Genomic DNA, 46491 nt, shown 5'->3' on the forward strand with positions numbered 1-46491 from the left:
GGCGGCCCGCCTCCGGCGCGCCTTCTTGATGGCGAGGGGACACATCCGGCGCGCGTGGGGGAACTCCCCCGCGCGCGGGGACGGCTCGCACGTGTTCGACCGGGAGCGCGCCGCCGGCCCCCCGGTCGCATGACGACAGTCTTGTTACGTCAATGGATCCCGACTCGGGCGGCGAGGGCGGAATTTCCCGGCCATCACACCGTCCGGCCGGATCGACTTCACCGATATCGCAGCCCTCCGACACGTCCCCGTCTGCGCGGACACAAAAATGAGCAGAGCGGTGTCAGGGAAATGCCAAAATGTCGACGGCGGACCGACACAACGGTTAACGCCGCATTTCCATCCGTCCACCCCGAGGCTGTGACCAGCAATTACGTCACATCGGACAGAGCACCCCGCAGCAGAACGGATAGTGAATTTCCCCATTTCTTTGCTGTCTACCTAAATAGAGGTATCAGCCTCGGACGATCGATGTCAACATCATTCATTTATGTCTGGCGCCATTAAGTCAAAAACGGTCAACTGGCATGTCGAGGCCGGAGTGCCGGAGGAGCCGCCGTCCGTGCCCGGCGGGCGGGCGCGGGGCCCGCGCCGTCAGGTCACGTCTTGCCCGGTCCTTGATGCGCGGGCGGTGGAGACCTCCCTGCACGGCGTGCCATCGTCGAGGAGGAGGGGGGCGATCCATGACTCCGCTGTACTTGCAGGGCTTCCTCGCGCCGGTGCCCGACGAGATCGACGCCTTCGACCTGCCGGTGAGCGGCGCCCTTCCCCCCGCGCTCACCGGCCGCTACTTCCGCAACGGTCCCAACCCGCTGCCCGGCCGCGATCCCGGCCACTGGTTCACCGGGCCCGGGATGGTGCACGGGGTACGGCTGCGTGACGGCCGCGCCGAGTGGTACCGCAACCGCTGGGTGCGGACCCGTGAGCTCACCGAGGGCGCGCCCTTCGTCCGGGACGACCTCTCCGTCGACCTCACCGCGGTGCCCGCCAACACCCACGTCGTCCCGCACGGGGACAGGATCTTCGCGCTGGTCGAGACCGGCCTGCCGTACGAGCTCACCGCCGAGCTGGAGACGGTCGGCCCGTGTGACTTCGGCGGCCTGCTGACCACCGCCATGACCGCCCACCCCAAGCGCGACCCGCTCACCGGCGAGCTGCTCTTCTTCGGCTACGGCTTCACCCCGCCCTACCTCACCTACCACCGCCTGTCGGCGGAGGGGAAGCTCGTGGAGAGCCGGGAGGTCGCGGTGCCGGGCCCGACGATGATGCACGACTTCGCCATCACCGCCGGTCACGTCGTCTGGATGGACCTGCCCGTCGTCTTCGACCTGGGGCTCGCCGGGGGCGGGGGCGTGCCGTACCGGTGGGACGACCGCTACGGAGCCCGCCTCGGGGTCATGCCGCGCGCCGGCGGCGCCGAGGCGACCTGGTACGACATCGAGCCGTGCTACGTCTTCCACACCGCCAACGCCCATGAGGACGGCTCCGGCCGCGTCGTGCTCGACGCCGTCCGCTACACCCCCGCCGAGTTCGCCGCCGTGTGGGACGACCTCGGCCGCAGTGCCCACCCTGCGGCCAGGGCGGCCGTGCGCGGGACGGCCCACCTGCACCGGTATGTGCTGGCCCCCGGCGAGGACGCCCGTGAGGAGCGGCTCGACGACCTCGGGGTGGAGTTCCCCACGCTGAACGACGGCCGGACCGGTGAGCGCAACCGCTACCTCTACGCGGTCTCCTCCGAGGCGATCGTCAAATACGACCTGCGGAGCGGGGCGAGCACCGTCCACAAGACAGGCCCGGACCGGATGGCCGGCGAGGCGGTCTACGTCCCGGCCGGGGACGCCCGGGGAGAGGACGAGGGCTGGCTGATCTCCATGGTCACCGGTGGGCCGGGCGTCGGGTCGGAGCTGGTGGTCCTCGACGCCGCCGACCTCACCCGCGTGGCCTCGGTACGGCTGCCGCGCCGGGTCCCGGCCGGTTTCCACGGCTCCTGGATCCCGGACGGCTGAGCCGGTGGGGCGCCGCGGCGCCCCACCCCGGGGCGGCTCAGCGCCTGGGCGCGTCGGGGAGCCTTTCCAGCAGCGCCTTGAGATCGTCGGCGTGCTCCTCCTCCTGGGCGAGGAGGTCTTCGAAGATCCGCCTGGTGGTCACGTCCCCGTCACCGAGCCACTGGACGATCTCGGTGTAGGAGGCGATGGCGATCCGCTCGGCGACCAGGTCCTCTCTGATCATCTCTATCAGGTCGAGGCTGGCGTCGTACTCCGCGTGCGCGCGGGTGGACAGCGTGTCGGGGTTGAAGTCGGGCTCGCCGCCGAGCTGCACGATGCGCCGGGCGAGCCGGTCGGCGTGCTCCTGCTCCTCGGCCGCGTGCTCCAGGAACTCCGCGGCCACCGGCTCGGCGTAGAGGCCGCTGGCGGTGTAGTAGTGACGCTTGTAACGCAGGACGCAGACCAGCTCGGTGGCCAGCGCCTCGTTGCACACCTGGATCACCCGGGGCAGATCGGCGCCGTAGGCCGAGGTGATCGGCCCCTTGTCGATCTCCTGGCGGGCCCGGGCACGGATTTCCTTGATGTCGGTCAGAAATTCAGCCATGTCCCCTCCCCTACCCCGAATCCCCGATCCATCAAATCTCCGGTCCGTCGGCCCCGAGATCGAGGCAGGGGACGTACGGGGGCGGCGCGGAGTCCATCAGCGGCAGCCGGAGCAGGTCGGCGGCGGCGTTGTGTCCGGCCACCTTCCCCATGGGGATGGCGTGCCGGCGGCACTGCAGGGCGTAGTGGTCCGGGTCGGCCCGGGCGGCGACGTCGCCTGCGGCGAATACGTCCCCGAAGGCTCGCAGCCGCCGATCGACCGTCAGGCGGCCCAGCCGGTCCCGGTCGCCGGGGACGTGCGAGGCGAGCGGACCGGTCTGTACGCCCGCCGTCCACACGACCGCGTCGGCCGCTGAAGAATTTTCCGCCGTCCTGTCACACTCACGCGCCCCACGGGGTCGAGGCAGTGAGGACCTGAAACACACCCGGCCGGTGGATCCCCACCGGCATCCCCTGATGAGGAGCGTTCCTGATGTCCACCGCCTACGTCGTCGTCACTGTTCTGGCCGCCGCATGGGTGGGCTTCTCGGCTCTGTCCATCTTCATGCGGGCCAAGTGGGTCGTGGAGCCCCTGAGCGACTACGGCGTCCCCCGCTCGTGGTGGCCCTGGCTCGGCGCGGCCAAGGCCGCGGGGGCGGCGGGGCTGCTGGCCGGCCTCTCCGTCCCGGTCATCGGCGTCCTGGCCGGGATCGGTCTGGTGCTGTACTTCACCGGAGCCGTCATCACCGTGATCCGGGCACGCTCGTACTCGCACATCCCCTTCCCCCTGCTGTACCTGGTGCCGGTGGTCGCCGCCATGGCACTGGGACACGCCGCCTGAGCACCCCCACCGTCTCGACGGCCGGGCACCCCACCGACGGGAGCCCGGCCATCGGGCTGACCGGCTGAGGTCGCCGGCCTGTTCTCACCGGGACCGAGGCGACCTCGGAGAAGACGGCGATGGAGAGGGTGAGCAGCGGGATGTCAGGCGCTCTGGGGGGCGGATCCGCCAAGGGAAGGGCCGGGGCCGGCAGCGGGACACCGCGGCCGGCCCCGTGGGGTCACTACTGAGCCGGAGCCGGTGCCGTGGCGCGGTATCGGGCCGTGTTCTCCTCGGCCTCAGTGCTCCAGCGCTGGAAGCCGGCCTTCTCCAGCACCCGGACAGAGGACGGGTTCGACAGCTCCACGGTGGCGTGGACCGTGTGGACGCCCGGCGCCGTGAAGGCGAACTCGGTCAGCGCGCGGGTGGCCTCGGGGGCGTAGCCGCGCCCCCGCCGGGAGGCGACGATGCCGTACCCGATCTCGAGGGCGCCCTCGCCAGGCGGCCAGAACAGGCCGATCGAGCCGACGACCAGGCCGCCGGCCCGCTCGATGATCTGACGGTGCCCGTACTCCCCCAGCCATGCGGGGTTGTCGGCGAACAGTCCGACGATGACCTGATCGCCCTCGGCGGGGAAGTCCTCGGCCCAGTGGGCCTGCCGGGCGCCGTCCAGGACGGCGGTGACCTCGCCGGGCGTCCACCGCCGCAGGACGAGGCGGTCGGTGACCAGATCGATGTCGGTCATCGGGAAGAAGGAAGACATGTGGAGCTCCTGATCGTTGGAACGACCCGGACCGCGCTCAAGCTCGGTCGGACCGGAGGAAGGAACGCTGAAAACGGCTGCTGGCAGCCATATTCATCGACCTCCCTCACCACACGATGACCAGGCGTCTCTCACGCCGCCGCGATGCTAACAACCCTTCCGCGCCCCGGGCAAACCACTTTCAGCCGGTCCCGCGGCCGCGGCGCGACCGGCGTGGCGGGGTGGATGCCGGCCCGAAGAGGCCCGGCCGGGGCTGACCGCGCCACTGCCGGTCCTACCGGAAGGCGGCGATGTGGCGCCGGGCCCAGTCGGCGAAGGCGCGGGGCGCGCGGCCGAGGACCTGCTCGACGTCCGGGCTGACGCGCTGCTCGGCGGGGACGGGCTCGCCGATGATGGCCAGGGTCGTCTCGGCCACGGGTCCGGGCATGAACCGCAGCATCTCCGCGCGGGCCTCGTCGCGGGTCTGCTCGACGAACCGGACCGGCTCACCGAGCGCGTCGCCGATCGCCTCGGCTCGTTGCCGCGGCGTGGTGAGGGCGGGCCCGGTCAGCTCGTAGACCCGGCCCGCGTGACCGTCCTCGCGCAGGGCCGCAGCGGCGACCTCGGCGATGTCGGCCGGGTCGATGAACGGCAGGCCGACGTCACCGAACGGCGCGGCGACGGTCCGCCGGGTGCGGACCGACTCGGCCCAGGCGTAGACGTTGGAGTTGAAGCCACCGGGCCGCAGGATCGTCCAGTCCAGTCCTGACTGCCGGACGGCCTCCTCGATCGACCGTCCCGTGCTCCCGTGGGAGGCGGAGTCCGGGCGGGTCACGACTCCCTGGGAGGACAGCAGCACGATCCGTCCGACTCCGCCGGCTTTCGCCTCACCGAGGATGTCACCGACGACGCCGCTCGGGTTCTCGGCGGCCGACGTGAAGTCGCCGGAGATCAGCAGGAAGAGCGCGTCGGCTCCGTCGAGGGCAGGCCGCAGGCTCGCCGGGTCGGCCAGGTCGGCGGCGACGGCCGGCACTCCCTGCGGGACGTCGGCCCCGGTGATCTTCCGCGACACGGCCGTCACCGGCTCGTCCGCCTCGGCCAGCAGCCGCACCAGCGTCCGCCCGACGTTCCCGGTCGCTCCCGTTACCACGATCATGCCGCCTCCTAGTTAGTTAGCTGACTTACTTAGGTGGACGGTAGCACATCCCGACGGGCACGCGTCTACAGTTAGTGGGGTGACTGACTCAACGAAGTCCCGGGAGCGGGGGGCCGACAAGCGACGGCGGCTGACGGCCGCCGCCGCCCGGGTCCTGCACCAGCAGGGCGTGGAGCGCACCACCATCGCCGACATCGCCCACGCCGCCGACGTCCCGGTCGGAAACGTGTACTACTACTTCAAGACCAAGGACGAGCTGGTCCAGGCCGCCCTGGCCGAGCACTCCGGATACCTCGCGGAACTCACCGGCGAGCTCGACAGGCTCCCCGACCCGCTCGAACGCCTCAAAACCCTGGTCGGCACGTGGGTCGGCCAGCGCGACGTCGCGGCCCGCTACGGCTGTCCCACCGGCACCCTGGCCGTCGAGCTCGACAAACGCGCGGAGGGGGACATGGACCTGGAAGCGGGCAGGGTCATCCGGTCGCTGCTGGACTGGGTGGAACGCCAATTCCGCGAGCTGGGACTGCCCGACCCCGACGGCCTCGCGATCGCGCTCGTCGGCGCCTACCAGGGCATGTCACTGCTGGCCAATGCCCTGCGCGACCCGGAGATCATGACCCGCGAGGGGAACCGCCTCACCCGCTGGCTCGACGCCCTGCCCGACGGCGCCGCCGGGCACCCGAACCCCTGAGTCCCCGGCCTCCATCGACCCCCTTGGCGAACGCCAGCGTCCCTGCCCCTGTGAGCCGCCGCCCTGCCGCATGGAGTTGACGGCCGGGACAGGTCCTGGTCTGCGGCACGACGCCTTGGCCCCGAAGCACCCGTCCGCCGCGCCGTCAGCCGCTCAGGACCAGCTCATCCCCGCCCACCCGCGGCGTGCCGTACCGGCTGACGCAGCACCGTCCTCGGCTCCGGGACGTCGAACGCGGTGAGGTAGATCTCGTGGTGCGGGCCGTTGGCGACCAGGCCGTGCTCGGCCATGTGCTCGTCGAGGAGCTTGAGCGAGCGCGCCTCCTCGCTGTAGGGCCCCTCGTGCAGCACCTCCACGCACTCACCCTCGGTGAAGGTGACCACCTGCACCCGGTCAACCGCCGCGCCGGAAGGACGGACCGCCTCACGCGCCCGCTCCAGCGCCCCCGCCTCCGGCACGGCGGGCAGCGGCAACAGTAGGTGCCAGCGCCACTGCTCACGCGGCACCGTCAGCGGCGGCTGGTCGCTCTCCACCCACCAGCGGCCCTCCATCGGAGGCATCGGCACGCCCATCGCGCCTGCGACGGCATACAGAGCCCCGATGGCGCCGGCATGCTCGGCCCCGCCGGGCTCGCCCATCCCGGTGACGTTCAGGCAGGTGGTAGGCCCGTAATGAACGGTGGTGACAGTCATGACTCCTCCAACAGAAGCATCACGTGAGTGACCAGCTGGTCTGGCGAGGTGACGGCCGGGTCGGACACATACACCTCGCGGATCGGACCCACCGGCTGGTGACCGCGCTCGGCGCACCAGGTCAGCAGGGCATGGGCGGTCAGGTTGATCTGGTCATAGGGACCGACATGGGTGGCGGCCGCCAGCACGCCCCCGGGCAGCAGCGCATCGCCGGGCGTGGCCGTGACCAGGGCCGCGCTGACCTCCACCGGATCGGTCACATCCAGCGGGAACAGACCGATCAACTGCGGCGGCCCGCTCGCCCCGCCCGCTGACCGGCCCACCGGCATCCCGGGCCCGCTCACCGGCCCGTCCGGCTCATCGGCCATCTCGCCCGGCCGGTGAGCGGCCAGCAGCTCGGCGATGGCCTCGCTGGTGGCGCGGGCGATGTCGTCGGGGCCGGCGGCCAGGCGGCGCGTCAGCCGTACCCGTAACGGCTCCTGCCGCACCAGCCGGATCTGCGCCTGGGGCAGGCCGTCGGCCATGACCCTCCGCAAGATCGACAAGGTACGGCGGCGCCGCTCGAGCTCGGCCTGCAGATCCCGCTCCACCTGCCCCAGAGCACTCGCCGTCCCCGACAGCACCTCGGCGATGGCCGCCAACGGCACGTCCAGCGACCGGAGCAGCCCGATCGTCAACGCCTGGCGGGCCTGGCTGGCCTGGTAGTAGCGGTAGCCGGTGTCCTGGTCGACGTAGGCGGGCTCCAGCAGGCCGAGCTCGGCGTAGTTGCGCAGCTGTTTGACGCTCAACCGCGACAGCCGGGCGAAGGCCCCGATCGGCAGCAGGTCCTGTGGGTGTTGCTCGTGCATGGGATCCAGCATGGGCTCTACCCCGAGGGGAGAGTCCAATCGTTACCCGACCGCCCGGCCGGGGCTTTGACGGCGTCCGGCAACCTATGTCCGAAAAGTCCCCGCGTCGGCCCCGGACGGCCCGTGTCAGCCGTATTCCGGCGACGTCCCCTTCGGCGCGTCCTGAGGTTGGGCGCGGCGGGCGTAGGCGCGGGCGGCGCGGGCGCGGTCACCGCAGCGGGTGGAGCACCAGTGGCGGCGGCCGTGGCGCAGCAGGTAGCGGTTGCAGGGGGCGGAGCCGCAGGGGGTGAGCCGCTCAGCGTCGGGGCCGGTGAGGAGGTCGGCCGCGTTGGCGGCGAGACTCGCGAGAGCGTGGTCGAGGATCTCGTTGGTGGGGCACGGGACCGCGCGGTAGGGGCCGTTCTTCTCGTCCCAGTACAGCAGGGCGGCCGTGGGGACCCTGCTCAGCGCGTCGTTGACGGCGGACAGGGCGGCAGGCAGGGCGGGAAGCCCCGCGACCCGGGAGGCGCACAACGACCTGAGGTGTTCGCGCAGCGAGCGCAGCTGCGCCGCGCACATCTCCTGCACCCCGGCGTCGGGCGGAGCGAGGTCGCGTTCCACGAGCCACCGCTGCGCCGCCGCGGGGACGCCGAGGAGGTCGACGAAGTGCCCTCCGGGCAGCGCGATGACGCTGTTGACGAAGTCGAGTGCGAGGTACTGCTCCGCCCCCGGCGCGGGCGGCGGCGCAGACTCGGCGCTCGCGGTGTCCCTCATGCCTCTCATGGTACGGCTTGCATTCATCCGTGATGAACAACTACGGTCACTTCACGGATAGATAAGACTTCATCCGTGAGGGAGTTCCTTCGTGTCTGCTACCGGCACCACCCATGAGCAGTTCCCCGTCCGCGTCTTCGGCGGCCCGACCGCTCTCTTCGACTACGGCGGGTTGAGGTTTCTCACCGACCCGACCTTCGACGCTCCCGGCGACTACTACGCTCCCGGCGACCACCAGAGGTCGGGTCCCCCGATCCTGACCAAGACCGCGCCCTCCTCGGCCGCGCCGGCCGACCTCGGCCGCGTCGACGTGGTCCTGCTCTCCCACGACGAGCACCCCGACAACCTCGACGACTCCGGCCGAGCCCTGCTCGCCGACGTCCCGCTCACCCTCACCACGCCAGGTGGCGGGCACCGCCTGGGAGACGGGGCCAAGGGGCTGGCCGACTGGGAGTCGATCGAACTGGACCGCCCCGGCGGCGGCAGGATCACCGTGACGGGCGTGCCCGCCGTCCACGGGCCCGGCGCACGCGAGGGGGTCGAACCGGTCACCGGTCAGGTCGTCGGATTCGTCCTGACCGGCGAGGGCCTGCCCACGGTCTACGTCAGCGGCGACAACGCCTCGCTCGACCTGGTCAAGGAGATCGCCGCGCGCTTCGGCCCGGTGGACACCGCCATCCTCTTCGCCGGGGCTCCCCGCTTCCCCGTCCTCTTCGACGGCGCGCTGATCGTCCTCGACAGCGCCCAGGCCGCCGAGGCCGCCAGGATCCTCGGCGCCCGCCGGGTGGTCCCCGTCCACTACGACAGCTGGGCCCACTTCACCGAGGGCCGCGACGAACTGGTGGCCGCCTTCACCGCCGCTGGACTGGCTGACCGCCTGGACCTGGGCGACCTGGGCTGACCCGGACAGGCCGGGCGCAGCGCCGCGTCCTGATCGTCCTGGTCACCGCCCAGGTCCTCAGCGGCGCCGGGCTCAAGATCGACAGCTTCCTCGCATGTCGTTCCGCCTGGGATCAGGCACGGTCCGTACGTTGAGGAGTTCGGAGTGATGGTGTTCCGATCGCTGTCGCGTCGAGGCAGGGCGCTCAGGCTGGTCATGGCGGGGCCTTGGGGGCGGGCGCGCTGCTCGCCTCGGCGGGGACCGCGCACGCCGCCGCCAATCCGTACACCCCTGAGGGGGTCTGCGGTCCGGGCTACCATGTGATCGATTCCAGGACCTTGACGCACCTGAACGGCGGCTCCGGCGGCAAGGTGTACCTGCTCTACAACAACTCCAACGGCTACAACTGCGCGGTCACGATCAAAAGTGTGTCCGTTGGGGTGGCCACCAAGACCGGCGTGAAGATGATCATCGGCAACACGCCCTACGAGCAGAACGGCACCTTCAAGTACTACGCGGGTCCCATCAGAGGTGCCGGCGCGGGCAAGTGCGTCTGGACGAACGGCTACACCTTCAAGAGCGGGGGCTGCACCAGTTACGCCGCCAGCATCCCCGAGGGCCACCGCGGCGGCTGACACTGTGGGCCCGCCGGGCGCGGACGGCCAGCAGGGTGAGCCAGCCCAGGCCGACGGTGACCGCGACGCGCTGGAAGAGCCCGCCGAGCTCGACCAGCCCGGCGGCCTGCTCGAACGCGACGGTGGCCAGGATGAACGCGCCCACGAAGGCGACGGCGCTGGCGGCCGAGTAGATCGCCCATGCGCGCTCGCGGCGCGCGGCGGAGCGGAGGGCGAACACCACGCAGGCCGCGGCCAGCGCCGCGAAGCCGGGCAGCGCGATCAGGTCGTGGACGGCGGCGTGAGCGCTGCCGTACTCCACGAGCCTGTCCGGGGTCCCCGGCGGATAGCCGCTCACCGGGTCGGTGGTGAAGATCCCGGCGCCGATCAGCTGGACCGCCCACACGCCGATCAGCGCCGGCCCCCAGACCGAGCCCCGGGCCGGCCCCTCGGCGCCCCGGAGCACCCGCCGCAGGCCGGCGGCGAAGGCGAGCGTCAGCAGGCCCGTGACGACGAAGGCGGCGCTCTGGGTCCATCCGGAGTCTCCGAGCGCGAGCGAGCTGACCGGATGGCGCAGCGGGTCGTAGCCGGCGCGGGTCGCGCCCTCGACGAGGAACGCGGCGACGAACAGCGGGCCGGCGACCGCACCGCAGGCGAGCAGCCGTCTCGTCGTCGCATGGGCGTGATCCGGCCGTGACGGGCCGCCGGCGGGCGGCGGGGCGGCCAGTAGGGTGCCTCTCATGGGTGTCAATCTAAGTTGACACGACGGTCCTGTCAACCAATGTTGACGGGCGGACGGCGTGGCCCATGGATCCTCGGCTCCCACCACCGGAGGAGCCGGGCGTCCGGACGCACAGGCGCGGACAAGTCCCTTCAACCGCGCGCCAAGACAGGCGGCGCTCGATGAGGGCGGAGACAGGACGCCGCCCTCGGCTCGCACTGCGCCTGGGTCGCCGCCGAGGCCATCGCCGGAGGCGGGCCGTACGGGGAGGAGTCCGCCCACTCCGTGGCCGCCGAGATGTGGAAGGTCGCCGGGCCGGGCGGTCTCCCGGAGGGCCAGTTAAAGGTCATTATCGGGCAATTGGTTCACAAAGCCGCTGGCCGGGTAGCCGGCTCCCCGATATGGGAACCGCGACGAAAGTGCCGCAGACACGGAGTATGAGCGGCGAGGAGCTCTCCGCCGACCACGCGTGGGTGACCCTGCGCAAGTACGGCCGATGGCACCTCATCCGTGACTCCTTCGCCAGGTTCAGGTACGGCGACGGGATGACCAACTCGCGTGCGCTGGCCCTGCAGGTGTGCCTGTCCATCATCCCCGGCGCCATCGCGCTGGTCGGGCTGAGCTCGGTGCTCAACCAGGAGCAGCTCGGCCAGGTGCTGGAGCTGACCCTGAGCCGGATCGCGCCCGGCGCCGGGGTGGAGGCGGTCAAGGACGTGCTCGCCGACAGCCACCGGCAGGCGGGCCACGCCGGGGGCGCCCTCGCCCTGTGGCTCGGCCTGGTCACCGCGCTGGTCTCGCTGACCAGCGCCATGGCCCAGGTGGAGCGCGGGGCCAACCGGATCTACGGTGTCGAGCGCGACCGCCCGTTCCACCGCAAGTACGGCAGGGCCCTGCTGATGGCCGTCTCCGCCGGCGCCTTCATGACGGTGGGCTTCGTGGTGATGGTCGGCGGCGGGGCGATCGGGCGAGCGCTCGCCCAGGTCTACGGCTGGGGTGAGGACATGCTGGCGGCGTTCACGCTGGTCCGCTGGCCGGTCGGATTCCTGCTGGCCCTGCTGTCCGCCTCGGTGCTGTTCCGTGCCGCCCCCCGGCGCAGGCAGCCGGGCCACACCTGGCTGGCCTTCGGCGCCCTGGTCGCCCTCGTCCTGTGGACGGCGTTCACCCTCCTGCTGGCCCTCTACATCGAGCGCAGCGGCACCTTCGGCGCCACCTACGGCCCGCTCACCGCCGTCATGGCGCTGCTGCTGTGGTCCTTCCTCAGCTCGACGGCGCTCTTTCTCGGGCTGGCCTTCGCCGCGCAGTTGGAGGCGTGCCGCGGCGGAAACCGGGAGCCGGTCGGGCCGGACCCCGGCCCCACCGCCGAGGAGGAGCGGGAACCGCTGGTGGGCGCCGTCGGCACGGCCGCCGCCGAGGCCGCCCGGGGGCTGGCGCGGTGGTGGCGCCGGCCCCGGATCCGGTAGAGCCGGCCGGTCACGGGCGGCGTCGCGCGGGTCCGCCGTGCTCACGCGGTGCCCGGCGGCGGCATCCTGTGGGGATGAGTTATCGCATATGTGTCGTGTGCCTGGGAAACATCTGCCGGTCCCCGATGGCCGAGGTGGTGCTGAGGAAGACCCTGGCCGACCATGGGCTGGGCGATGTCGTCTCGGTCGACAGCGCGGGCACGGGCGGCTGGCATCAGGGCTCCCCGATGGACGAGCGGGCCGCGGCGATGCTGGCCGACAACGGCTACGACGGCTCCTCGCACAGTGCCAGGCAGTTCCTGGCCGGCTGGTTCGGTCAGGTGAACCTGGTGCTGGCGATGGACGCCGAGAACCTCCGGGCGCTGCGCCGCCTGGCGCCGGCCGGCTCGGACGTGCGGCTGTTCCGCTCCTTCGACCCGGCCGCGCCGCCGGGGGCCGAGGTGCCCGACCCCTACTACGGCGGCCGCAAGGGCTTCGCCGACGTGCTGGAGATGGTCCGGGCCGCGTCCGAGGGGCTGGCCGAGCACCTGTCGCGGACGCTGCCGCGGTGAGGACGCGGGCGGCCTCCCCGTCCGGGCGCCGTGGCCGCCGTCCCGTCCCGGCCCCCGCGCGAGGGCGCGGGATCTCCGCGCGGGCTGATGTCGGTGGCCGCCGCTACTGTCGGCGATCACTACCACCACCTTGAGGAGGGACCGCATGACCGGACCCGACGCGATCATGACCGAGATCGGCCGGGGCATCGAGCTCAACCAGAGCGGCAGGCGGGAAGAGGCCCGCCGGCTGTTCTCCGGCCTCTGGGAGGAGATCGGCGCCACCGGCGATCCGCTGCACCGCTGCGCGCTCGCCCACTCGATGGCCGACGCCCAGGACGACCCGCACGAGGAGCTGGTCTGGGACCTGCGGGCGCTGGAGGCGGCGGACCTGGTCACCGACGAACGGGCCCGGCAGGCGGGCGCCACCGGCCCCGTGGCCGGCTTCTACCCGTCCCTGCACCTCAACCTCGGGGAGGTCTACCGGAAGCTGGGCGACCTCGATCGCGCGCGGGACCACCTCGATCGCGGACGGGCCTCGGTGAGCGCCCTCGGCGACGACGGGTACGGACAGATGATCAAGGGAGGGCTGGACCGGCTGGCGGACCGGTTGCGGGCCGTCTGAGAGCCGGGCCTGGCCGGTCGGCCGCGCCCCTGCGGCGCCGGGCCGGCCGGGCCGGCGCCGCGGGGCGTCCCGCCCGGCCCGCTCACCGGCCGGGGGTCGGCGGGCGAGCAGGGACCAGAGGACCCGGGGGGTCGTCAGGTGAGCGAGGTCGTCGGGTGAGCGGGGTCGTCGGGTGAGCGGGGTCGTCGGGTGAGGAGGGAAGAGCGCCTGCGGGGTCAGCGGGCGAGCAGGGACCAGAGGACCTGCGGGGTCAGCGGGGTGGCGGTGATCCGGTCGGCGATCTCGGGCAGGGCCGCGGCCACCGCGTTGCCGACGGCCGCGGGCGGGCCGATCGTGCCCGCCTCGCCCGCGCCCTTCATGCCGCCGGGAGTGATGGGGGAAGGGGTCTCCAGCAGGACGATCCCGATCTCCGGGATCTCCCGAACCGTCGGCAGGAGATAGTCCGCCGCCGGCTGCCCGTCCGGGGAGTAGACGACCTCCTCCGTCAGCGCCATCCCGATCCCCTGCGCGATCCCGCCCCTCAGCTGGCCTTCGACGATCGCCGGGTTGACGAGCACGCCGGAGTCGCCGACCACCCAGTAGCCCTCGACCTCGACGGCCCCGGTCTCCTCGTCGACCGCCACGGCCGCCGCGTGGGCGCCGTAGGCGTAGGTGTAGGCGCTGGGGTCGTGGGTGACCCGCTCCTCCAGGCCCGGCGACATCCCCGCGGGCAGGTCCCAGCCGCGCCAGGCGGAGGTGGCGATCTCCCGAAGGGTGCGGCGCGCGCCGGGGTCGCCCTTCACCTGTACGGCGCCGTCCGCGATCTCCAGGTCCTCCGGGGCCGCCTCCAGCTGGTGGGCGGCGATGGCCACGATCCTGTCGCGCAGCAGGCCGGCCGCCCGGTTCAGGGCCCCGCCGCCGACCACGAGGGAGCGGCTGGCGATCGAGCCGACGGAGGAGTACGGCGTGGCGGAGGTGTCGCCGAGCACCACGTGGACCCGCTCCAGCGGCACGCCCACCCCGTCGGCGGCGAGCTGGGCGAGGGTGGTCTCGATGCCCTGTCCCATGCCCGCCACCCCGGCGTGCACGACGACCGAGGCGTCGAGGTCCATCCGCACGATCGCGGTCTCGAACCCGCCTGCGGCCTGGCCCGCCGCCTTCATCCCCATGGACGGTCCCAGGCCGGTCGCCTCCACGTGGCAGGAGAACCCCACACCGCGCCTGCGCCCGTCGTGTGACGGCCTGGCGCGCGCGATCTCGCGCAGCGTGCGCAGGGCGCGGGGGTAGTCGCCCGAGTCGTAGGACTGCCAGGTGCGGGTGGAGTAGGGCAGCTCCTCGGGGCCGATCATGTTGCGCAGCCGTATCTCGACGGGGTCGAGCCCCAGGCGCCGGGCCGCCTCGTCGATCAGCCGTTCCCTGGTCCAGGTCACCTCGGGCTGGCCGAACCCCCGGTAGGAGCCGGTCGGCGTGGTGGTGGTGACGGCGGCGCGCAGGCGCGCCCCGGCCCTGTCGAACCGGTAGGGCCCGGGCAGCATGATGGCCGACACGGCGAGCGGGGAGATGCCGACGTTCGACGGGTGGGCGCCCAGATCCCCGAGGATGTCGCAGTGCAGCGCGACGAAGCGGCCGTCCGCCTCCAGCGCCAGCCGGCCCCGGTGCACGGCGTCGCGGGCGGGCAGGGTGGCGACGAGGTGGTCGCTGCGCGACTCGGTCCACGTCACGGGCCGGCCGAGGCGGATCGCGGCCAGGCAGACCAGCGCCTCGTCGGGATAGAGGTGCTCCTTGGCGCCGAACCCTCCGCCGACGTCGCAGCCGATGACGCGCACCCGGTGGTGGGAGAGCCCGAGCGCCTCGGCCGCGTGGTCGCGCACGTGGTGGGGGGCCTGGGTGGCGGCCCAGACCGTCAGCGTCCCCTCGGCGTAGGCCGCCACGATCCCGCGCGGCTCGACCGGGCTGGGCGCCGCCCTGCCGAGCCGGAACGTCATGTCCACCACGTGGGCCGCGCCTGCGATCGCCTCCTCGCAGTCGGTGTCGCCGACCGCGAAGTCGGTGACCAGGTTGGTGCCCCAGTCGGGGTACAGCAGTGTGGCGCCGCCGTCGAGCGCCGCCTCCACCCCGATCACGGCGGGCAGCTCGCCGAACTCGAAGTCGACCAGCCCGGCCGCGTCATGGGCGGCCTCCGCGGTCCGCGCCACGACGACGGCGAGCGGCTGTCCGGCGTAGCGGATCGCCGCCTCCAGCGCCGGGTAGGAGATCTCACGCTGTCCCGGTGCCAGGGACACGCACGGCAGCCGGACCGCGGCCGCGTCCTCGGCGGTGATGACGTCCAGCACCCCGTCGGCCGCCAGGGCGGCCTTGACGGCACGTCGCGTGACCCGGCCGTGCGCTATGGGACTCCGGACGACCACCGCGTACGCCATGCCGGGAAGGCGGACGTCGCCGACGAACTTGCCCTGTCCGGTCAGCAGCCGGGAGTCCTCGCGGCGGGGGGCCCGGGTGCCGACATACGGATGACCATCGCTCATGGCCCTGATTGTGCGTGCCGTCGCGGCCCGCGCCAAGACCGCCGTGCCGTACGGCCTCAAGCCGGCGCCGTGCCGTACGGCCTCAAGTCGGCCGGGCGCCGCTCACACCGGCAGGGGCTCGCTGACGACGACGGGCTCGTGCCGGACCGGGAAGTTGACGGAGTTGGCGATGAAGCACATCTCGTGGGCGCGCTCGTGCAGCGCCGCGGCGCGCTCGGCGTGCTCCGGGGCGGCGACGGTCACCCGGGGCCGCAGCACGACCTCCTCGAAACGGCCGCTGCCGTCGGGAGCCTCCGCCATGGTGCCGCTCGGGTGGTCGGTGTAGGCGGTGACCACGACGCCGGCGTTGGCGCACAGGCCGAGGTACCAGAGCATGTGACACTGCGACAGCGAGACGACCAGGAGCTCCTCGGGATTCCACCGGTCCCGCTCGCCACGGAACGACGGGTCGGACGAGCCCGCGATCGGCGCCTTGCCGGTGGCGCCGATCTCGTGCGCCCGCCCGTAGGCGCGGTAGTCGCTGGTGCCCGTGCCGCCGTTGCCGGTCCACGTCACGTCCACCTCGTAGTGGTGAATCTTCGGCATCGCCTTCTCCTTCCCCGGCGGCCTTCCGCCGGCCATCTTGTCGTCGACCGTCGCACCGGCGCTATGACGCCGGGGACGTGCGGGTGCGGGCGGCGCCGGTGGCGCGCGCGTGGTCGCCGGCGATCCGGCCGGCGAGCTCGCGCCGGCCGTCCCTGATCGCCGCCAGGAGCCGCCGGTGCTCGTCGGCCACCGCCTCCGGACGCTCCGGGGCGGTCAGGGTCGCCCGGGTGGAGACGATGATCTGGTCCCAGAGACGGTCGAGGGTCTCCAGCGCGATCGGGTTGCCGGCGAGCTCGGCCACCGTCCGGTGGAAGTCGCGGTTCAGCCCGATGGCGCGGTCGAGGTCTCCGGCGGCGGTGACCTGTTCGAGCCGGCGCGCGCTGTCCTCCAGCTCCACCAGGGCCGCGGGCGGGATCCGCCCGTCCCGCTGCCGGTCGGCGGCCAGCTCGGCGGTGAGCGTCTCCAGGGCCGCCCGCACCGCGTAGGCGTGGTCCAGGGAGTCCGGCGACAGCCCGGTCACCACCACGCCCCGGCCCGTGCTCCGCACCAGGCCGTCGCTCTCCAGCCGGCGCAGCGCCTCGCGGACGGGTGTGCGGCTCACCTCCAGCGCCGCGCTCGCCGACAGCTCGGTGAGCCGCTCACCCGGCGGGTAGTGCCCCGCCACGATCTGCTCGCGCAGCCGCCGGTAGACGGTGTCGCCGTGCATCGCTCCCCTTCCGCCGTTATGTATGCAATGTATACATTGCGGTCCGGCCCACCTTCAAGCCGGGCCGGGCCGGGGGCGGCGCCGGCCGCCGGAGCGCGGCCCGTCAGCCGCTCTCGGGCAGCCCGTACTTGGCCCGCGCCGCGGCGACCCTGTCGGGGAGGAACTCCGTCGGCCAGGGCCCCTCGGCCGGGGAGTAGCCGCGCAGCACGCGCCGGGAGATGGAGGCCAGGTGCACCTCGGTGGGGCCGTCCATGATGCCCATCAGCGGCGCGCTCTGCCAGAGCCTGGCCAGGGGTGTCTCGTTGGAGACGCCGAGCGCGCCGTGGATGTGCATCGCGCGGTAGACGACGTCGTGGAAGACACGGGCGGCGGCGACCTTGCAGGCCGCGATCTGGGTGCGCGCCTCCCTGGTCGAGGACTGGTCGATCAGCCACGCGGTGTGCAGGACCATCAGCCTGAACTGCTGGATCTGGATGTAGGAGTCGGCGATCGCGGCCTGCACCAGCTGCTTGTCGGCCAGCAGCCCGTCGTGCGTCCGCCTGGACAGCACCCGCTCGCACATCATGTCGAAGGCCTTCTTCACCGCCGCGACCGTGCGCATCGAGTGGTGGATGCGCCCGCCGCCCAGCCGGGCCTGGGAGACGGCGAAGGCGCCGCCCTCCTCACCCAGCAGCGCCTCCGCCGGGACCCGGACGTCGTCGTAGCGGATGTGGGCGTGCGCGCCGTGGCCGGGCCGCTCGCCGATCGTGCCGATGTCGCGCAGGATCTCGACGCCCGGGGTGTCGGCCGGGACGAGGAACATCGACATCCGCCTGTAGGGATGGGCCTCGGGGTCGGTCACCGCCATCACGATCAGGAAGGTCGCCGAGGAGGCGTTGGAGGTGAAGTACTTCTCACCGCTGATGACCCAGCCCCCGGAGGCGTCCCGTACGGCACGGCAGCGGAACAGGCGCGGGTCGGCGCCCGCGTGCGGCTCGGTCATCGAATAGGCCGAGAAGCACTCGCCGTCCAGCAGCGGCTGGAGGTAGCGCTCCTTCTGCTCGGCGGTGCCGTACATCGCGATGATCTCCGCGTTGCCGGTGTCGGGCGCCTGGCAGCCGAAGACGACCGGCGCCCAGCCGGACCGGCCGATGAGCTCGTTCATCAGAGCCAGCTTGAGCTGGCCGTATCCCTGGCCGCCCAGTTCGGGGCCCAGGTGGCAGGCCCACAGACCCCGGTCCTTGACCTGCTGCTTGAGCGGCCCGACGATCTCGCGCAGCCTGTCGTCCATGTCCCGGTAGGCGTGTCCGCCGAAGGCCAGGTCGAGCGGCTCGACCTCGTCACGGATGAAGGCGTCCATCCAGTCGAGCTTCTCCTGGAACTCCGGCTCGGTGGAGAAGTCCCACATGGCGCCTCCTCTGACAGGCCATCCGAATAATGTTCTGTTCGGCGCGAACCTATAATGTGATCGCATTAACGGTCAACGGCGGGAAGCGCGATGACACGGCCGGCTGGGACCCGGGAGCGGTTGATCACCGCGGCGGAGGAGCTGTTCTCCACCCGGGGCATCGGGGCCGTCAGCCTGAACGAGATCGTCCGGGCCTCGGGGGCGCGCAACGCGACCGCGCTGCAGTACCACTTCGGAGACCGGGCCGGGCTGCTCCGCGCCGTACTCGGCAAGCACGGCGGCGACGTGGACGCGCGACGGCACGCCATGCTCGACGACTACGAGAGAGGCTGCGGCCCCGGACAGCCGCGGACGCCCTCGCCCACCGGCACCAGGACACCAGCCGCCGAGCCCACCGGCACCGGGACACCCACCGGCACCGGACCCACGGACCCGCTGACGCGCCCGCCCTCCGGCCCGCCGGCGTATCCCCAGGTGCTCGCGCTGGCCGCCGCCCTCGTCCACCCGCCGGCCGCCAAACTGGCCGACCCCGACGGCGGCCCGGCCTACCTGCGCATCATGGCCGAGCTCATCGGCCACCCGGGAGCCTCACTGGCCACGGCGGAGCAGGACGACCCCGCCGCCAGCATCCACCGCTGGCGGCGGCTGGCCGCGCCGCTGCTCCAGGAGGACGCGGTCCGGCTGCACCGGCGGCTGGTGGCCATCCGGTTCACCATGGTGGAGCTCGGCCGGCGGGCCCGCTCGGGGCCGCACCCCGACGACCGGCTGTTCGTCAGCCACCTCGTCGACCTGGTCGCCGCGCTGCTGCTCGCGCCGCTGTCGGAGGAGACCCTCCGGCTCGCCACCGAGCGCGGCGCCGAGACCGCCGGCTGACCGGCGGCCGGGAGCGGGCCGTCGGGAGTGGGCGCCGGGAACTGGTTGCCGGGAGCGGAGCACCGGGAGCAGCCGGAAGCGGCCAGGAGCGGGTCACCGGGAGCGGCCGCGGCGACCTACCGGGACATTGCGATCCGGTCCCGACGGCACCCCTTCCAGCCCCGGGCCTCCGGTCAGTGGCGGTAACCGCGCGTGACCGGACCCCCTCCTGTCGTGCCTGTCCGTCACCGGAGGGTAATCGGAGCCTCCCAAGGCTTTGGTCGCACCTGGATGCCCCCCGGAGTGCCCGCCGTCTACCGTGGAATTCCGGCTCTCCGCCGCATCGGTGCCGTATGCGGCACTGGTCCGGCATTCCGCCAGCCCGGGCATCGCCCAGGGCGCAACTGATTAGACATGGAGTGATCTGTCATGATCAAAGTCAGGAACGCTCTCGTATCCGGGGTGATGGGGGCCTCCGCGCTCATCGTGCCCGCGACGGTGCCGGCTCAGCCCGCCGGCGCCGACACCGTCTCCACCGTCTCCACGGCCTCCACCCTCGTCTCAGCGGCGAAGCCCTGCTCGAAGCACAAGAATCCGGCCAGGTGCTACGCCCGGCGAGGCAGCGGCGGCGGTGGCGGTGGTGGCGGTGGCGGCATCGACCGCGGCATCAGCGACGACAGCGTAACCCGCGGCGGCAGCGGCGGCGGCATCGACAACTGACACGACGGCGCCAGCGCCGGACAGGCCGCCCGGCACCGGGCCCACCCGCCGCCCGGTGCCGGAAAGTCATGCCTGCGCCCGGCCACGGCCAGGACCGGCGGCCCACCACCCGGTGCCGGACAGCCGCCGGTGACCGGCCTCCGGCCGTGACCGCCCGCGCGGCGCGGCCCGTCACGGTCCGAGGGCCGCGATCCCCCTGACACGGTGACGATCCTCCAGGACAGCGAGCTGCCCGAGAGCCGGCCCTCCGGAACCGCCGGCCGCCTCTCCGCACCGGAGCATGACCGCACGGCCGGTCCCCGGCCGAGCCCCCCATCCCACCATTCGGGCACGGCTCTCCTCATTCGGCAGGCCGTACCCTCACATGGCTGGATAACGTGCCTCATGCCCCCGAACTCGAATCGTCTCTACCAAGCGGTCCTCCGCGACAAGACCGCCCCCATCTCCCTCCGGCTCCGCCGTACCTTCGGAGACTGGCTCGTGACGAAGGGACTCCCCGCGCCGGAGCAGGGCAGGCCCTCTCAGGAGTTCGAGGCGGACGGCGTCAGGGCCCGCATGGACCGCAAAGTCGACTGCGGCCGGTATGTCCTGGAGGAGACCGGCGGGAGAGGGCCGCTGCGCACGCAGGTCACCTACGCGGAGTCGGTGGCCGGGATGACCGGCTGGGTGGTCGTCCGGGTCGAGGGGGACGGCGAGAGCCACGACGGGCACGCCCCGGACTTCGTCCAGGCGTACCTGCGTACCGCGCGGATCACCGACGGAGCGGTGCACCTGACGGACACCGCGGACGCGGTCGACGAGGACGGCGTCCACCGGCTGGTCCACCTGCTCGCCGAGCGCGACCGCCGGGTCCCGGTGATCGTGGTGTCGGCGGACCCACAGGATCCGCAGGGCGTCCGGGCCAGGGCCGAGCACCTGGCCGGTGCGGTCGCCGGGGCCGGCGTGGTCGTGCGTCTCGCCGACCTACGCGCCCAGGACCGCTTCAACGGGACGATGGGCTCCGAGCTCGGCGTGTTCGGCGCGGGCATCCGCACCTACGTGGCGCCCTTCGACCCGGCCGCCGAGTGCTACCCCTACCGGCACCGTCCGATGGGCGGCCCGATGCTCCGCAGACAGGGTGATCAGGCCCTCGAACTGGTGGCGGGCGGCGCCATCGGCGAGACCGCCCGCCGTCCCCTCCCCGACGACCTCCAGCGCGCCTACCAGGTGGTCTCCAGGATCCTGGCGGGCAAGGCGCAGCCCGGTGACATCGCCGCGGCGGTGGCGCCGAGACCGGCGCCGGCCGGCTCGGCCCGGGAGGAGTTGCGCCGCCGGATGATGGCGATGACCGTCCGTCCCGGACCCGTCGCAGCGGCGGCCGTGCCCGTCGAGGAGCCCGCCGTGGCCGCCAGGACCGCCGGGGTCGCCGCGGAGCCGGAGGACGCCGGGACCGCCGTGGCCACCGCGGGCTCGGAGGACGCCGGGGCCGGACGGCCCGCCTCCGAGGTGGCCGAGCTCGCCCAGGCGGTCGCCGCCGTCGTGGTCAAGGAGCTGCGGGGAGAGCTCGACGCGGCGCTCGACCTCACGGTCTCGTCGGCGGGGAACGGGACGGACAACAGGGAGATCCTGCGCCAGATGCGCACCCTCGGCGCGCGTGTCGACGGACTGCGCGATCTCATCGCCGTACGGCCGGGCCGCGACCGCCCTCCGGCCGGACCGGAGGGCGGCAACGGCCGTACGGCGGGCGAGATCGACCGGCTCCGCGCCGAGCACGAGATCCTCCAGCAGGAGTACGCCGAGGCCGTCGCGGGCGCCCGCAAGCTCCAGGAGCGGGTCCACTGGCTGGAGGCCAGGCTGGCCGAGGCCGGCCAGCCCGCCTTCGGCCTGTCCGCCGACAGGCCCGCGTTCGAGCCGACGAGTCTCATGGACGCCCTGAACATGGCCCGGGAGACGCTTGCCCACGTGGAGATCGGCGACACCGACACGGAGGCGGCCAAACTCGACCTCGCCTACCCCACGCTCGCGCGGGTCTGGGCCTCCAAGACCTGGGACGCCCTACGGGCGCTGGACGCGTTCGCGCGGGCCAGGTCGTCGGGCGAGTTCGCCGGCGGGTTCTTCGACTGGTGCAGGAGCGCCGCCCGGCTCACGATCCCGGCGGGAATGGTCGCCATGAGCGAGTCCCGGACCGTGAACACCAACGGCAAATACAGCATGAGGCGGACCTTCGCCGTCCCTCTGGAGGTGCACCCCTCGGGCAAGGTGCTGATGGAGGCACACATCAAGATCCGCAAAGGCGGCTGTCCGGCGCCCCGGATCCACTTCCACGACGACTCGGGCGGCAGCACCGGCAAGATCTGGATCGGCCACGTGGGCGACCATCTCCCCAACCCCCACACCAACTGATCCACGGCCCGGAATCATCCGCGCGGCCCGGGCAGATGACGATTGGGGCATGCAGTCACATATGCGCTGGTAGAGAGGGATTTCTTGGTACACAGCCCGGATACGCGGTCCGGCAAGGGCGACCCGGGGGATCACCGTCACGTAGTCAGCATGGGCCGCCGCGGGTTCACCGGCCTTCCTGGATCACGTGCGGGCTCCGCCGTGCGCCTGCGGACATGGGGCTGGTTCACGGACGGGAGGCGTGACGGCCACGGAGTACGGGACGGAGTACGGGATCCGTCCGGAGGTCGGCAGGCTCCGGAAGGTGATCGTTCACCGTCCGGGGCTGAGCCCGAAGCGGCTGACGCCCTCCGGCGAAGACGATCTGCTCTACGACGACGTGCTGCGGGTCCGCCGGGCGCAGCCTGCCCGGCCTCTGCAGCCCGGTCGCGGCCCTCGCGTCCTGTGGCAGGTCAGGGTGTCGCAGGTGATCCGACAGACGCCCCGAAGATGGGGCAAGGTCCTCTCGGGAGCCGCGGAGTCTGCAATGCTGAGGGCGGAAAAAACGTACCCCCGCACATACGTCGGGACCAGTATCCGAATACGCCCGGCGGAGAGGACAGCCCCCGTGCCCATCGCCTTCCCATACGCCGACGATGCCGAGCGCGAGCACGCCGAGCGGCTCGCCGCGGCGCGCCAGCAGCTCGCCCACGAGGGGATGCTCCACCCGACGTGGGAGGAGCTGACCGAGCAGGAGCGCGCGGACGCCATGGTGGACGCGGTCTGGTACCTACGGGCCGGGCGTCGAGCCGGACTGTACGGCTTCGACTCCGCCCGGCCGGCCATCACGGTGCGCGACACCAACGGGCAGCCGATCCCCCGCGAAGGCTACGAGGCCTTCCTGCGCACCTGGATCGAGAAGAACGGGACCGGGGACCGGCTCGCACTGCTGGACGACACGGAGAGGTTCGTCGTGGCCGCGCTGCTGGACGAGCTGTGCGGCGTCTACCCCAAGGAGCAGCTTGGGCAGCTCGCCCGGGAGGTGGCGGTGAAACTGAACGACCGGCGCGGCGCCTGACCGACCTGCCAGGAGCGCGGAGCCCGGCGTCCTCCGGCCGCAGCCGTACCCGCCTTGACCGCGGGAACTCGCCCGGCTCCGTAGTCGAGCCGGTCCCGGTCCATGGCCGAGCCGGTCCCGGTCCATGGCCGGACATCGCCGGCACGTCTTGTCGCCTATCATTCGTAGTTGCAAACTACTCGCGATAAGAGGGTGGCATGGCGGTCGTTCTGGGGATCGAGACCTCGTGCGATGAGACCGGCGTCGGGATCGTGGCCGACGGGAGGCTCATCGGCGCCGCGCTGGCCTCCTCGATGGACGAGCACGCGCGCTACGGCGGAGTGGTGCCGGAGATCGCCGCCCGGGCGCACCTGGAGTCGCTGGTCCCGTGCGTGGAGGCCGCGTTCCGGCAGGCCGGGATCGGCCCTGCGGAGCTGGACGCGGTCGCCGTCACCTCGGGACCCGGCCTGGCGACCGCGCTGCAGACCGGCCTGGCCGCCGCGAAGGCCTACGCGCTCGCCTGGGACCGGCCGCTGTACGGCGTGCACCACCTGGCCGGGCACGTGGCCGCCGACACCCTGGAGCACGGTCCGCTGCCCCGGCGGTCCGTCGCGCTGATCGTGTCGGGCGGCCACACCTCACTGCTGCTCCTCGGCGACCTGGCACGCGATCCGATCGTCCACCTCGGCGACACCCGCGACGACGCCGCGGGAGAGGCGTTCGACAAGATCGCGCGGATTCTCGGGCTCGCCTACCCCGGCGGTCCCGCCGTCGACAGGGCCGCACGGGACGGAGATCCCCGGGCGATCGACTTCCCCCGCGCGATGCTCGGCGCCGGCTACGACTTCTCCTTCTCCGGGCTCAAGAGCGCCGTCGCCCGGCACGTGGAGCGGGGCGGTCCCGGGTTCTCGGTGCCGGACGTCGCCGCCTCCTTCCAGGAGGCCGTGGTCGACGTCCTGACCCGCAAGGCCGTCGACGCCTGCCTGGCCCACGGCGTGGACACGCTGGTGATCGTCGGCGGGGTCGCCGCGAACCACAGGCTCCGGCGGGTCGCCGCCGAGCGGTGCGGCGCCGCGGGTGTCACGCTGCGGATCCCGCCCCCGCGGCTGTGCACCGACAACGGCGCGATGATCGCCGCCGTGGGGGGCCTCCTGGTCGCCGCGGGCGCCCCGCCCTCCCCCTTCGACCTGGCCGCCGACCCCTCGGCCCCGCTGACCCGGGCCTCCCTCACCCCGGACCGTCTCTGACCCCGTCCGTGCGGCCCCTTTCCGGCGCTGATTCATCGCGGCCACAGGGGAGCTCTTCCGCGATCACGCGACTGCAGGCCCCTCACTCACCAGCCGTTCAAGAAGGCGGCAGTAGGCACCGCCGACTCGATGGCGTCCTCGAAGACCTTCTCGTGACGCACGGGGGACATGATCACTTTCCTTTCGTCGAGATCTGATTACTGTGAGCATCGACATGGTTGCGGAATTCGGTCGAAGCCCTGCGAGACGCCTGGCCGTACAGTGAAGATATGGGCATGTTGACTGTTGATCTGGACGCCAAGGCCGAGAAGGCGCTGAACGAGCTGACCTCCGACGGCCGTTCCGCAACCGAGGCCGTCCGCGAAGCGCTCGTCATCGCTCAGCGTCTCCACCGCATGGAGCTGGCCCGAGTCGCAGCCGAGAGGCTGGCCAACGATCCCGCCGACAGGGCCGAAGCAGAAGCAATCATGAAGGACACGGAGCACCTGCGTGCGTGGTGACGTGTATCGGCTGCGCGCCCCTCGTGACGCGATGGCCCATGAGCAACGAGGCGAGCGTTTCGCCGTGATCCTCCAGTCAGACTTCCTGACCCATCTCTCCACCGTGCTCATCGCCCCGACCTCGGCCAGTGCGCCTCCCGCGCCTTTCCGCCCCGAAGTAGAACTTCTCGGCAAGCAGACACGCATCATGGTCGAGCAGACCATGGCTGTCGCCCCTCACCGCCTGGGCGACTTCGCGGGACGCCTGGATCCAGTCGAGATCGAAGAGATCGATGACGCCCTGCACACCGTCCTCGGCATGCTCCAGTAGCGAAGACACGGAGCCGGTGAGCCCTTGGAGTATCAGCACGGTCCTTTCCGTAGGAGGTCAGGGTTGGCGCGGCCGTACGTTTGCCGCTTGAGCCCCTTGACACGACAGACGTTGCCTTCCACCACACCCGAGCTGCGCGGCAGGGTGAGTCCGTTGAGCACGGCGTGCCGGAACTTCCGCACCGCCTTGTCCGACGGACTCAGCGGCTTGCAGACCTCGGTGTGGGGCTTTCCCCGGTCGAGCGGCCGATGGACGGCGACGGCTCGAAGTGTCGGCGGAGTGGATGAATGTTCACCCTCATGGGCCGATGATCCGTCACCGGCAGGCGGGCGCGCTCGGCGCGAACGGGGAAGCCGGATCTCGCCGATCCCCTCCGGACGGACGCCCGGCTGGACGGATCATCGATCTTGCCCCTCCTGCGCGCCGGAATGTCCAGCCTCGGTTGCGGCCGGCCCGCGGAACGGCACGATGCGGAGACGTGAACGACAACGACCTTCTCAACCTCAACGACCGCAGGTTCGTCATGGTCAGCTCGACGGCGAGCGCGGTGGACCCGGACGGGCCCACCGAGTTCGCCTACCGGGAGTCCGGCGGGATCATCTGGGGCGACTACACCGGCGACACCGTGGTCCACGGGCGCTTCGTCGGCACCAGGGACGGCGACCGCCTGGAGATCACCTACGTCCACCTGCTCAAGAACGGCGAGCGCGCCGGCGGGCAGAGCGGCAGCCGCGTCGAGCCTCTCCCCGACGGCCGGCTGCGCCTGGTCGAGGAGTTCCAGTTCGCCGGGGACGACACGACGCACGTGAGCGTGTGCACCGAGGTCCTGCCGTCCTGACCGCCTGACGGGGAGCGCGCACCCGGGGCCGCCCCGCTCCGGGACGCGCCCCCACCGGACCGCCTTCCGGCGCTGCCGCCGGGGGTCGGGCCCGCGTGTCAGACGTCCTGCTGGAGTTGGGCGCGGCCCTCGGCCGCGCCCACGAAGCGCATCTTGCCCAGGGGCACCTCTCCCCCGGGGGCCGCGGCGGGGTCGGCGGGACGGCGGGGGGAGCGGCCGGGACCGCGGTCGCCCGGCAGGACGTAGGGGCGCTTGAGCACCTCGTCCAGGATGAAGACGGTCTCGGTGGCCTTGACCGCGGGGATGTTGGCCAGCCGCTCGGTCACCATGGCGTGCACGGCGGCGACGTCGGCCATCCGGACCTGGATCATCGCGTCGTGCTGGCCCGTCGTGATCGCGCAGTACTCCACCTCGGGCATCGCCGCGAGCTGGGCGCGGAACTGGCGCCACATCTGCTGCCGGACGGTCACGAAGATCAACGCGGTGATGCCGAGACCTGTGCGGACGTGGTCGATCTCCGCCGTGAACCGCTTGATCGCGCCGTCGGCGCGCAGCGCCTCGAAGCGCGTGTAGGCGTTGGCCCGGGAGATGCCGACCCGCTCGGCGAGAGCAGCCACGGAGATCCTGCCGTTCTCACGCAGCACCTCTAGGATCTTCAGGTGTGTCGCGTCGAGCTCCAGGCCGATGCCGATCCGTCCAGGTTGACCGCCTTCCTGGGCCGCGTTCCTTGATATTTCGGTCATCTCCATACCCCTTACGCCAGATTCGTCTCAGCTTAGCCCCATGAGCTGGACTTTTTGCCGGACAATCCTGGACGATCGGCGACCAAACGTCTTACACGGCCCATTTTCGGAGGACACAGAATGGCGACCCGTTCACGGCGCCCCGGAGCGAAGGCAGCCCTGCTGCCGGTGCTGCTCACCGGCGCCCTCGCCCTTGCCGCCTGCTCCAGCGGCGGCTCGTCCACGACGTCCCAGAGCGGTGGCGGCACCGCCGCCGCCAAGACGCTCGTGATCGACACCTCCTTCGACCTCAAGACGGCCGACCCCGGACGCACCTACGAGCCGACCGGCCTGATCATCGGCAAGGCGGCCTACGAGACCCTCCTCACCTTCGAGGGCTCCGACGTCACCAAGCCGGTGCCCGCCCTCGCCGAGTCGTTCGAACTGTCCGACGACGGCAAGGAGCTGACCCTCAAGCTCCGCCAGGGCGCCACCTTCGCCGACGGCTCGCCGGTCACCGCCGACGACGTCGTCTTCTCGCTGAACCGCGTGCGCGACATGAAGGGCACCCCGTCGTTCCTGCTCGACGGGGTGGAGGTGGCCAAGACCGGCGCGGACACGATCACGCTGACGTCGAAGAGCGCCAACCCCGCGCTGCCGTACATCCTGCCCAACCCCGCGCTGGGCATCCTCAACTCCAAGGTGGCCAAGGAGCACGGCGCCACCACGGACGCCGGCGACAAGGCCGAGCAGTACCTCAACTCCGCCTCGGCGGGCTCGGGTCCCTACACGATCGAGTCGTTCAACGTCAGCACCCAGGTCGTGCTCAAGGCGAACGCCAAGTACTGGGGCCCGGACAAGCCCGTCTACGACAAGGTCGTGCTCCGCAACGTCGAGGCCGCGACCCAGAAGCTCAACATCTCGCGTGGCGACAGCCAGGTCGCGCTGAACCTCTCCGGGGACCAGGTCGCCGGGATCACCGGTGACCTGACGGTCAAGAAGACGGCCTCGGCCAACGTGATCTTCCTGCTCGCCAACCAGAACCCCGCGGTCAGCAAGGTCACCTCCAACCCCAAGTTCGCCGAGGCCGTGCGGAAGGGCGTCGACTACGCGGGTCTGCTGGAGCTGGCCGGCGAGGGCTCGGTGCAGGCTCCCGGGGTGATCCCCTCGATGCTGCTGGGCGCGCTCCCGCCGGAGCAGGCGGCCAAGCGCGACATCGAGGGCGCCAAGGCGGCTCTCAAGGAGAGCGGCGTGGCCGACCCGACGGTCAAGCTGGAGTACCCCAGCGAGCTGACCGTCAACGGCCTGTCCTTCCAGCCGCTCGCCGAGCGGGTCCAGGCCAACCTCAAGGAGGTCGGCATCACCGTGGAGCTGGCGCCCGCGCCGATCACCACGGCCCTGGACAACTACCGCAACGGCAAGGAGGAGCTGGGCCTGTGGTACTGGGGCCCCGACTACCCCGACCCCAGCGACTACCTGTCCTTCCTGCCGGGCAAGCTCGTGGGCCTGCGGGCCGGCTGGAAGGCCGGCGCCGACAAGGAGCTGGAGGCGGCCGGCGAGAAGGCGGCCACCACGATCGGCGACGAGGCCCGGAAGCAGGCCTACGTCGACGTGCAGACCAAGCTCAACGCCTCGGGCCCGTTCGTCCCGCTCATCCAGCCGAGCCAGAACATCGTGACGGCCAAGTCCGTCACCGGCCTGGAGTTCCACCCGGTGTGGACTGTCGATGTCGCCGACCTCAAGTAACGAGGACCTGAAGGAGGGTACGGCCCGGCGCAAGCCGCCGGGCCGTGCCGGCCGCCGGAGCCCGCTGGTCCGCTTCCTGGCCCGCCGGGTGCTCACGGCGCTCCTGCTGGCGGTGGGCATCACGCTCGTCACCTTCGTCCTGACCAACATGGTCCCCGGCGACCCCGTCTCGGCCAACCTCGGCCAGCGGGCCCTGGGCGACCCGGCGATCGTCGCGCAGTGGCGGGCCGAGCACGGCCTGGACAAGCCGCTCCCCCAGCAGTACCTGCTGCACCTTCAGGGAGTCCTCCAGGGCGACCTCGGGACGAGCCAGCAGAGCCACCGCCCGGTCCTCGACGACCTGGCGGAGTCCGTGCCGGCCACGCTCGAACTGGCCGGCGCCGCGATCCTGATCTCCCTCGTGGCGGGTGTGGCCTTCGGCGTGATCGCGGCGCTGCGCCGGGACCGGCTCTCCGACCACGTGCTCCGGGTCATCAGCCTGATCGGCATCTCCGTGCCGACCTTCTGGCTGGCGCTGACGGCGTTCTACGTCTTCTTCTACCGGCTGCAGGTCACTCCGGGCAGCGGCCGGATCGATCCGGGCATGAGCCCGCCCCCGCAGGTCACCGGGCTGTACACGGTCGACTCCGCGCTGGCGGGGCAGTGGGACGTGTTCTCCTCGGCGGTCGGCCACCTCATCACCCCCGCGCTGGTGCTGGCCCTCTACACGATCGGCCTGCTGACCCGGTTCACCCGGTCGGCGGTGCTTGAGGTGCTGGGCCAGGACTACGTGCGCGCCGCGCGGGCCAAGGGCCTGCCGCCCCGGGTGATCCTGTTCCGCTACGTGCTGCGCTCGGCACTGGTGCCGATCATCACGGTCGCGGGCCTGGCCTTCGGCAGCCTGCTGTCGGGCACCGTGCTCGTCGAGGCGATCTTCGCCTGGCCGGGCGTGGGACAGTACGCCTACAAGAGCGCGACCACCCTCGACCTGCCCGCCGTGATGGGCGTCGGCCTGGTGGTGGGCGGGGTCTACCTCGTCATCAACCTGATCGTCGACGTGCTGTACGGCGTCATCGACCCCAGAGTGAGACTCCAGTGAAACTCCCCCAAGCATGGCGGCAGCCGCTGGCGATCGTCGGCGGGGTGATCGCGCTCGCCTGGATCGTGATCGCGCTGGCCGCCCCGCTGCTGGCGCCGCACGATCCGCTCGCCCAGGACCTGCCGCGGCTGGCCCCGCCCGGCCCGGGCCACTGGTTCGGCACCGACCAGCTCGGCCGCGACATCCTGAGCAGGGTGATGTACGGCGCGCGCCTGTCGATCCCGCTGACGCTGCTGCTGGTCGTGCTCTCGGTGCTGGTCGGCGGCCTGCTGGGCGCCTGCGCCGGATATTTCGGCAAGTGGGTCGACGAGACGATCATGCGGCTCGCCGACCTCGTCTTCGCCTTCCCCACCGTGATCCTGGCCATGGTCGTCGCCGCCGCGCTCGGCGCGAGCCTCACCAACGCCGTGCTCGCCGTACTCGTCGTCGCCTGGCCTGCCTACGCCCGCGTGACCCGTGGCCTGGTGCTGGGCGTGCGCGAGCGCGAGTTCGTGCTGAGCGGGCGGCTGCTCGGCTTCTCCGCCTGGCGCTCGCTCCGGGTGGACGTGCTGCCGAACGTCACCGGGCCGATCCTGGTGCTGGCCACCCTCGACATCGGCACCGCGCTGCTGCTGCTGTCCGGCCTGTCCTTCCTCGGGCTCGGCGCCAAGCCCCCGTCCCCCGAGTGGGGCGCGATGGTCGCCTCCGGCGTGGAGGTCTTCGACAGCTGGTGGGTGGCGACCTTCCCCGGTCTGGCCATCCTGACCGTCGTGCTGGCCTTCAACTTCCTGGGCGACACGCTGCGCGACGCCCTCGACCCGCGGACGGCCCGCGCCATCAAGGAGCGTGCGCTGTGACCCTTCTGGCCATCTCCGACCTGAAGGTCTCCATCGGCGGCAGGGAGATCCTGCGCGGCGTCGACCTCGACCTGCGGGCCGGCCGCGTGCACGGCCTGGCCGGCGAGAGCGGCTCGGGCAAGACGATGACGGGCCTGGCCGTGCTGGGGCTGCTCCCGCACGGCGCCCGCACCACCGGCCGGATCGCCCTGGGAGAGCGCGACCTGCTTACGATGGCGCCCAAGGAGCTGAACACGGTGCGCGGCGGTGAGGTCGCCATGGTCTTCCAGGACCCGGCGACCAGCCTGCACCCGATGCTCTCGGTCGGCCGCCAGCTCACCGAGCACATGCGCCACCACCTGGGGCTCGACCGGAAACAGGCGCGGGCCAGAGCCGTCGAGCTGCTGGGCCAGGTGCGCATCCCCGGGCCCGAGGCGGCGATCGACCGCTACCCGCACCAGTTCTCCGGCGGCATGCGCCAGCGCATCGCGATCGCGATCGCCCTGGCCTGCTCGCCGAAGGTGCTCATCGCCGACGAGCCCACGACCGCTCTCGACGTGACCGTCCAGGCCGGCGTGCTGCGACTGCTGCGCGGCCTCTGCGACGACCTGGGCCTGGCCGTACTGCTCGTCACCCACGACCTCGGCGTGATGTCGGCGGTCGCCGACGAGGTGAGCGTGATGAAGGAAGGCCTGGTCGTGGAGACCGGACCGCGCGGCCAGGTGCTGCGCGAGCCGCGCCACCCCTACACCCGCGCCCTGCTGGAGTCGTTGCCCGGGGAGACCTCATGACACTGCTGACCGTGGACGACCTCGTCGTCGAGCATCGCACCCCGGGCCGCCCCCTGGTACGGGCGGTGGCCGGGGCCAGTCTGACCGTCGCGGCGGGCGAGGTCGTCGGGCTCGTCGGCGAGTCCGGATGCGGCAAGTCGACGCTGGCCCGCGCGGTGTGCGGGCTCAACCGGGCCGCCGCCGGGTCGATCACCTTCGAGGGGCGGCCGGTGACCCCGCTCGGCCTGCGCCGCAGGGACCGGGCACTGGCCGGGATCCAGATGGTGTTCCAGGATCCCTACGCCTCGCTGAACCCCCGGCGCCGGGTGGGCGCGCAGATCGCCGACGGGCTGCGTACGGCGGGCGACACCGTGACCGCCCCCGCCGACCTGCTGGAGCGGGTCGGGCTGCCCCGGGAGTTCGCCGCCCGCCACCCGCACGAGTTCTCCGGCGGCCAGCGGCAGCGGATCGCGATCGCCAGGGCGCTCGCCGCCCGGCCGAATCTGCTGATCGGCGACGAGCCGATCTCCGCGCTCGACGCCTCGGCACAGGCCCAGGTGGCCACGCTGATGCGGGACCTCGCGGTCTCCTCGGGCGCCGGCCTGCTGTTCATCAGCCACGACCTGTCGGTGGTACGGCTGATCGCCGACCGGATCGCGGTGATGTACCTCGGGAAGATCGTGGAGATGGGGCGGACCGCCGAGGTGTGGGCCGAGCCCCGTCACCCGTACACCAAGGCGCTGCTGGGCGCGATCCCCGCGCCCGACGGCGCCGGGGTGCTCCCGGCGGAGCTGTCCGGGGACGTGCCGGATCCGGCCGACCCGCCCCGCGGCTGCCGGTTCCACCCGCGCTGCCCGGTGGCGATGGACGTCTGCCGGGAGCGCGAGCCCGACTTCGGTCCCGTCGCGTGCTGGCTGCACGGGCCTGCATGATCGACGAGGTGCGCCGCAGGATGATCGAGGAGGGGGTCGACGCCCTGGTGCTGCGCCCCTCTCCCGACTTCCGCTACCTGGGGGGCCAGGGCGAGGGGTATCTCGTCCTGGACCTCCACGGCCCGCCGGCGGCGGCGGCCGGACCGCTGGAGGCCGCGGCACTCATCCCCGCCTCCGCCCGCCGCGTCGGGGTGGACTCCGAGATGCGGGCCTGGGAGCTGTTCTCGCTACGGGTGGAGGCCGAGCTCGTGCTGGCCTCGGCCGTGCTCGCCCCACTCCGGCTGCACCGGGGGGCCGCGGAGGTCGCGGCGACGGAACGCGCCGCCTCCGCGGCGGACGCCGTCCTGCTCATGGCCCGCGAGCTGGCCTGGTTCGGCACCACCGAGCGCGCGATGGCGCGGCGGCTGTGGGCCATGATGGTCGAGACCGGGTGCGAGGAGGTGCTGTCGGTGCTCGTGGCGGCCGGCGAGCACAGCTCCGTCCCCCGGCACGTGCCGTGCGACCGCGTGATCAACCCGGGCGACGCGCTCCTGGTCTCGGTGTGCGGCAGATGGGGCGGCCACTGCTCGGAGGTGGCCCGCGTCTTCGCGGTGGCCGAGCCACCGGAGGACTTCGAGGCGATGTACTCGGTCGTCCTGGCCGCGCAGCGCGCCGCCCTCGACTCGCTGCGGCCCGGCGTGCCGGCGGCGGAGGCCGGGCGGGCCGCCCGGGAGGTGATCGAGGGCAGCGGCTACGGCCACTACGCCGCGGAGCGGCCCGGCCGGGGCGTCGGCCTCGGCCACGACGAGGGTCCCTGGCTCGTCCCGGGCGACACGACGGTGCTCGCCGCCGGGATGACGGTCTGCGTCGAACCGGCGATCTACCTGCCCGAGCTGTTCGGCGCGCGGGTGGCCGACGTCGCGGTGTGCGCCCCCTCGGGGGCACGCCGGCTCAGCGGCAGCTCGCAGGCCCTGCACGTCATCGACCACTGAGCCGGGCGGCCGGCGGGGGGCGGGCGGCGTGCGGGCGCTCCGGATGATCAGTGAAGGGGGTCACCACTCCACGGCGTTCCCGTCAAGTACGAGCCCGAGCGGCGACCGCACCATGTCCGGGCTCCGCCACCCATCGCCGGGGAGGGCCGCGGGACCGGCACTCCCGGCGAGGTCGGCGCCGCCCCGCAGCTCGCGCCGGAGCTCCAGGGCGTGATGCAGGTAGTTCTGTGCCAGCCGGGTACGGCCCGCCGACCGGTGCAGCTCGCCGAGTGTCTGGACCGTGGCCGCCTCCCCGCTCCGGTCGCCGAGCCGCTGGAAGATCAGCAGCGACCGCTCCAGCTTGTCGGAGGCGTGCGACCGGTCGCCGCGGACGACCTGGAGCCCGCCCAGGTTCTGCATCGCGTAGGCCCCGCAGTGGAGGTCACCGAGACCTTCGAAGATGTCCAGCGCGCGTCCCTGGAAGCGCATCGCCCGGTCGGGCTCGGCCACCAGGGCGTGGAAGTGTCCGAGCTGCATGGACACGCAGCCCTCCCGGTGGGGGTCGCCGAGCCGCCGGGCCAGCCCCAGCGCCTCGCCCAGCCATCTGGACGCCTGGTGCAGGTTGCCGGAGGCCAGGCAGACCCGCCCGATCGCCTGCCGCGCGTAGGCCTCGCCGCTCTGATCGCCCATGGCCAGGAACATGGCCAGAGCCTGCCGGAAGTAGGTCAGCGCCCTGAGATGCTCGCCGCAGAACTGGTTGACCGCCCCGAGCCCGCAGATCGAGGTCGCCTCGCCCCGGGCGTCCCCCAGCTCGTGGAAGATCGTGAGGGCTCTGCGGAACATCTCCGTCGCCTCGGCGTAGCGGTCCTGGTAGAGGCACACCTGGGCGAGGCCGCGGAGCATGGCCGCCTCGCCGTGGCGGTCCTGTGCCAGGCGCGCGGCCTCCAGGGCGACCCGGTGGGTGGACTGCCACTCCTCGAAGTGGCAGCGCAGGTCGTAGTAGGGGACGAGGGCCGCGGCGAGCCCCCACGCCGACTCGGCCAGCCCCGCGTCGGCGGCCAGGCGCACCGCCCCCACGAGCGTGTCGTGCTCGGCGTCCAGCCACGACAGCGGGTCGGCGGTCAGGCGCCCGAGGGTGTCGGCGGGCAGGTTCCAGCGGGTGGCCCCGGCCGCGGACAGGCTGAAGAGCGTGGTCGGCAGCCGCGCCGTGGCGCTCTCGGCGGTGGCCATCCAGGCCCCGAGCACCCTGACGAGGGCGTTCCGCTCCAGGAGGCCGCCGGCCTTCTCCCTGGCGTTGCAGCGGACCAGGTCGTGCAGCCGGTAGCGCGGCTGGCCGATCGGGTCGGTGCCGACCAGCCGGAGCAGGTTCACATCGACCAGGACGTCCGTCACGTCGTCGGCCCGGTGCCGGTCCAGCGCGGCGTCGACCACCCAGCCGGGCAGGGACTGCGGGCCCAGCAGGCCCAGCGCCCGCAGGGCCAGGGCCGCGTCGTCGGGCAGCAGCCGGTAGCTCCGGTCGAGGCTGACCCGCACCTCCAGGTCGCCGGCCCGCAGCTCGCCGAGCCGGTTCGACTCGTCGTCCAATCGCCGCCCCAGCACCTCCAGCGACCAGCCGGGCCGCCCCGCCAGCCGCGCTCCGGCGATCCTGACGGCGAGCGGCAGGTATCCGCAGGAGCGGAGGATCGCCACGGCGGCCTCCCGCTCCCTCTCCAGCCGCTCCGGGCCCACGATCCTGCCCAGGAACTCCTCCGCCTCGCCGGGCGGCAGGACGTCCAGTTCGAGCCGGAGGGCGCCGGGCAGCTCCGTGATCCGCCGCCGGCTCGTCACGAGCACCGCGCAGCCGCTGCCGGGCAGCAGCGGCCGCACCTGGGCGGCGCCGGCGGCGTCGTCGAGGACGACGAGCATCGGGCGTCCGGCCAGCAGGGACCGGTACAGGGCGGAGCGTTCGCGCACGGTGGCCGGCAGGCCGGCCTCGCCGACCCCCAGCGCCCGCAACGCCTCGGCCAGCAGCTCGCCCGGGTCGGGCGGGACCGGCTCGGTCCCGCCGAGGTCCAGGTAGAGCTGCCCGCCCGGATATCCGGCCCGTACGGCGTGCGCGCAGTGCACCGCCAGCGCCGACTTGCCCACGCCCGGCGCCCCCATCACCACGACGATCAGGGGCGGCCCGTCCGGCGGGCGCTCCACGGGGGACAGCGCCCGGGTGAGGACGGCGACGGCCTCGGCCCGGCCGGTGAAGTCCGGCACGTCCGGGGGGAGCTGGTGGGGGGTGGAGACGGCCGCCGCGACGGGCGGCAGAGGGTGCGGCACAGCCGCGACGGCGGGCGGGAGGGCGGGCCCGGCCACGGCGGGCGGGGGCTCGCCCGCCAGGACGGCCGCGTGCGCCCGGCGCAGGTCCGCGCCGGGTTCGATCCCGAGCTCGGCGACCAGCTGCCGCCGGACCGTGGTGTAGGCGTGCAGGGCCTCGGCCTGCCGTCCGCTCCAGTGCAGGGCGAACATCAGCCGCTGCCAGAGGTCCTCCCGGAAGGGATGCTCCTTCAGCAGCCCGCGCAGCTCGCCGATCGCGTCGGTGTACTCGCCCCGGGCCATCCTCAGGGCTATCAGCTCTTCGGCGGCGGCGAGCCGTACCTCCGCCAGCGCCTGCAGCCGCCCGTCCCAGAGCGGGCTGGCCGGCAGGTCGGCCAGCGGGGTGCCGTGCCACAGCGCGAGCGCCCGGCGGAGCCGGTCGAAGGACTCCTCCGTACGGCCGGCCGCGCGCGCCCCGGCGATCAGGTCCTCGAACAGCAGCGCGTCGAGCTGGCCGGTCGACAGCTCGATCACGTAGCCGGGCGGCCGGGCCTGGATCCGGGCACCGGCCGCCTCCAGCACGCCGCGCAGCGAGCTCACGTAGGTGCGGATGTTGGCGTGGGCGGAGCGCGGCCGGTGCCGGGGCCACAGCACCTCGGCGAGCAGGTCCGCGCCGACCACACGGTTGGCGTCGAGCAACAGCGATGCCAGCAGGATTCGGGGTTTCGTGCCGGCGATGCGGAGGGAGCGTCCCGAGGTCCGGACGTCCAAACCACCGAGCACGCTGAATGTGGGCTGATCAACCACCATGACCGCACTTACTCCTCGTATGGAGGCGCTGCAACCATTCATCGGGTTGTGTGCTATGAGCCGGATAGGCCTTTATACAGATTTTGGATGATTTTTGTACCGGCAATCCAGACCCTGGACCCCAGCAAGAGCCTTTCGAGAGATCCAACAGACAGTGCACGGTGCCGGTCAAGGCTTCGCCCCCGGGACCTGTGGAAAGGATCCGCATGAGACTCAGAGGGGTGCTCACGGTGGGGTTCGCCCTGCTGCTCAGCCTCGCGGGCGGCGCCGTCATGGCTCCGGGCGCCGGTGCGGGGGTGCTGGGGGACCCTGTGCCGAACAGCAGCGAGACCGATCCCGCCCCGGACGACGGGGCGGCCCTCCTGGCGACGAACTTCCAGCTGCCCTTCCCCTGCGGGCAGAGCTGGACGGGTAACTCCAGCGCGAGCAGCGCGCACCAGTCGTGGGAGATCGACTTCAACCGGGGTGGCACCGCCGACGCCGACCTGGGAGACCCCGTCGTCGCGGCCGCGGCCGGCACGGTGGTCATCTCGGCCCACCAGGGGTCGACCAACGGATACGGGAACCTCGTCAAGATCGACCACGGTGGCGGCTGGTCCACCTACTACGCGCACCTGAACGTGCGCTCGGTGAGCGCGGGCGTCCAGGTCTCCCAGGGCCAGCAGATCGGCACCGTCGGCAACACCAGCAAGCCCGGCAACTACATCTCACCCCACCTGCACTACGAGGTCCGGATGGGCAGCAGCTACCCGTCCAACATCCAGAAGGCCGTCTTCAACGGGACCACGTTCGGCTACCCGGTCCAGACCGTGACCTCCAACAACTGCGGCGGCAGCACCAACCCGCACACCCCGCAGTCGGTCTGCGGCAGCGGCTACGACGTGGTCGACTCCGCCGCCCTGGGCACGGCCGGCACCGTCTACCTGCTCTACAACAACACCAACGGCTACAACTGCGTGACCACCATCAAGCGCTCGTCGATCGGCACGGCGACGGCCACCAGCGCCTATCTGGAGGTCCAGGGCAGCAGCCGGATCACCGACTCCGGCGACTTCGCCTACTACGCCGGTCCGGTGCGCGCCTCCGGTGCCGGCAAGTGCGTCAAGTGGGGCGGCAAGGCCGGCGCCTCCAGCTACGACAGCCCCTTCGAACACTGCGGCAGCTGATGCCCGGGGCCGCCTCCGCCCGCACCGGCCGGGGGCGGCCCTTCAGCGGATCCCCACTCCCTGAGGAGAATCTGTGCAGGCCCGACTCCGTCGTTCAGCCGTGCTGCTGGCCGGTTCGCTCATCCCCCTCTCGCTCCTGGTGGGGCGGCCCGCGAGCGCCGCTCCGGCCGACCCCATGACCGACGCCTTCGCCCGCGCGGCCGCGACCTACGAGATCCCCCGCGACCTGCTCGTCACCCTCGGATACGCCGAGACCCACCTCGACGGACACCACGGCGAGCCCAGCGCCAGCGGCGGCTACGGAGTGATGCACCTGGTCAGCAACCCCACCGCCCACACCCTGGAGCGCGCGGCCGCACTGACCGCTCAACCGCTCTCGGCGCTGAAGAGCGACGACGCGGCCAACATCACCGGCGGCGCCGCGGTGCTGCGTGCCTACGCCGACGAGCTCGGGCTGGACGCCGCCGCCCGCAAGGACGCCGGCAAGTGGTACACGGCGGTGGCCCGGTACGGCAACGCCTCCTCCCCCGAGGTGGCCCGGCTGTACGCCGACACCGTCTACGAGCTGCTCGCCGCCGGCGTGCGCGCCACCACCCCCGGCGGCCAGGCGCTGACCGTGACCGCGCAGGCGGTACAGCCCGACCGCGGCGACTACGCCAAGGCCCCGGACCTGGACAGGACCTTCGCGGCCGCGGCCGTCGACTACCCCTCGGCGCACTGGGTCCCGGCCAGCTCCAGCAACTACGCCGTCTCCAACCGGCCGGCGAGCGACCCGATCGACCGCATCGTCATCCACGTGACCCAGGGCTCCTACGCCGGCACGATCTCCTGGTTCCAGAATCCCGCCGCCCAGGTCTCGGCGCACTACGTCGTCCGCTCCTCCGACGGCGACATCACCCAGATGGTCCGTGAGAAGGACCGCGCCTGGCACGCCCGTGACTACAACAGCCGGTCGGTCGGCATCGAGCACGAGGGCTACGTCGACAACGCCTCCTGGTTCACCGACACGATGTACCGCGCCTCGGCGGCGCTGACCCGCAGCATCGCCGACCGGTACGGCATCCCCAAGGACCGCACCCACATCGTCGGGCACGTCGAGGTCCCGGGCAACGACCACACCGACCCCGGCCCGTACTGGGACTGGACCAAGTACATGCAGTACGTCGGCGGCAGCGGCGGCGGCACCAACCCGCACACCCCCGAGTCGGTCTGCGGCAGCGGCTACACGGTGATCGACTCCGCCGCCCTGGGCACGGCCGGCACCGTCTACCTGCTCTACAACAGCGCCACCGGCTACAACTGCGTCGCCACCCTGAAGAAGACCTCCCTCGGCACGGCGACGGCCACCAGCGCCTACCTGGAAGTCCAGGGCAGCAGCCGGATCACCGACTCCGGCAACTTCGCCTACTACGCCGGCCCGGTGCGCGCCGCCGCGGCCGACAAGTGCGTCAAGTGGGGCGGCAAGGCCGGCGCCTCCAGCTACGACAGCCCCTTCGAGCACTGCGGATAGCCGGCCGGGCACGCCTCGGACGGCTCACCGCCCGCAGGTGATCGATGACGGGGGCGCGGCCGCGAGGCGGGGGCCGCGGCGGCCGCCCCCGTCCGCCGGGCCGGCACCCGGGCCGGCGGACGCGCACCCCCGTCGGGGATGATCAGCAGGTCGGCACGTCCGGCGATCGGGCCGGGAGCGCGCCGGCCTCACCACGTATCGGCCTCACCGCATGCCGACTTCACCGCGTGCTGGCCTCGCCGCGTGCCGACTTCACCGCGTATCGGCCTCACCGCATGCCGACTTCACCGCGTATCGGCCTCACCGCGTGCCGGCCTCACCGCGTGCCGGCCTCCCACCGTTTACTGCTCCGGTGGGGTGACCCGGCGCACCAGGATCCCGGCCCGGGCCGCGTGCGCGGCCATCGCGGCCACCCGGTCGGCGAGGGCGGAGTCGATCGGCTCCGCGGTGACGAGCATCCGGTAGTAGAACGGGGCGGCCACCATCCGGATCACCTCCTCCGCGTCGGTGTCGGCGGGCACCTCCCCACGGTCGATGGCCCGCCGGACCAGGAGCGAGGTCTCCCGGATCCGGGACGCCACGACCGCCGACAGGGTTTCGCGGGCGGCCGGGTCGCGGGCCGCGGCCGCCACCATGACGTCGAGCCAGACGCGCTGGGCCACGTGCGCGTAGATCGTCAGGAAGGCCCCGGCCAGAGCCCGCAGGTCGGTCTCGAGATCCCCCGAATCGGGGAAGGACTCCCCCCCGCTGGGCACGCCCGCGTCGTCGGCGAACCGGTGCGCCAGATCCTGGATCACCCCCTCCAGGTTGGTCCATCGCCGGTAGACGGTGGAGGTCGCCACCCCCGCCCGCATCGCGATCTTCTCCATGCTCGTCTCGGCGTAGCCGTGCTCGACCAGTTCGGCCAGCGTGGCGTCCAGTACGGCGGCGCGGTTGCGCGCCGTACGGCCGCCCGGCCGCCGCTTGGACTCCAAATGCGAACCGTCTTGCATTAAGTCCCCCCTCCTGTCATCATCCAGATTAACGCAAACTTGTTCGCATTAGCCGGGAGATTTGAGCGCGGCGCGGCGGCGGCCCCCGGCATGGAGCATGCGACTAACGCTAATTTCCTCACTTGACCCATTAGATCCTTGCCCGCTATAACTAATGCATCATCACGGCATGGAGGCATGTGAAATGAACACCCCTCGTGTGGCACACCGGTATGTGGACGTCGACGGAGTCCGTGTCTTCTACCGGCAGACCGGCCCGGCGGACGCGCCCGCGCTCCTCCTCCTGCACGGCTTCCCCTCGGCCTCGCACCAGTTCCGGCGGCTGATGGACGCCCTCGGCGACCGGTACCGGCTGATCGCCCCCGACTACCCGGGTTTCGGGCTCACCGAGGCCCCGGAGGACTTCACCTACTCCTTCGACCGGCTGGCCGACGTCGTCGAGGGCTTCGTGACGGCGCTGGGGCTGGACAGGTTCGTGATGTACACCTTCGACTTCGGCGGCCCCGTCGGTTTCCGGCTGGCCACCAGGCACCCTGAGTGGATCGCCGGGCTGATCGTCCAGAACGCCAACCTCTACGAGGAGGGCCTGTCGGACCTCGCCCGGGGCATGATCGCCAACCGGCCCGGCGTCGAGGGGGCCGAGGCCAACGTCAGGCAGATCCTCGAACTGCCGGTCACCCGGGGCCAGTACGAGGGCGGCACCACCGACGTCGAGCTCGTCGCCCCCGACGGCTGGATCCTCGACCAGCACTTCCTGGACCTTCCGGGCCGGAAGGAGGCCCAGGTCGACCTGGCCCTCGACTACCACTCCAACGTGGCCCGCTACCCCGAGTGGCAGCAGTGGCTGCGCGACCACCGGCCGCCCACTCTCATCGTGTGGGGCCGGGGCGACGCCTTCTTCCCGGAGGCCGGCGCCCGCGCCTACCTCCGGGACCTGCCGGAGGCGGAGCTCCACCTCTTCGACACCGGTCACTTCGCCCTCGAGGAGAACCTCCCCGAGATCGCCCCCCTCATCGCCGACTTCGTCGACGGCCTCCGGAAGGACGCTCCCATGAAGATCGCAGTCATCGGTGCCGCCGGAAACCTCGCCGGCGCCGTCGCCCGGGAGGCCGCCGCCCGGGGTCACCTGATCACCGCGCTGGGCAGGGACACCATGGACGTCACCGACCCCGCCTCGGTCAAGGACGCGGTCGCCGGACATGACGCCGTGGTGGCCGGGGTCAAGGGCCCGGACCGGTTGGTGCCCCGGGGCGCACAGGCGCTGCTCGAAGGGCTCCCGCTCGCCGGGGTGAACCGCCTGATGTTCATCGGCGGCGGCGGGAGCCTGGAGTACGCCCCCGGGCAGCGCTACGTGGACTCCCCGAACTTCCCGCCGGAGTATCTGGAGACCGCCCGCGACCAGACCGAGGCGCTGGAGATCCTCCGCGGGGCGGAGACCCCGGTCGAGTGGTCCTACGTCAGCCCGCCGCCGATGCACCTGGTACCGGGCGGGAAGACCGGTGTCTACCGGGCCGAGGCCGGCGACACCCCCATCACCGACGAGAACGGGGAGAGCCGCATCTCCGTCGGCGACTACGCCTGCGCGATCGTCGACGCCCTGGAGAAGGGCTCCTTCGTCCGCGAGCGCTTCACCACCGCCTACTGACCGGCGGCGCGCTCGGAGCCCGCGGCCCCTCGCGCGGGCACCGGCACGAGATGGGATCACCGGCCGTCACGGGCCGCGGACGCGCCGGCCCTGCATCGATCCCCGGCGGACCGGCCCTGCCCGGCCCGCCGGGGATCGACATGTGTCAGCCCGCGCCCGCGCGGGGGATCGAGATGCGTCAGCCCGCGCCCGCGCGCCCGTCGCGCGAGGCGGCGGCGGGAAGCGGGGCGGCCGTCAGGCCTGGCGCCACCGCGCCATGCTGCCGGCCCCGTGCACGCGCAGGTCCGGCGCGGCCTCCAGCGCCTTCTCCGCGCCGCCGGGGGTGTAGGTGACGATGAGGCGCAGCGGGCGCCAGGTCGCGTTGAAGGTCGAGTGGTAGGCGCCGGCCGGGATGTGGACGGTGTCGCCCTCCTTGATCGGGAACGGCTCGCCGTCGTCGACCATCTGCACGGCCTCGCCGGAGATCACGTAGATGATCTCCTCGGCGTCGGGGTGGTTGTGCCGGGCGTGCCCCTGGCCGGGGTTGATTATCACCTCGCCGAACGTGCCGGTCGCCCCCTGGACGGTCGACGGGGTGACGAACCACTTGATCGCCCCCCAGTCGAAGGCCATCGTGGGAACCGCGTCGGGACTCACATGCATGCGATCTCCTGAGATCTCAGAACTTCATCGACTTGAAGGCCCTGACCTGCTCGGTGACGGCGCGCTCGGTCGGCAGCCGCTCGACCGACGACGCGCCGAAGAAGCCCACGACCCCCTCGGTGCGCGACAGCACGTAGGCCGCGTCCTCGGGCTCGGCGATCGGCCCGCCGTGGCAGAGCACGAGAATGTCGGGCCGGACGGCCACCGCGGCGTCGCGCATCGCCTGGACCCGCTCCACGGCCTCGTCCAAGCTCAGAGCGGTCCCCGCACCGATGCTGCCCTTGGTGGTCAGCCCGACATGCGGGACCAGGACGTCGGCGCCCGCCTCGGCCATGGCGCGTGCCTGGTCCTCGTCGAAGACGTAGGGCGCGCTCAGCAGGTCGCGCTCACGCGCCAGCCGGACCATCTCGACCTCCAGGTCGTAGCCCATGCCGGTCTCCTCCAGGTTCTGGCGGAAGACCCCGTCGTACAGGCCCACGGTCGGGAAGTTCTGCACGCCGGCGAAGCCCATGGCGGCGAGCTGGTCGAGGAACCTGGGCATCAGCCGGAACGGGTCGGTGCCGCACACCCCGGCCAGGACCGGGGTGTCCCGGACGACGGGGAGCACCTCCGCCGCCATCTCGACGACGATCTGGTTGGCGTCGCCGTAGGGCAGCAGCCCGGCCAGCGAGCCGCGGCCCGCCATCCGGTAACGGCCGGAGTTGTAGATGATGATCATGTCGACGCCGCCGGCCTCGGCGCACTTGGCCGACAGGCCGGTGCCCGCGCCCGCCCCGATGACCGGGCGGCCCTCGGCGACGGTCCGGCGGAGTCGGGCGAGGATGTCTCCGCGGTTCACCGCGTCCCTCCCGAAGAGATCATCTGGTGTAGCCGGTCGGCCGCCGCGCGGCCGAATCCGGGGTCGTTGACGTGCAGGTCGAGCTCCTTTATCTCGACGGCCGTGCCGCGCAGGCCGTCCGTCAGGGCCTCGAAGCAGGCCTCGTCCGCCTTGGGGTCGTGGAAGGCGCCGCCCGGGGCGTCGAGGGCGGAGACCCCGCCGCGCGGGAGGAACAGCGTCACCGGACCGGTGGCGCCGCGCAGCTTCCCGGCCACCCGGCGGCCGAGCTCGCCCATCTCCTCGGCGGTGGTCCGCATCAGCGTCACGGTCGGGTTGTGCACGTAGAGCGTGCGCCCCTCGAAGCGCTCGGGCACCGTGTCCCGGGGGCCGAAGTTGACCATGTCCAGCGCGCCGGGGGCGACCACCTGGGGCACGCCCGCCGCACCGGCCGCGGTCAGCCGCTCCGGACCGGCCGACAGCACGCCGCCGACCAGGTCGTCGGCCAGCTCGGTGGTGGTGAGGTCGAGCACGCCCGCCAGCAGCCCGCTCGCGGCGAGCCCCTCCAGCGCCCGCCCGCCGGACCCGGTCGCGTGGAAGACGAGCACCTCGTAGCCGAGCTCCTCCAGGCGCTCCCGGGCCGCGTCCACCGCGGGCGTGGTCACGCCGAACATGGACGCGGCGACGAGCGGGCGGTCGTCGCCGCCGGCCGGGACCTCGGCGCTCGCCATGCCGGCCACGGCGGCGGCCGCGTTGCCGAGGACGCGCCTGGAGAGCCGGTTGACGCCGGCGATGTCGACGACGCTGTACATCAGCGTCACGTCCTTGGCGCCCACGTAGGGGGCCACGTCACCGGAGGCCATGGTCGACACGATGACCTTCGGCAGGCCGATCGGCAGATCGCGTACGGCCCGGGCCGCGATCGAGGATCCGCCGCTGCCGCCGACCGCGAGCACGCCGTCGAGCCGGCCCTCGCCGTACAGCTCGGCCAGGATCGCCGCGGCGCCCTCGCCCATCGCGGCGACGGCGGCGCCCCGGTCCCCCGCCGCGCGCAGCGCCCCGGCCTCGGCCCCGGCGGCCCGGGCCACCCGGTCGTTGCCGATGTCGGCGGTCACCTGCGCCCGGCCGACCCCGGCGTCGACCAGGACGACCTCGCAGCCGAGCCCGCGCAGGCGCTCACGGAGCCAGGCGTACTCCTGTCCCTTCGTGTCCAGCGTCCCTACCAGGCAGATCGTCGGCATCTCACGCCACGCCCCTCCGTCCGCAGACCTTCCCCGCCGCCGGTCGCTCCCGGGGGCGGGCGCGCCGGCCCCGGTAGACGGTCCCCGCCGGCCGGAGGCCCGTACCGGGCCTGGCGTTGACATGCCCCGCCGGCGGGTGCCGCACTCTCCGGTGCCGGCCTCCCTCCCCCCGCGCCGGGATCACGGCCCGGCGACCCTGCGGCCCGACGGCCCGGAAACCCGGAAGCCATGCGACCCGGAGGCCCGGCGGCCGGGTCAGTCTTGCCGCCCCGGGAGCGGCCGGTCAGTCCTGCCGCTCCGGGATCCGGCCGTTCTGCAGGGCGTTGGGCACCGCCCTGGCGACCAGGTCCGGGATCACCGCGCCCAACTCGGCCGGCTCCCAGCGGGCGCCCTTGTCCACCTCCGGGCCCGCGTGCCAGCCCTCGGCCACGCTGATCACGCCGCCCCGCACGTTGAAGACCCGGCCGGTGATCCCCCGGGCCTCCGCGCAGGCCAGCCAGACCGCCAGCGGCGCCACGTCCTCGGGACGGAGCTCGTCGAAGCGGCCGCCGGCGCTCAGGTTCTCCGTCATGCGGGTCAGCGCGGTGGGGGCCAGCGCGTTGACGGTCACGCCGTAGCGGGCCAGTTCCTGGGCGGCGATGACCGTCAGCGACGCGATGCCCGCCTTGGCGGCTCCGTAGTTGCTCTGCCCTGGATTGCCGTAGATGCCGGACGAGGAGGTGGTGTTGATGATCCGCGCGTCGACCGGGACGCCCGCCTTGGACCGCTCGCGCCAGTAGGCCGCGGCGTGGCGCATCGGCGCGAAGGTGCCGCGCAGGTGGACCCGGACGACGGAGTCCCACTCCTCGATCGTCATGTTGACCAGCATCCGGTCCCGCAGGATGCCGGCGTTGTTGACCAGGACGTGCAGGTCGCCGTAGTGGTCGACGGCCGCCCGCACCAGCCGGCCCGCGCCCTCGAAGTCGGAGACGTCCTCGCCGTTGACGATCGCCTCACCGCCCATCGCGCGGATCTCCTCGACGACCTGTCCGGCCGGCCCGGCCGACGAGCCCGTGCCGTCCACCTCCGCGCCCAGATCGTTGACCACCACCCGGGCCCCGTGGCGCGCGAACTCCAGCGCGTGCCCGCGTCCGATCCCCCGGGCGGCCCCGGTGACGATCACCACCCGCCCCGCCACGATCCCGCTCATCCGGCCTCCCGGTCCCAGAACCCAGCTCCAGGGAGCGTCTCGGAGACCCCGGCCGATGTCAACGACGCGGGCCCGCCGGGTGACGGCGCGGCGGGTCAGCCGTCCAGCGGGTTCCGGCGGGCGGCCTCCCTCATCCCGCGCGGCCTGCCCAGAGCAGGCCGCGCAGGGTGAGGGCGCGCACGGTGGGATGTGTCAGATCGGCGAGGTTGTGGCCGATCGCGGAGAAGAAGACCCGGCCCGCGCCCCAGCGGCGGGTCCACACCACGGGCATGGGGACGGGCACGGCGTGCGGGCCGCCGCCTGAGGGGGCCAGCGTGGTGGTGGCGAGGACGTCGTTGAGGGAGTCGGTGAGCATCCAGTACTGCTCGGTGCGGACGGTGAAGCCGTCCAGCCCGGCGACGATCGGGTGGTCGGCGCGGGCCGGGTCGATGACGACGTCGTATTCGAGGAAATGCTCGGGGTGGGACAGGAAGAGGCCGCCGACCATCCGGTGGTAGTCACGGTCGTCGAAGGCGGCCACCACTCCCCCGTGCCACCCCGCGAACCCGGTGCCCGCCTCGACGGCCGCCAGCAGCCCGGCGGACTGCCGCCCGCTGAGCGTGCCGCCCGTCCAGCACTGCACGATGAGATCGGTGGCGGCCGGCAGGTCGGCGTCGGCGTAGACGTCGAGGTCGCCGGCGACGGTGACCTCGAAACCCGCCTCGGCGAGCCCGGGGATGAACAGGCCGGTCGCCTCGTCGGGGACGTGCCCCTCCCAGCCTCCCCGGACGACGAGCGCGTGTCTGGTCATGCCCTGCTCCCCGGCTGGTCCCGGACCCGGTGCGGCTCCGCCATGTGTGGGGTCCGTCTTGGTCGATCTGGCCGCTGCCATCCCAGCGCCACCGCCGGGTCCGCGTCAACCGGGCGACGCGGCCAGGCACCGGCACGGGGCGGTCGGCGGCGTCCTCGGACGTGGGCCTGACGGGCCCGCGTCCACGGACGGGACGGGCCCCGTGCCGCACGGTCAGGACCGTGCGGCAC

At 72.6% G+C, this 46491-nt stretch carries 45 protein-coding genes; 25 read left to right on the forward strand and 20 right to left on the reverse strand.

Features of this window, described 5'->3' with window-relative positions; genetic code table 11:
• Positions 1-683 precede the first annotated feature (683 nt).
• Entirely contained in the window at positions 684-2006 is a 1323-nt protein-coding gene (locus tag ACWDS7_RS11835; RefSeq protein WP_451929243.1) for a carotenoid oxygenase family protein, read from the forward strand.
• A 37-nt stretch (positions 2007-2043) separates the two neighbouring features.
• On the opposite strand, the gene ACWDS7_RS11840 is transcribed toward ACWDS7_RS11835, so the two are convergent.
• Positions 2044-2589, reverse strand: a complete 546-nt coding sequence (locus tag ACWDS7_RS11840; RefSeq protein WP_306869552.1) for a ferritin-like domain-containing protein — start codon at positions 2587-2589, stop codon at positions 2044-2046.
• A gap of 31 nt (positions 2590-2620) precedes the next feature.
• Complete coding sequence (locus ACWDS7_RS11845; protein ID WP_451929244.1) at positions 2621-2926, reverse strand: hypothetical protein; 306 nt, start codon at positions 2924-2926, stop codon at positions 2621-2623.
• A gap of 134 nt (positions 2927-3060) precedes the next feature.
• On the opposite strand from ACWDS7_RS11845, the gene ACWDS7_RS11850 reads away from it, so the two are divergent.
• On the forward strand, positions 3061-3408 hold the full coding sequence (locus ACWDS7_RS11850) for a DoxX family protein (RefSeq protein ID WP_451929245.1): 348 nt from the start codon (positions 3061-3063) through the stop codon (positions 3406-3408).
• A 223-nt stretch (positions 3409-3631) separates the two neighbouring features.
• Here the strand turns inward: ACWDS7_RS11850 and ACWDS7_RS11855 are convergent, their stop codons facing one another.
• Together ACWDS7_RS11855 and ACWDS7_RS11860 are read right to left on the reverse strand one after the other, a co-directional pair.
• Positions 3632-4150, reverse strand: coding sequence for a GNAT family N-acetyltransferase (locus tag ACWDS7_RS11855; RefSeq protein ID WP_451929246.1), 519 nt, complete (start codon positions 4148-4150; stop codon positions 3632-3634).
• Between the two features lie 274 nt (positions 4151-4424).
• Positions 4425-5285, reverse strand: a complete 861-nt coding sequence (locus ACWDS7_RS11860) for an NAD(P)H-binding protein (RefSeq protein WP_451929247.1) — start codon at positions 5283-5285, stop codon at positions 4425-4427.
• Positions 5286-5364: 79 nt separating this feature from the next.
• Between ACWDS7_RS11860 and ACWDS7_RS11865 the strand changes: the two genes are divergently transcribed.
• Positions 5365-5976 (forward strand): TetR/AcrR family transcriptional regulator, encoded by a 612-nt coding sequence (locus ACWDS7_RS11865; protein WP_451929248.1) that lies wholly within the window; start codon positions 5365-5367, stop codon positions 5974-5976.
• Positions 5977-6140: 164 nt separating this feature from the next.
• On the opposite strand, the gene ACWDS7_RS11870 is transcribed toward ACWDS7_RS11865, so the two are convergent.
• From ACWDS7_RS11870 to ACWDS7_RS11880, 3 genes are all read right to left on the reverse strand, one after another.
• Positions 6141-6668 (reverse strand): GyrI-like domain-containing protein, encoded by a 528-nt coding sequence (locus ACWDS7_RS11870; protein ID WP_451929249.1) that lies wholly within the window; start codon positions 6666-6668, stop codon positions 6141-6143.
• On the reverse strand, positions 6665-7516 hold the full coding sequence (locus tag ACWDS7_RS11875; RefSeq protein ID WP_451929250.1) for a MerR family transcriptional regulator: 852 nt from the start codon (positions 7514-7516) through the stop codon (positions 6665-6667). Before ACWDS7_RS11875 ends, ACWDS7_RS11870 begins: the two co-directional genes overlap by 4 nt.
• Before the next feature lie 126 nt (positions 7517-7642).
• Entirely contained in the window at positions 7643-8269 is a 627-nt protein-coding gene (locus ACWDS7_RS11880; RefSeq protein ID WP_451929251.1) for a CGNR zinc finger domain-containing protein, read from the reverse strand.
• A 91-nt stretch (positions 8270-8360) separates the two neighbouring features.
• Here ACWDS7_RS11880 and ACWDS7_RS11885 point away from each other — a divergent pair, with 91 nt between their 5' ends.
• Both ACWDS7_RS11885 and ACWDS7_RS11890 read left to right on the forward strand, forming a co-directional pair.
• On the forward strand, positions 8361-9170 hold the full coding sequence (locus ACWDS7_RS11885) for an MBL fold metallo-hydrolase (protein ID WP_451929252.1): 810 nt from the start codon (positions 8361-8363) through the stop codon (positions 9168-9170).
• Between the two features lie 206 nt (positions 9171-9376).
• Positions 9377-9784 (forward strand): spore-associated protein A, encoded by a 408-nt coding sequence (locus ACWDS7_RS11890; RefSeq protein WP_451929253.1) that lies wholly within the window; start codon positions 9377-9379, stop codon positions 9782-9784.
• Here the strand turns inward: ACWDS7_RS11890 and ACWDS7_RS11895 are convergent.
• The gene (locus tag ACWDS7_RS11895; RefSeq protein ID WP_451929254.1) at positions 9723-10505 is read right to left on the reverse strand and encodes a DUF998 domain-containing protein; all 783 of its coding nucleotides are present in this window, start codon (positions 10503-10505) and stop codon (positions 9723-9725) included. The two genes, ACWDS7_RS11890 and ACWDS7_RS11895, sit on opposite strands and share 62 nt — an antisense overlap.
• A 416-nt stretch (positions 10506-10921) precedes the next feature.
• Between ACWDS7_RS11895 and ACWDS7_RS11900 the strand changes: the two genes are divergently transcribed.
• The 3 genes from ACWDS7_RS11900 to ACWDS7_RS11910 all read left to right on the forward strand — a co-directional run bounded on the left by ACWDS7_RS11900 (position 10922) and on the right by ACWDS7_RS11910 (position 13099).
• Positions 10922-11944, forward strand: coding sequence for a YihY/virulence factor BrkB family protein (locus ACWDS7_RS11900; protein ID WP_306869514.1), 1023 nt, complete (start codon positions 10922-10924; stop codon positions 11942-11944).
• Positions 11945-12018: 74 nt separating this feature from the next.
• On the forward strand, positions 12019-12495 hold the full coding sequence (locus ACWDS7_RS11905; RefSeq protein WP_451929255.1) for a low molecular weight protein-tyrosine-phosphatase: 477 nt from the start codon (positions 12019-12021) through the stop codon (positions 12493-12495).
• Positions 12496-12640: 145 nt separating this feature from the next.
• Positions 12641-13099 (forward strand): hypothetical protein, encoded by a 459-nt coding sequence (locus ACWDS7_RS11910; RefSeq protein WP_451929256.1) that lies wholly within the window; start codon positions 12641-12643, stop codon positions 13097-13099.
• A gap of 215 nt (positions 13100-13314) precedes the next feature.
• Here ACWDS7_RS11910 and ACWDS7_RS11915 read toward each other — a convergent pair whose 3' ends face one another.
• From ACWDS7_RS11915 to ACWDS7_RS11930, 4 genes are all read right to left on the reverse strand, one after another.
• Positions 13315-15603 carry a xanthine dehydrogenase family protein molybdopterin-binding subunit gene (locus tag ACWDS7_RS11915; protein WP_451929257.1) on the reverse strand — a complete coding sequence of 763 codons (2289 nt, stop codon included), beginning with the start codon at positions 15601-15603 and terminating at the stop codon, positions 13315-13317.
• A 102-nt stretch (positions 15604-15705) separates the two neighbouring features.
• Positions 15706-16188 (reverse strand): OsmC family protein, encoded by a 483-nt coding sequence (locus ACWDS7_RS11920; protein WP_306869504.1) that lies wholly within the window; start codon positions 16186-16188, stop codon positions 15706-15708.
• Positions 16189-16249: 61 nt separating this feature from the next.
• Positions 16250-16894 (reverse strand): GntR family transcriptional regulator, encoded by a 645-nt coding sequence (locus tag ACWDS7_RS11925; RefSeq protein WP_451929258.1) that lies wholly within the window; start codon positions 16892-16894, stop codon positions 16250-16252.
• A gap of 103 nt (positions 16895-16997) precedes the next feature.
• On the reverse strand, positions 16998-18281 hold the full coding sequence (locus ACWDS7_RS11930; RefSeq protein WP_451929259.1) for an acyl-CoA dehydrogenase family protein: 1284 nt from the start codon (positions 18279-18281) through the stop codon (positions 16998-17000).
• A gap of 90 nt (positions 18282-18371) precedes the next feature.
• On the opposite strand from ACWDS7_RS11930, the gene ACWDS7_RS11935 reads away from it, so the two are divergent.
• The 8 genes from ACWDS7_RS11935 (at position 18372) to ACWDS7_RS11970 (ending at position 26166) form a co-directional block, all read left to right on the forward strand.
• Positions 18372-19154 carry a TetR/AcrR family transcriptional regulator gene (locus tag ACWDS7_RS11935; RefSeq protein WP_451929260.1) on the forward strand — a complete coding sequence of 261 codons (783 nt, stop codon included), beginning with the start codon at positions 18372-18374 and terminating at the stop codon, positions 19152-19154.
• 408 nt (positions 19155-19562) lie between these two features.
• Positions 19563-19853 (forward strand): hypothetical protein, encoded by a 291-nt coding sequence (locus ACWDS7_RS11940; RefSeq protein WP_451929261.1) that lies wholly within the window; start codon positions 19563-19565, stop codon positions 19851-19853.
• 384 nt (positions 19854-20237) lie between these two features.
• The gene (locus tag ACWDS7_RS11945) at positions 20238-22235 is read left to right on the forward strand and encodes a hypothetical protein (RefSeq protein WP_451929262.1); all 1998 of its coding nucleotides are present in this window, start codon (positions 20238-20240) and stop codon (positions 22233-22235) included.
• A 607-nt stretch (positions 22236-22842) separates the two neighbouring features.
• Positions 22843-23292 (forward strand): hypothetical protein, encoded by a 450-nt coding sequence (locus tag ACWDS7_RS11950; protein ID WP_306875923.1) that lies wholly within the window; start codon positions 22843-22845, stop codon positions 23290-23292.
• Positions 23293-23489: 197 nt separating this feature from the next.
• Positions 23490-24518, forward strand: coding sequence for a tRNA (adenosine(37)-N6)-threonylcarbamoyltransferase complex transferase subunit TsaD (gene tsaD / locus ACWDS7_RS11955; RefSeq protein ID WP_451929263.1), 1029 nt, complete (start codon positions 23490-23492; stop codon positions 24516-24518).
• A 269-nt stretch (positions 24519-24787) separates the two neighbouring features.
• A complete protein-coding gene (locus ACWDS7_RS11960) occupies positions 24788-25018 on the forward strand; it encodes a hypothetical protein (RefSeq protein ID WP_306869487.1) in 231 nt (76 codons plus the stop codon).
• Positions 25008-25328 carry a type II toxin-antitoxin system PemK/MazF family toxin gene (locus ACWDS7_RS11965; RefSeq protein WP_451929264.1) on the forward strand — a complete coding sequence of 107 codons (321 nt, stop codon included), beginning with the start codon at positions 25008-25010 and terminating at the stop codon, positions 25326-25328. The genes ACWDS7_RS11960 and ACWDS7_RS11965 overlap by 11 nt, the downstream gene beginning before the upstream one ends.
• 478 nt (positions 25329-25806) lie before the next feature.
• Positions 25807-26166, forward strand: a complete 360-nt coding sequence (locus ACWDS7_RS11970; protein WP_451929265.1) for a hypothetical protein — start codon at positions 25807-25809, stop codon at positions 26164-26166.
• 98 nt (positions 26167-26264) lie between these two features.
• Here ACWDS7_RS11970 and ACWDS7_RS11975 read toward each other — a convergent pair whose 3' ends face one another.
• Positions 26265-26909, reverse strand: a complete 645-nt coding sequence (locus ACWDS7_RS11975) for an Lrp/AsnC family transcriptional regulator (protein ID WP_451929266.1) — start codon at positions 26907-26909, stop codon at positions 26265-26267.
• A gap of 120 nt (positions 26910-27029) precedes the next feature.
• Between ACWDS7_RS11975 and ACWDS7_RS11980 the strand changes: the two genes are divergently transcribed.
• The 6 genes from ACWDS7_RS11980 to ACWDS7_RS12005 are packed head-to-tail and all read left to right on the forward strand — an operon-like array spanning position 27030 to position 33200.
• Positions 27030-28634: an ABC transporter substrate-binding protein gene (locus ACWDS7_RS11980; RefSeq protein WP_306869481.1), complete on the forward strand. Its 1605-nt coding sequence runs from the start codon at positions 27030-27032 to the stop codon at positions 28632-28634.
• Positions 28615-29712: an ABC transporter permease gene (locus ACWDS7_RS11985; RefSeq protein ID WP_451929267.1), complete on the forward strand. Its 1098-nt coding sequence runs from the start codon at positions 28615-28617 to the stop codon at positions 29710-29712. The genes ACWDS7_RS11980 and ACWDS7_RS11985 overlap by 20 nt, the downstream gene beginning before the upstream one ends.
• The gene (locus ACWDS7_RS11990; RefSeq protein ID WP_306869476.1) at positions 29709-30548 is read left to right on the forward strand and encodes an ABC transporter permease; all 840 of its coding nucleotides are present in this window, start codon (positions 29709-29711) and stop codon (positions 30546-30548) included. Before ACWDS7_RS11985 ends, ACWDS7_RS11990 begins: the two co-directional genes overlap by 4 nt.
• Positions 30545-31318 (forward strand): ABC transporter ATP-binding protein, encoded by a 774-nt coding sequence (locus ACWDS7_RS11995; protein ID WP_306869473.1) that lies wholly within the window; start codon positions 30545-30547, stop codon positions 31316-31318. Before ACWDS7_RS11990 ends, ACWDS7_RS11995 begins: the two co-directional genes overlap by 4 nt.
• Positions 31315-32229, forward strand: a complete 915-nt coding sequence (locus ACWDS7_RS12000; RefSeq protein ID WP_451929268.1) for an ABC transporter ATP-binding protein — start codon at positions 31315-31317, stop codon at positions 32227-32229. Before ACWDS7_RS11995 ends, ACWDS7_RS12000 begins: the two co-directional genes overlap by 4 nt.
• The gene (locus tag ACWDS7_RS12005; protein WP_451929269.1) at positions 32205-33200 is read left to right on the forward strand and encodes a M24 family metallopeptidase; all 996 of its coding nucleotides are present in this window, start codon (positions 32205-32207) and stop codon (positions 33198-33200) included. Before ACWDS7_RS12000 ends, ACWDS7_RS12005 begins: the two co-directional genes overlap by 25 nt.
• Positions 33201-33260: 60 nt before the next feature.
• Here ACWDS7_RS12005 and ACWDS7_RS12010 read toward each other — a convergent pair whose 3' ends face one another.
• The gene (locus ACWDS7_RS12010; RefSeq protein ID WP_451929270.1) at positions 33261-36272 is read right to left on the reverse strand and encodes a BTAD domain-containing putative transcriptional regulator; all 3012 of its coding nucleotides are present in this window, start codon (positions 36270-36272) and stop codon (positions 33261-33263) included.
• A 206-nt stretch (positions 36273-36478) separates the two neighbouring features.
• On the opposite strand from ACWDS7_RS12010, the gene ACWDS7_RS12015 reads away from it, so the two are divergent.
• Positions 36479-37438: a M23 family metallopeptidase gene (locus tag ACWDS7_RS12015; protein WP_451929271.1), complete on the forward strand. Its 960-nt coding sequence runs from the start codon at positions 36479-36481 to the stop codon at positions 37436-37438.
• A 73-nt stretch (positions 37439-37511) separates the two neighbouring features.
• Positions 37512-38948 (forward strand): N-acetylmuramoyl-L-alanine amidase, encoded by a 1437-nt coding sequence (locus ACWDS7_RS12020; protein ID WP_451929272.1) that lies wholly within the window; start codon positions 37512-37514, stop codon positions 38946-38948.
• Between the two features lie 341 nt (positions 38949-39289).
• On the opposite strand, the gene ACWDS7_RS12025 is transcribed toward ACWDS7_RS12020, so the two are convergent.
• On the reverse strand, positions 39290-39940 hold the full coding sequence (locus tag ACWDS7_RS12025; RefSeq protein WP_451929273.1) for a TetR/AcrR family transcriptional regulator: 651 nt from the start codon (positions 39938-39940) through the stop codon (positions 39290-39292).
• 184 nt (positions 39941-40124) lie between these two features.
• On the opposite strand from ACWDS7_RS12025, the gene ACWDS7_RS12030 reads away from it, so the two are divergent.
• Positions 40125-41585 (forward strand): alpha/beta fold hydrolase, encoded by a 1461-nt coding sequence (locus ACWDS7_RS12030; protein WP_451929274.1) that lies wholly within the window; start codon positions 40125-40127, stop codon positions 41583-41585.
• Positions 41586-41819: 234 nt separating this feature from the next.
• Here ACWDS7_RS12030 and ACWDS7_RS12035 read toward each other — a convergent pair whose 3' ends face one another.
• The 5 genes from ACWDS7_RS12035 to ACWDS7_RS12055 form a co-directional block, all read right to left on the reverse strand.
• Entirely contained in the window at positions 41820-42227 is a 408-nt protein-coding gene (locus tag ACWDS7_RS12035) for a cupin domain-containing protein (RefSeq protein ID WP_451929275.1), read from the reverse strand.
• Positions 42228-42243: 16 nt separating this feature from the next.
• Positions 42244-43065: a phosphoenolpyruvate hydrolase family protein gene (locus tag ACWDS7_RS12040; protein WP_451929276.1), complete on the reverse strand. Its 822-nt coding sequence runs from the start codon at positions 43063-43065 to the stop codon at positions 42244-42246.
• The gene (locus tag ACWDS7_RS12045) at positions 43062-44282 is read right to left on the reverse strand and encodes a Tm-1-like ATP-binding domain-containing protein (protein WP_451929277.1); all 1221 of its coding nucleotides are present in this window, start codon (positions 44280-44282) and stop codon (positions 43062-43064) included. Before ACWDS7_RS12045 ends, ACWDS7_RS12040 begins: the two co-directional genes overlap by 4 nt.
• A gap of 283 nt (positions 44283-44565) precedes the next feature.
• Positions 44566-45471 carry an SDR family oxidoreductase gene (locus tag ACWDS7_RS12050; protein WP_451929278.1) on the reverse strand — a complete coding sequence of 302 codons (906 nt, stop codon included), beginning with the start codon at positions 45469-45471 and terminating at the stop codon, positions 44566-44568.
• A 130-nt stretch (positions 45472-45601) separates the two neighbouring features.
• Positions 45602-46261 carry a ThuA domain-containing protein gene (locus ACWDS7_RS12055; RefSeq protein WP_451929279.1) on the reverse strand — a complete coding sequence of 220 codons (660 nt, stop codon included), beginning with the start codon at positions 46259-46261 and terminating at the stop codon, positions 45602-45604.
• Between the last annotated feature and the right edge of the window lie 230 nt (positions 46262-46491).

Source organism: Streptosporangium sp. NPDC003464 (assembly GCF_053588315.1).

Coding starts and splice junctions, on each gene's coding strand:
- ACWDS7_RS11975 (WP_451929266.1), bottom strand. CDS start 26,909: ATGACCGAAATATCAAGGAACGCGGCCCAGGAAGGCGGTCAACCTGGA.
- ACWDS7_RS11915 (WP_451929257.1), bottom strand. CDS start 15,603: ATGAGCGATGGTCATCCGTATGTCGGCACCCGGGCCCCCCGCCGCGAG.
- ACWDS7_RS12010 (WP_451929270.1), bottom strand. CDS start 36,272: ATGGTGGTTGATCAGCCCACATTCAGCGTGCTCGGTGGTTTGGACGTC.
- ACWDS7_RS11935 (WP_451929260.1), top strand. CDS start 18,372: ATGACACGGCCGGCTGGGACCCGGGAGCGGTTGATCACCGCGGCGGAG.
- ACWDS7_RS11985 (WP_451929267.1), top strand. CDS start 28,615: ATGTCGCCGACCTCAAGTAACGAGGACCTGAAGGAGGGTACGGCCCGG.
- ACWDS7_RS11980 (WP_306869481.1), top strand. CDS start 27,030: ATGGCGACCCGTTCACGGCGCCCCGGAGCGAAGGCAGCCCTGCTGCCG.
- ACWDS7_RS11905 (WP_451929255.1), top strand. CDS start 12,019: ATGAGTTATCGCATATGTGTCGTGTGCCTGGGAAACATCTGCCGGTCC.
- ACWDS7_RS12050 (WP_451929278.1), bottom strand. CDS start 45,471: ATGAGCGGGATCGTGGCGGGGCGGGTGGTGATCGTCACCGGGGCCGCC.
- ACWDS7_RS11835 (WP_451929243.1), top strand. CDS start 684: ATGACTCCGCTGTACTTGCAGGGCTTCCTCGCGCCGGTGCCCGACGAG.
- ACWDS7_RS11930 (WP_451929259.1), bottom strand. CDS start 18,281: ATGTGGGACTTCTCCACCGAGCCGGAGTTCCAGGAGAAGCTCGACTGG.
- ACWDS7_RS12025 (WP_451929273.1), bottom strand. CDS start 39,940: ATGCAAGACGGTTCGCATTTGGAGTCCAAGCGGCGGCCGGGCGGCCGT.
- ACWDS7_RS11895 (WP_451929254.1), bottom strand. CDS start 10,505: ATGAGAGGCACCCTACTGGCCGCCCCGCCGCCCGCCGGCGGCCCGTCA.
- ACWDS7_RS12000 (WP_451929268.1), top strand. CDS start 31,315: ATGACACTGCTGACCGTGGACGACCTCGTCGTCGAGCATCGCACCCCG.
- ACWDS7_RS11910 (WP_451929256.1), top strand. CDS start 12,641: ATGACCGGACCCGACGCGATCATGACCGAGATCGGCCGGGGCATCGAG.
- ACWDS7_RS11840 (WP_306869552.1), bottom strand. CDS start 2,589: ATGGCTGAATTTCTGACCGACATCAAGGAAATCCGTGCCCGGGCCCGC.
- ACWDS7_RS11870 (WP_451929249.1), bottom strand. CDS start 6,668: ATGACTGTCACCACCGTTCATTACGGGCCTACCACCTGCCTGAACGTC.
- tsaD (WP_451929263.1), top strand. CDS start 23,490: ATGGCGGTCGTTCTGGGGATCGAGACCTCGTGCGATGAGACCGGCGTC.
- ACWDS7_RS11880 (WP_451929251.1), bottom strand. CDS start 8,269: ATGAGGGACACCGCGAGCGCCGAGTCTGCGCCGCCGCCCGCGCCGGGG.
- ACWDS7_RS12015 (WP_451929271.1), top strand. CDS start 36,479: ATGAGACTCAGAGGGGTGCTCACGGTGGGGTTCGCCCTGCTGCTCAGC.
- ACWDS7_RS12045 (WP_451929277.1), bottom strand. CDS start 44,282: ATGCCGACGATCTGCCTGGTAGGGACGCTGGACACGAAGGGACAGGAG.
- ACWDS7_RS12035 (WP_451929275.1), bottom strand. CDS start 42,227: ATGCATGTGAGTCCCGACGCGGTTCCCACGATGGCCTTCGACTGGGGG.
- ACWDS7_RS11940 (WP_451929261.1), top strand. CDS start 19,563: ATGATCAAAGTCAGGAACGCTCTCGTATCCGGGGTGATGGGGGCCTCC.
- ACWDS7_RS12055 (WP_451929279.1), bottom strand. CDS start 46,261: ATGACCAGACACGCGCTCGTCGTCCGGGGAGGCTGGGAGGGGCACGTC.
- ACWDS7_RS11925 (WP_451929258.1), bottom strand. CDS start 16,894: ATGCACGGCGACACCGTCTACCGGCGGCTGCGCGAGCAGATCGTGGCG.
- ACWDS7_RS11850 (WP_451929245.1), top strand. CDS start 3,061: ATGTCCACCGCCTACGTCGTCGTCACTGTTCTGGCCGCCGCATGGGTG.
- ACWDS7_RS11855 (WP_451929246.1), bottom strand. CDS start 4,150: ATGTCTTCCTTCTTCCCGATGACCGACATCGATCTGGTCACCGACCGC.
- ACWDS7_RS11860 (WP_451929247.1), bottom strand. CDS start 5,285: ATGATCGTGGTAACGGGAGCGACCGGGAACGTCGGGCGGACGCTGGTG.
- ACWDS7_RS11960 (WP_306869487.1), top strand. CDS start 24,788: ATGGGCATGTTGACTGTTGATCTGGACGCCAAGGCCGAGAAGGCGCTG.
- ACWDS7_RS11945 (WP_451929262.1), top strand. CDS start 20,238: ATGCCCCCGAACTCGAATCGTCTCTACCAAGCGGTCCTCCGCGACAAG.
- ACWDS7_RS12030 (WP_451929274.1), top strand. CDS start 40,125: ATGAACACCCCTCGTGTGGCACACCGGTATGTGGACGTCGACGGAGTC.
- ACWDS7_RS11875 (WP_451929250.1), bottom strand. CDS start 7,516: ATGCACGAGCAACACCCACAGGACCTGCTGCCGATCGGGGCCTTCGCC.
- ACWDS7_RS11900 (WP_306869514.1), top strand. CDS start 10,922: ATGAGCGGCGAGGAGCTCTCCGCCGACCACGCGTGGGTGACCCTGCGC.
- ACWDS7_RS11920 (WP_306869504.1), bottom strand. CDS start 16,188: ATGCCGAAGATTCACCACTACGAGGTGGACGTGACGTGGACCGGCAAC.